We start from the raw sequence: 54620 nt of genomic DNA, 5'->3' as shown, positions 1-54620 counted from the left end.
AGAGGTCTACTATTCTCTATAATTGCTTCAAATCCAATAAAAAAATCAAAAAGGAGTTCGGAATGAGGCATTCCGAACTCCTTTTGTCTACAAACTGAGACCCGCTCATTTTGAGCGGGTCTTTCTTGAAAGATAAGAAAGTATAAGTTTTTTGTACTTAGTTTTTGTGTCTAGCGCAAGGCGCCATTGGCTCTATGGTCTAAGCCAATCCGTCCAGAAGGTTAAAGAACAACCTTCCGGCCGGCTCGTCTTATGCTTGTCGCCGATAAGCGGGCGCCTTGCGCTTTTCTTATCGTAATTAGAATCCACGAACCGTACAAAATTTTATTCATAGACCCAAAGTCAATGAATCTATGAGACTTTTTATCTACTGAGACTGCCTATGATATGTTATAATATTGATAGAAGATAGAATAATCTAAAAGCTGCGAATTCAACCGAGAGGATGTACCAACATGAAAAATAACCTCCTACTTCTTCTATTAAGTTTCGTTTCCATTCCTATCTTGAATCTCGCTAATACAGCTCCTACTGGTATTCCACTTAGTATGTATTCGTTTAAAACGCTCGAATTATCGTTATCCAAGCCAGTTTTAGGAGAAATTGTGTTACTGCCAAAAGAAACGATAGCAGAAGAAGATGCAGTTTATATGATTAAAAATCTAGAAAAAATAGATCAGCATATTCTAATGCTAGCTGCCGAACAAAATATAAAAGTTAAATTGTTTGACGGGTCTTTAACTGATCAAAAAGGGTTACGAATGTTAAAGAATGAGCGACCAAGAGGGTATGCATCAGATGGCCCGAATTGGCAAGAAGTTCCTGGAATGTATGAAGATCGGATCGTGTACGCGAAAATAGGTCATAGTCAGTACGGAAGAGGACATGGATCAGTATCTTTAGAATTGCATGAATTTGGTCACTCTCTTGATCGTCATGTATTTAACTATGTCAGAAAAGACCCGCTTTTTTTGTCAATTTGGAAGCAAGAAGCCAAAAGTCTATTTGAAAATAGAACCTATTTTATAAATTTTCCAGAAGAGTACTTTGCTGAGTCATTTGCGATGTACTATTTAAGTGAAGCTACTAAAGACCTGTTGTTCAAGAAAGCTCCATTAACGTATAAGTACATGAATTCGCTTGAGACTCGTGCATTAGAAAGAGCGAATAAAAAGTATGTCCTACACTGATAAGTATCGATGTGGTAAAATACAGTTGGATTAACTGTAAAGGGTGTGTACATAAATGAAGCAGTATTTACAATTGTGCCAGCACGTACTTGATAATGGTGTAAAAAAAGAAGACCGTACTGGAACGGGAACAATAAGTACATTTGGACATCAAATGAGATTTGATCTCCAAGATGGGTTCCCTCTAATAACGACAAAAAAAGTGCATGTAAAATCGATTATTCATGAGTTACTTTGGTTTCTTCAAGGTGATACAAATGTCAAATACCTTCAAGACAATGGGATTAGAATTTGGAATGAATGGGCGGATGAAAATGGTGAATTAGGTCCGGTGTATGGTCATCAATGGCGATCATGGCCTGCTGGTGATGGTCGTACGATCGATCAAATTTCCAACATCATTGATAGTATTAATAATAGTCCAGATTCACGCAGATTAATTGTGAGTGCATGGAATGTCGCGGATGTTGATAATATGGCATTGCCGCCTTGTCATTGCTTCTTTCAATTTTACGTTGCGGATGGAAAACTATCATGTCAGCTCTATCAAAGATCAGCAGATGTTTTCTTAGGTGTTCCTTTCAATATTGCATCCTACGCTTTATTGACGATGATGGTAGCACAGGTAACTAATTTAGAACCAGGTGAGTTTATCCACACATTTGGTGATGTACACATTTATACCAACCATTTAGAACAGGTAAAGCTTCAAATGGACAGAACACCTAAAGCTCTTCCAAAAATGATTCTTAACCGTAAAGTTTCGTCAATCTTTGATTTCAACTATGAAGATTTCAGTTTAGAAGGGTATGACCCACACCCACACATTAAAGGGGTAGTGAGTGTATGATTTCCTTATTAGTTGCTAGAGATGAAAATGGTGTAATTGGAAATAACAATCAACTTCCATGGCATTTACCTGCAGATTTAGCTTATTTTAAGAGAGTTACAATGAACCATAAAATTATTATGGGGAGAAAAACATTTCAATCAATTGGCAGAATATTACCTGGTAGAGAGAATATCGTCTTAACTAGAGATCCCGCATTTTCCTATCAAGGCTGTACGGTACTTCATTCAATTGAAGAGATGTTACAAAAATACGAACACCTAAATGAAGAGATCTTCGTCATTGGCGGTGCTGAGATTTTTAAAGAAGTACTACCTCATGCTAATCGATTATATATAACCGAAATACACCATGCTTTTGAAGGTGATACTTTCTTTCCGGATATCAACTCTTCGGAATGGAGAGCTATCTCTAAAGAGGCGGGAGTTAAAGACGACCGGAATCCGTATAATTATGAATATGTTGTTTATGAACGATAAAAAAAGCGAGTGTTTCTCTAGTAATCCTAGTAGAAAGCACACGCTTTTTTGTTTTATGGTAAAGCCTTTCTTATTAGGGTAAAAGATATAGCAAAACCGCAAAGAAATGAGTGGTACTTGCGGCTAGAACGAAGAGATGCCAGATAGCATGGTGAAATTTGAAGCCTCTCCATACATAAAATACTGCTCCAACGGTATAAAGAATTCCTCCAACTGCTAAGAGAACTAATCCTTCGTAGGGGACATTTGCAGAGATTTCATTCCAAGCAAACACGATTAGCCACCCCATTACAACGTAAAGAACGGTTGAGAAGAAAACATATTTTTTTACGAAAAAAGCTTTAAAAACAGTTCCACCGATTGCGAGACCCCAAACAATGCCAAACAAAGTCCAATCAATCCATCCTTTCACCGCGATGAATAAAAACGGCGTATAGGTACCGGCGATAAAAAAATAAATTGCAGAGTGATCTAGTATCTCAAAAACATCCTTTGCTTTTCCAGGTGGAAAACTATGAACAAGTGTAGAGGATGTGTATAAAAGAACCATTGTTACACCAAATAAAGTGAAACTTACTACATGCCAAGCCGTTCCGTACAAAGAAGAAAATACAATTAGTAACACAAGGGCAGCGATACTTAAAAGACCACCTATACCATGTGTAATTGAATTTGCTATTTCTTCACCTTTTGAAAATGTATGTGTGTTAGCCATAATGAGTCTCCTTTCGCGCATTAAATTATGAATTGCTAAATTGATTTTAGGTTTTCTTTCAATGATATTAGGAAATCTATTCCTTCTAAGGTAATTTTCGTGCCAGCACGACCTCGTCCTTTTGTAATATAAAGATGCTTTTCTAAAAAGTCGAGTCGATGTCGTACTTGCTGAGTTGTTAAAGGTATCGGTAAAACTTTACTGTTATCAGCGATCATTCTTCGACTAGCTGGCTCACCTTTTTCGTTACTTTGTTTGATTTCGCCGAGAATAAACATATACTCCTGTTTATCCATTAATGTTAGTTGGATAGGCTCTGAGTTTGTTTGTTTCTTTTTTACCTTTACCTTCTGTATCCGGTCCTTTGGTATGTCGTGGAGCTGAAGAGATCTCCCATCACAAACGGTTATCATGTAATCTAATGTATTTTTTAGTTCTCGTATGTTTCCAGGCCAATCATAGTCGGTTAGTGCGTCAACCACTGCTCCATCAACACGAAATAATTTGCCACTTTCCTTAATAAAATGGGTAATGAGTAACGGAATATCACTCTTTCTGTTTTGCAACTCTGAGAGACGAAGTGATAACACGTTTAATCGATAAAACAGATCTGGTCGAAAGGTACCTTCTGCTAGTTGATTTTCTAATATTTGATTTGTTGCAGAGATAACGCGCACATTGATTGAGATAATTTTAGAACCACCAATTCGACGAATTTCATTTTCTTGAAGAACACGTAATAATTTTGATTGCAGAGTAGGGTGTAAATCTCCTATCTCATCTAAAAATATCGTTCCCCCATCTGCTAGCTCAAATAGTCCTTTTTTTCCACCTTTTTGTGCATCAGTAAATGTTCCTTCTTCATAGCCGAACAATTCACTTTCGAGCAAGCTATCAGAAAGTGCACTACAATTAACTGCTACAAAAGGAGCATTTTTACGCTCAGAATGTTGATGAATGCTGTGTGCGAAAAGCTCTTTGCCGGTACCGGTAGCACCTTCAATTAGAACAGGTAAGTGAGATCGTGATAGTTTTTTTGCGACAAGAATTGCCTCTGTAATTGTGCTGTCTTCCCCGACAATGTCGTTAAAGTCATATTTTGCAACAAATCCGTTTTGATTTTGTTTTTTTCTCGCTGACTTTTCCATTTCCATTGTATCCCGAAGCGTTTTTACGGTGACAACCGTCGTTTTTTGCTGTAAAGAATGATATTTGTATACAATAAGATCCAGATTATCTATTGTGAAAAATTGTGTTTTCTCTTCATCTTCAAGAATGAATTTTATAAGACCTCCATCGCCCAGGGCTTCATTCAAAGAACCGCCAAGCACTTTATCACCTTGTACGTTAAAAAGTTGCGCTAGCTTATCGTTAAATACTGTAATTATTCCATCTTCTCTAACAGCAAGTACACCATCATCAACTGAATTGACCACGTGCTGTAAGTGCATACCTAATTTGATTGCATCTTTCTCTGAATTCAGTAATTTGCGATTTAAATTAACAAGACTTCGTAAGTATTTTTGAGAGATGATCGCCGAAATCTCTTCAAGCTTAAAAAGTTTTACTAAATAGAAAACAGTTGAAATATCCAGTAAACGAACACCAATATTCATTTTGTTTTGAACATATGAAGGAATTAAATCCATCTCACCAGGAGAAATGGCGATGTCTACTGTTTCATAGAACCATTTCTTCTCAGAAAATGGAGTATAATTTAAGTGATCAATACCAAGATGCTGTAATGCTTCTATTAGTTCTAATGTAGTCTCAACTGTATCGTTAACAACGAGGACGCTAGAGTTTTCTGGGATTAGTAATATTTGGTCAATATTTTCGTAATTTAGCGTACGATTTGCAATAATTATTTTAGTAAGGGCTGGGTATTTGTTTTTTACCTCATCATAAACACCTTTTGATGAGAACAGAAATGTATCACTGTCATTTGCTGTTGAGAAAAAATCTTCTCCGATTGTATAGCTAGTAATCGTAACGTAATCTCCTATTAATAGGTATAGTTGGTTTGTTAGTGCATGTTTTGTTTCGTTTGTACCACATACAAGTACTAACGTTTGTTTTGTCATTTTCAACCCCCGTAGAAGTAATTGGTTTTATTATAACACCCAATTACAACTAATTAAAACCATTAAATTTATTAATGGTGAAAAAGGCATGGTAGAGGTATTTTATCATGGCATGATAATTGCATAATAAGTAGAATGCTTTTTAGAAAAGGAGAATAAAATGTTAACGCTAATAAAGAATGGAGAAGTTTACAGTCCAAAGCCACTTGGGAAAAGAGATCTTCTATTAGTAGGAGACAAAATTGGTTACATATTAGAACCGAATACATTGGAATTACCAAAACAATTGAATGTAGAAATCATAGATGCTTATGGAAAAATTATTTTTCCGGGGTTTATCGATGCTCACGTTCATATTATTGGTGGGGGAGGAGAAGGCAGTTACCGGACAAGGACGCCTGAAATTCAGTTAACAAATGCTACTACAGCCGGAATTACAACGCTTATAGGGGTGATTGGAACTGACGGGACAACGCGAACAATGACAAGCTTAATCGCTAAAGCGCGAGCTCTTGAAGAAGAAGGAATCACATGTTACGTCCATACGGGGAGCTATCAGGTGCCGGTAAAGACACTAACTGGGAAAATTGAAGATGACTTGATATTAGTTGACAGAATCATTGGTGCAGGTGAGATTGCGATAAGTGATCATCGTTCTTCACAACCAACTATAGAAGAAATAGCGAAAATTGCTTCAGCAGCGAGGATTGGTGGTATGTTGTCAGGGAAAGCTGGTATTGTAAACATTCATCTAGGTGATAGCAAATCAAAGTTGTCTCTTTTAGAAGCAGTTGTCGAAGTAACAGATATTCCGATTAAGACGTTTCACCCTACACATATTAATCGCAACTCTGACTTATTTGAGGCAGGTATAGCTTATGCCAAAAAAGGTGGTTATGTAGATTTCACAACAAGTACTGTACATAAGTTTTTACAAATGGGTGAAGTGAAGTGTAGTAGGGGCTTAAAAAGAATGCTGGATGCAGGTGTTGCGATTGAACAGATTTCCTTTACCTCTGACGGGCAAGCAAGTCTTCCTGAATTTAACGAGGATGGAGAATTGATTGGTCTTCAAGTAGGTGATGTATCTTCTTTATATAATGAAGTGAGAGACGCCATTCTACATGAGGGAGTGGAAATTGAACATGCAATAAAGGTCATTACTCAAAATCCAGCAGCGATACTAAAATTGAAAAATAAAGGAACCATTGAAATTGGGAAAGATGCAGACCTCGTTTTAGTTGATAAAAGTAGTCTAACGATCGATACAGTAATTGCAAAAGGCAAGATTATGGTGAAAGAAAAAGAAATTCTTGTTAAAGGAACTTTTGAGTAAAGTACATACTTAAATCATAGAAAAGTTCTCGAAAATGATCTTCGGGAACTTTTTCCTTTACTCACATAGAAGCTTGGTTCAAAGAGGCTAGCATAAAGTTATAGTGATTTTTATTTTTAAAATCATCAGCACTCCAATTTTTTTTTACCCATTGTAGTAATTCTTCGTTACTATTAAAAACTTCACCGCTTGTATCTGCATCTCGAATCATATACCGTCCATTATCAGGATCGGCTACAACTAAACAAGGGATAGCGCTTTCATTGCTTATTAATTCAAATTCCACTATCGTTCACCTCCAGTGATAGTTTTTTCATCAAAAACGTTTCTATCCATAAAGGTTATCCATTTCTTTAAAAAAGTTTAAATAAACACTCTATTTACTGAATATTCATGTTATAATTTCAAATTATCAACGTACTTGAAGGGACCGAGAGAATGAAACAAATTGTAGGAGAGACCAAATCCGTATATGTTGAAGATATTCTTAAGGCACATCATTTACTAAAAGATGTTGTAGCCCACACACCTCTTCAAAAAAAATGAGCAGTTGTCTGAGAAATATGAATGCAATATCTATTTAAAAAGAGAAGATCTCCAAGTTGTTAGATCTTTTAAGATAAGAGGAGCATTTAATAAAATTAGTCAGCTACGAACCGATCAAACTGAAAATGGGATTGTTTGTGCAAGTGCTGGAAACCATGCTCAAGGTGTAGCTTATACTTGCCGTCAGTTAAAAATAAATGGAAAAATATTCATGCCCTCAACAACACCAAGACAAAAGGTTTCACAAGTAGAATTGTTTGGAAAAGAGTTTGTAGAAATAATTTTAACGGGTGATACCTTTGATGATGCTTATGATCGTGCACTTACCTGTAGTGAAAATGAAAACAGAGCATTTATCCACCCTTTTGATGATTTAGATGTAATCGCAGGGCAGGGCACTGTTGCAGTGGAGATTTTAAATGATTCAGACTTTGAATGCGATTATTTGATTGCTAGTGTTGGTGGAGGGGGTTTAATCTCTGGAGTAGGAACGTATTTTCAAAGCATCTCTCCTAACACTAAGATTATCGGAGTAGAGCCTGAGGGAGCACCCGCGTTAGCAAAGGCGTTACTTGAAAATAAAGTAGTTGAATTACCACATATCGAGAAATTTGTGGATGGGGCAGCAGTTAAAAAGGTTGGGGAAAAGTCTTTTCAGATATGCAAAGAAGTCGTTAGTGAAGTATTGTTAGTTCCTGAAGGGAAGGTTTGCACAACGATTCTAGAGCTATATAATGAAAATGCAATTGTAGCTGAACCAGCAGGTGCTTTGTCATTAGCGGTTTTAGATCAGTTAAAAGATAGGATTAAAGGCAAAAACATCGTTTGTATCATTAGTGGTGGAAATAATGATATTGGGAGAATGCAAGAAATAAAAGAGCGGTCAATGATTTATGAAGGCTTACAGCACTATTTTATAGTCAATTTCCCGCAACGCGCTGGTGCATTGCGTGAATTTTTAGATGAGGTTCTTGGCCCGACAGATGACATCAATCGCTTTGAATATACAAAAAAGAATAATAAAGAGAATGGTCCAGCTTTGGTAGGAATTGAATTAAAACAGAAAGATGATTACGCTCAATTAATTAAACGCCTTAACTTAAAAGGGTTTGAATTCACAGAGGTAAATAAAGATAGTAATCTCTTTCATTTGCTTATCTAATCGTGCATATTAGCTATTTGCATTCTTAAAAAAACAATTGAAAATTAAAAAATTCTTTACACAATTAGACAGACTTCGCAGGAACTTTTGGGTATAATATAGGAAACGGGTAAAAAAGAGGATTGATATCTTGTTATTTAAAAGCCTAGAGTTCAAGCTGGTGGGTGGACAGAAGGTAAAAATCATTGATATTCCAGTATTGGAGGAAGATAACAAATACCGTTTCATGATTCAAATCCGTTTACAAACATTTTTAACCACCATTTATGCCCAAACAAACCCAAAGAGTACTTATTCTTTTAGAGATTACCTTAAAAGGGCAATTAAATGGTCTGATTATGAAGCAATTTTTCAACCTAATATGTTACGTAATAACGCATAAACGATCTTGGGACCCACTAAGGGTCTTTTTTTTATTTGATAAAATAGTTAGCGTTGCTTTTTCATTGAAACCTACTTATAACAAGGTATAATATGGGTAATAAGTTTATTAGGGAAGTGTAGAAATGAGAAAAGTAAAAATAGTCACTGACTCTACAATTGATATTAGTCATGAAGTAATTGAAGAATACGAGATTACGATTGTTCCTTTATCCATTACGATAGATGGTAATACCTATATAGATGGAGTAGACATTGCTGCTGATGAGTTTATGAAAAAGATGAAGGATGCGAAGGAGCTTCCAAAAAGCTCACAGCCTCCTGTGGGGCAATTTGTTCATGTATATGATCAACTGGCTGAAGACGGGAGTGTGATTATTTCTATACATATGACTGCTGGCATGAGTGGAACAGTTAGTTCCGCTGAAAGTGCTGCTCAAATGACCGATGCAGATGTTACAGTTATTGATTCAAGATATATATCTAAAGCATTAAGCTTTCAAGTAATCGAAGCTGCGAAAATGGCACAACAAGGTGCTTCAAAGAAAGAAATTTTAGCAAGAGTCGAAGAAATAAGAACTAAATCATCACTATTTATTACAGTTGATACATTAGAAAACTTAGTTAAAGGAGGCAGAATTGGTAGAGGAAAGGCTCTAATTGGATCGCTTCTGAATATTAAACCAATCGCTAGTCTTCAGGATGGAGTTTATACTCCAGTTGCGAAAGTAAGAAGTCATTCGCAAATTGTAAACTATTTATCCAATCAATTTGCGGAGGATGTTAAAGGGAAAACGGTAAAAGCTGTAGGGATTGCACATGCAGACGCACTTGAACTAGCATCAAAAATGAAAAAAGCTGTACTTCAAATAAGTCCAAACTGTCACGTCGATATTTCGTTTACAACTCCTGTTATCTCTACACATACTGGGCCTGGAGCAATCGGGTTCATGTACTTTGCAGAGTAAAGTATATAAACTGTAGGTGCTTTGAACCAAAAGAGAATAATGTTATCGAATCTAAATCACAAGAAAAGGGGTGACCTATTGTCACCCCTTTCTTGTACTATCAGCAGAATTAATTAAATTTGAGAATTAGAGTGCGTTTCTGAATCCAGCGCCCAGCGACTAACGGACTTTCTGCTCCTCTTATGCAATAAGTCAGCATCGAATCGCTTACGCTCTTCGTGTTTCCTTTCTCCATACGTCGCTAAACGGACACTTGCGCTATTGTTCTGATTTTAAGGCATAGGAGTAGGAGTTGCTTCTGCAAAGCCTTCTTTGTATTTTTCATCAATCAGGGTGCGTATTTCTTTCACGGATTTGCCTTTTTGATGCTCAACTACTGCAATTGCTGCAATTTCTAAGCAAACTTTACATTTTGTTCCATGATCATCCCAGACAATTGAACCATCTGATTTTCGCTCACTAATAAAGCAATTGTCATTATGTTTATGACCTACCGATCGTCCACAACCACAATAACAGGGAATATGCTTTAATATTTCTCCATTTTCCCCGGCTGCTGCATAGACATTTTGAATTTCTTTAGGTTGATCATTTAAGAAGGTAGGAAGCACAGTGCTTGAATCTGTTTGTTCCTGTATATCTCCACTTTTAAATGAAGGTTGATCATGTTGTGTGTGATCATCATGCTTAGATTCGGCTGCTTGATTACATCCTGTTAGAATAAGACTGGTGATTACTACACTCGTGATAGAAAATTTTAGTTTACTCATGAAATGTCCTCCTAACTCAAAGTATTTCATAATAACTTTATCATAAAAACGGAACGATAATATCTGCAATTTAATGAACAGAACATAAACTGATATATATGGAAAATTAAAACATATATATAAATAACTACTTTTTGTTCCAAGGGGGTTTGGGTAATCGCTAAAAACATTTTATTTTTTGCTGATTTCGTTATAGATGACGTCGTGGCTATTATCTATGAGTATTACAATTGTTAAAACATTTACAAGTGAGCATCCAATTCCTAAGAAAATGTTATAAAATACCAAAGTTGTGACAGTATCTTTACGTTCAAGTAGCCTTTCTTCCAAAACAAGGTGGAATCTGATAAACTTTCCTTGAGTTGAAAAAAGAGGTGAAGTTTGGATGAACAGGACGCTACGTCTCTGTTTTATTGTATGGATTCTACTTATTTTGTTTGCGTTAACTGCATGTTCAAGTAATGGGCTAAAAGATTCGCTTAATTATGAGGTAAAAGAATTCGAATTTACAAATCAAGACCAAGAAATTGTTCGTTTAGAGGACTTAAAGGGTAAAATATGGGTGGCGGACTTTATTTTTACGAGCTGTGAAACAGTCTGTCCGCCAATGACTGCTCACATGACAGAGTTACAACAAAAAGTAAGTGACGAGGGCATTGAAGCGGAGTTTATTTCTTTTAGTGTTGATCCTGAAATAGATACGCCCATTAAGTTGAAGCAATTTGCAGAGAATTACGATTTAACATTTGATAATTGGAACTTCTTGACGGGTTATACACAAGATGAAATTGAAAAATACGCCCTAGACAGCTTTAAGCAAATTGTTCAAAAGCCAAAAAGTGAAGACCAAGTCATTCACCAAACCCTATTTTATCTAGTCGATCAAAATGGCACGGTTGTTAAAGATTATAGTGGTGTTGAAAATACTCCATACGATCAAATCATTGAAGATATGAAGACTCTACAAAAACCTAGTAAGTAAAACGCGTTTTAACGACAAAATAAACAAAGATTCCTTCTGGAGTCTTTTTTTAATTTATCACCTTATCAATTGCTAATAGAAATGATAGTTCAGCAATATAGTGGTATAATCTATTCTTAAAACAATACGGCTAAACTAGAATAAGCGATTCTACCAATTTTATGTCTAAAAAGATAATGTAGGTGATTGAATGATACGTATTTTATTAATAGTGTTCAGTGTTTTTATTTTATTGAGTGGATGTGCATCCAGTTCACTTTATTCTTCTAGTATTTCGGATAAAAAAAACAATTTAATAGAAAAGCTAAACCCGCCAGAGTCGTTCACTTCACGTGACCTAAAAATAGTTGCCATTGGTGATTCTTTAACAGCTGGTGTGGGCGATGAGTCGAAGCAAGGTGGCTATATTGGGATGGTAAAAAAAATGTTAGAAAGAGAAACGGGACTTAAAGAAGTAACACTTTCAAACTTTGGTATAAGAGGTCACAAAACAGATGATTTATTGAAAAAGTTATCAAATGAAGAAGTGATTTCACGAGTAAAAGAAGCAGATATTATTGTGATGACGATTGGTGCTAATGATATAATGGAAGTTGTGAGAGGAAACATACTTTCTCTAGACTTTGAACCATTTAGAAATGAAAAAAAGAACTATGAAGACCGATTTTCCGACATTCTTTCTACAATACGCAAACATAACACAGAAGCTCAAATTGTTTATGTAGGACTTTATAATCCTTTTAAACTTATGCTCCCTGAATTAACTGAAATAGACATAATTATTGAAGAGTGGAATAACTCTTCACAACGCTTAATTCAAGCTGATCCTAATTCAAATTATGTTCCAGTTGATGATTTCTTTTCAAGAGAAAGCGTTGATAAACTATTATATAAAGATGAGTTTCATCCAAACAAATTAGGGTATTCCTTAATGGCTGATCGTGTTTTCAATGCTATAAAGAATGAAGAAATCAACTACCTGAGTAGTGAATAGGGTGAAATAAAATGAAAAAATGGAAAATCGCTTTTTTGCTGTTAATTTCAGTAAATTTAATTGTTTTTCTGCTCCTGTTTTTTATGGTATTTGCCTCTAGCGATGAACAAATACAAAAAAATGGTGAGGCAGAAGCAGTGGAATATCCTAATACTGTTCCGCTCATTGTAAAGGGAAGTAAATCCTCTTTAAATCAACTAATAAATTCTTATCTCCAAAAAGAAGCAAAAAATGATCAATTAAATTACCGAGTTCAATTAGAGGATAAAGTTTATTTATACGGGACAATTCAAGCCTTTAATAAGGATATTGAAATGAGAATGACGTTTCAACCTGAAGTGAAAAAAGACGGAAACCTCCTTCTTCATGTGGAAGAACTATCAATAGGGCTTATCCAGTTACCCATATCTTATGTGTTAAAATATATGCACAAAAACTATGAATTTCCTCAAGCAGTAAAGATTGATTCTACTCAGGAACTTGTTGATATTCAGTTAGATGAATTATCTCTAAAAAACGACTTCAAAGCTAGTGTTCAAACTTTTGACTTATTAAAAGATGACATTTCCTTTAAAATGTACGTTCCATTACAAAAGTAGAAAGCATCTAACAATACAATTGTTAGATGCTTTCTACTTTTTAATCCTACGTTAATTAGTGAATTAGTACATTTACCCTATATTGAAAATCTAGTAGGTTTTTGACGAAACATGTATACTTATAGAATACTAGTCGAGACTCCTGAAAAATGGAATGAGGAGGTTTCACATGTTTTGCGAAAATTGTGGTGCAAGCAGGATTGATATTCAATCAAATTATTGTCCTAATTGCGGAAAAAAAATGATCAAACCAGATGAAGTGAATAGTGAAGGAAAAAGTAGTCGTTATCTGTCAATTGCTTTGCCATTAACGAGTCTATTAGTTGTTCCTGCTCTTTTATATATGGTACATGTAAACGAAAAAAGCGTAAATGCCGAGGTTCTAGAATATCAAGAAAGAGCTGAACAGGCAGCGTTAACAGGAGATTATTCAAAAGCGTTACTTTTCATTGAAAAAGGTCTAGCTAATCGAAGCGAGTACGAGGTCTTACTAAAAGAAAAAGAGATGATTTTATCTCTTGAAGAATTCGATCAGGATCTTTCTCAAATCGAACAACACATAATGAATGAGAATTTTGAAATAGCAACAAAGTCTATCAATCTACTGAAAAGCCAAGTGGTACATCAGAAATCACCATTATATGTTCAGCTCTCTCATAAAATTCACGAAGCTGAAACAACTGTAAAGGTTGGTGAGATAAAACAAGAACTCGCCGAGCTTGAAACCATTGACCAATTAGAAGAAAAGTTATCGACATTGTACGCTCTCGAATTAGAAGAAGCGGCTGAAGTTGAAACACAAATTCATACGAAGATGGTGTTGATTAGTTCAAAAGAGGCAGAACAAGAACTAGCGGACAAACACTTCAATCGGGCAATCTATACAATTGATGAAGCATTACAATATGTCGTAAATAACGAAAAATTATTATCAATAAAAGATAAAATTACCGAAGAAAAGTCTTCATTCGAACAAGCGGAGCAAAAGAGAATAGAAAGTGCAATTGTCGCTGCAAAAAAAGAAGAGGAACGAAACAGAACGGAAGCTGTAAAAGTAAGAGGTGTGGAACTAAACGTCGATAAGTACGGTGATGCCTATATTAAAGGAGAAGTGTTGAACAGTGGAACCAAAGAGGTTCACTCTATTTCCATTCAATTTGTAGTGAAAGATGCTTCAGGTAAAGAAGTGGAAAAGGGTGAAACAAATGTTTTCCCAAATGAGCTTCAACCAGGAGATTCTGCAAAATTCGAGCATGTTACCTATTCAGCAAAAGAAGATGCAAAGATTGAAGTAAAGCACATTTCTTGGTATCTAAAGGAAAAGAAAGGATAACACATGAACAAAAAGTGGATTATTAGTATCTCTATTTCATTATTAATTTGGACAAGTGGTAGTATCGGCTATTTTTACTTGAAAGATAGAGTAGCGAATCAGGTTTATGCAGAATCTCCAATTCTTAAAAGGGACACAGATGTTCCAACTTTAAAAACAGAAGTAAACTTAAAAGAGATTATTAGAGAAACACAGAAAAAAGTGGTGATGGTTGAACTAGATGATGGCACTGTGGGATCTGGATTTCTCTATAACAATAACGGTGATATTATTACAAATGCACATGTCGTTTCTGGAGCAACTGACGTGAAAATTCGTACAACAGATGCAAAAGGGTATGAAGGTAAAGTAATAGGACTTAGTATGGAAACAGACATAGCTGTCGTCAGAGTTGAGGGACTTAAAGACCAACCTCCACTTGAGATTTCTGTTAATAGAAAATTAGAAATAGGAGACGAAATTCTCGCACTAGGGAGTCCGTTAGGTTTACAAAACACTGTGACAACTGGAATTATTAGTGGTACGGATAGAGAATTAGATATTGCACCCTATAAATATGAAAATGTCTATCAAATTTCAGCACCAATTGCTCCTGGTAACAGTGGAGGACCATTAATCGATCGTCAAACAGGACATGTAATAGGAATAAATTCAGCAAGGCTGGAACAAGGATCGATTGGTTTTAGCATTCCGATTAACACTGTTTTGCCCTTAGTTAATAGTTGGTCAGAAACACCAATGAAAAACTTACCAGACATATCAAAGCTTGACGGAGCAGATGAAATAGACGAAAATAAGGTACTAGAAACGGCTGATTATCTCGTTAGCTATTTTAATGAAAGTCTAACTTATCGTGATTATGTAACAGCATACTCAATGCTAGGTAGTGATTGGCAATCAAAAGTCAGCTATGAAGAATTTCGTAATCAATATTTAAATACATTGTCATTAAAAATAGAAGAATTGAAAATAAATTCTCAGAATGGCCATGTGGATGTTGAAACAGTCATTACAGCTCAAGAGAGAGAGAATGAGAAAAAGATTCAAAGCACGTATAGAATTCATTATGAGATCGCGTTCGAAAATGAACAGGCTAGAATAATTTCAGAGAAAAAAGAGCTGTTAAAGTAAGAAAGATGTAGGGGTGAAGATATGAAAAATATATTTGTGACTGTAAGTTTGCTAGCTATTTTATTAGCTCTTTACTTTGGTGGAGTAGCTTTTCAAAAGTTTGAAGAAGAGAATATGGATGAGGTTTATTTAAATATAGGCTACTGTGCACTCTTTTTAAGTAGTTCGGTGTATTCTTGGCATTTAAAAGAAGAAAGACAAAAAAATACTTAAACAAAGCTCAGGGAGCCTTGTTCAGCTACTTAAATAAAAAAACGAGAAGGGACTTCCCTTCTCGTTTTTTATTATTAAGAACCCTCTTCTTCAGTTGTCTCTTCTTCAGTTGTCTCTTCTTTAGGTGTTTCTTCTTCAGTTGTTTCTTCTTCAGTTTCAGTTTCTTCAGTGTTTGTTTCTTCTTGTTCTGGATCTTCAGTGTTGTTACATGCAGCCATTAAAAATACCGCCAATAGTGATGCGCCAATTTTTAGTAGTAAATTCTTTTTCATAAATTTTTTCCTCCCATGTAACGATTAGATTGTGTTTTGCTTGAACCTCTTGGCTCAATACAATCATAATCGAAAGAGAAGACAAGTAGTTGTAATTTACAGAATTTTTACATGTTTTTAAAGAATTACACATTCTTTACACTTTACTTAATTTTCTTTACGTAAATTTTTCAAAATTTCAGGAAAATAGCATCTAGTCTTTTTATAAATGGGTCCGGAAGTAGCACCTGAGTAGAAATACTTAAGATGTAATGATTAGATCCAATGAAGGTGTACCATTTGCAAAACCAACTGCAAACACTGTAAAAGCTCGATCAGCTTTAAATTGAACTTTTCGGACCGTTAATACAACTGAATTCGTCCCTGCAACCCGTACTTCTAAGTCAACTTTTCTAGGGGAAACCGTTAAAAAGGTTGTAGCATCCAAGAATGACACATTTTTAAATAGGACATCTCCATCTTTTATTGCAATATCAACAGCGGGTGCATCTGGTGATAAGTGGACAACTCTAACTTTCGTTTCACCTGCTGAAATAAACGGCTGATCTATAAAGGGTAATAATTTTAAATTGGAAGCTCTACCGCTTGCAGCAATTGTATACGTACTCGCTGGCATTAACAAAAGCATTTCCGATAGTACGGGACGTGACTGATTTCCAGTAGGGAATATGTCGATACGATAATTTCCTGCTGGTAGTTGAAAATAGTCACTTAGTTGTTTAAATGTTACATTTTTTAATGTAACTTTACCATTCAAGTAGATATCTACTGAAGGTGCATCCGGTGAAGCGTGGAGGATACGAACTTTAGACATGCCCAGATTCAATTGTTGTGAATGGTGATCACGATGATCATGTTGCCCTGCAGACATAAGTTGTTGCAAAGCTTTAAGATGTTTTTGATAATACAGAATGTGTTTTGCTGGGTCAACGTATTTATAGTAGTTGCTAAGCATATCGTACATTAATGCCTTGTGAGCATACTTTTCTTTAGGATTCATTCCTTAGCTCTCCTATCATCTCTATTCGTAACTAACATATGAGGAGTGATGGGTGTATGTCACAAAAAGGTTCATCGAATAAAGAAGCGATTACTGGATAAAAATAGGTATAAGAAGCGAGGAGGGAAATAATGGATCGTAATAAAGAAAAACTAAGCTATGAATCGGATGGGAAGATGGGTAAGGACAAAAAGGAAGAGCGTGAAGTCAATCAAGAAAAGCAAGAAAAGTCATTTTTTAATACAACTCAAACTAGTGAGTAAGACGATTCTGAAGTATGTGTTTTTAAAGAAGCGTGCTAAAATAAATTAAATACATATTGAAAACCTAACCTTGACTTAAATCATGTCTAAGCATAAAAATTGTGTTTAAAATGAACTTGGAGGGTGTACAATGGAACGTTTCGCTCAAAATGTCGGAGAAGATACGATTTCTTATTTGGATCAAGGCGTTGGGGATTGTTTAGTCCTAATACATGGATTCTGTGGTAGTCACGAATATTGGAAATATATCGTTCCAGCGCTCACAAAGGAATACCGAGTTCTCACAATTGATTTAAGAGGTCATGGTGGTTCAAGCACTACTAAAAATGGTTATAATGTTTCTGATATGGCAGATGATATCGAGAATGTAATTGCCGCGCTTGAGATTGAACGAGTCTCCATCATTGGTCACTCACTAGGTGGGTATGTTGCGCTTGCATTTGCTGAAAAATATCCAGAGAAACTGAATCGGTTAGCACTTATTCATTCTACTGCATTTGCAGATAGTGAGGAAGGGAAAGCGAATCGACTCAAAGGAATAAACAAGATTGAAAGTGAGGGAATTATCCCTTTTATTGATGATTTAGTTCCTAAACTTTTTGCAAAGTCTTCTAGTACTGCATCCAACGATCAGCTACAGTTCGTGAAAAAGATTGGTTATAAAACGGCTGAATTTGGTGCGATTGGTGGACTTGAGGCGATGAAAAACCGCCTAGATCGCAATGATGTGTTAACAAATTTAACAATCCCAGTTTTAATCGTAGCAGGCAGTGAGGATCAATTAATTTCTCCAGAAAAATCCTTCTCAGTAAAATCTGTTTATATTACAGAAGTAACTATTGAAAAGTGTGGGCACATGTCTATGATTGAACAACCTGATTTGTTAGCTGAACATCTCCTGTTTTTTCTTAAAAATTCTGTTCGGGTATAAAGTAGTTGAACAGAGTGATCAAATGGTTCTTATCATATTTAAAAATGGCTGGTTTTAGAGGACTTTTCCTTTAAATCAGCCATTTTTTGTTTAGTTACTAAACTCAGCTCGTTTTATAAAACTAATTTCTTCTTCTACCAACCCACAAGCCCCGCATTGTACTTTGTATGTAGGTCCTTTATAGGCTAAATGAAAGGGTTCTAAATTGGATTGATCGAACTCCTCAACAATATCACCCGTTTGTGGATTTAATTTTACTGGTTTTACATGTTGTTCAATGATATTAAATCTCGTTCGGTTTGATTTACAATTTGGACATAAATAAGGTGCAGACATTTAAAAGGCCTCCTTTACTGTATCCCTTATCTTCTCACCGCACGCTTGGGAATATGTATAATATAGGTCTCCGAACAGTATTAAAATAGTAAATAAAAAAGCAGCCGATGGCTACTTTCTTAAGACAGATCCAATTTTTTAAATAGTTCAATAAACATTGTAAGTTCTTCATCTGTATAACAATTAAATCTTTCGGCTAAGTATTCTGTTTTTCTTTTTTCAATTGTAAAAAGAACTTTTTCACCTAAATCAGTTAAGTGAATGTCAACAATTCTACGATCTTGTGTAGAACGAACACGTCGGATCCATGTTTTTTCGATAAGGGAATCCGTCACAACTGTAATATGGCTGGCAGATACATCGAGAATTCGAGATAAATCAGAAGCCTTTTTTGAACCTTGTTCACGCAACACCTTTAATATAATAAACTCGTTTCGTGATAATTCTTTATCAAAAACCTCGTTAAGCTCTTGGCGAAGTTGACGAAAAACAATTCGCAACAGAGATTCCATTTCATACATTTTTTCTTGGCGATTTTTCAAGCTGTTTTCCTCCAAAGGACGAAACTATTTTCCTAAGTAATTCATACCTTTTTTAGACTAAGGAAAGTATAAGGATGTGTCAAGGTTAAAGTGAAAAGTAGTAGTGAGCGGATTGCTTTTCTTCATTTCTTAGAATGATATAATAAGTGCAAGATCTATTTAGGAGGTTCTGATAAGATGGTAGAAAAGAACGTTGAACTTGCTACATTTGCGGGTGGCTGTTTTTGGTGTATGGTCCAACCATTTGATGAAATGCCTGGAATTGTAAGTGTTGTCTCGGGATATACCGGCGGTGAAAAAGAAAACCCTACATATGAAGAGGTATGTTCGAATGTAACAGGTCATTTAGAAGCTGTTCAAATTACCTTCGAACCAAGTCTATTTTCGTATCAACAACTTCTCGATCTATATTGGACTCAAATTGATCCAACAGATGCAGGCGGACAATTTCATGATCGTGGAGAATCTTATCAAACGGCTATTTTTTATCATAACGAAAAACAAAAGCAGCTAGCAGAGCAATCAAAGATAAGCTTACAACAAAGCAATATATATAAAAAGCCAATTGTTACAAAAATTTCACCTGCAAAACCTTTTTATGCTGCAGAAGATTATCATCAAGACTTTTACAAGAAAAGCCCTACTCGCTATCAATCATACCGTACAGGATCAGGTAGAGATAAATTCATCCATGATCATTGGGACGTGGTAAATAAAGAGGAACTAAAAAATAAATTATCACCTATTTCATATGAAGTTACTCAAAATAATGGGACAGAACCCCCTTTTCACAATGAATTCTGGGATCATGAAAAAGATGGAATTTATGTAGATGTTATATCTGGTAAGCCTTTATTTAGTTCAACAGATAAATATGATGCTGGCTGTGGTTGGCCAAGTTTTACCAAGCCAATTCAAGAATTTGAAGTAATTGAAAAGAAAGACTCTACACATGGCATGATTCGAATTGAGGTACGCAGTAAAACAGCTAATGCACACCTTGGGCATGTGTTTAATGATGGTCCAGGTGCTAATGGTCTTAGATATTGTATCAACTCTGCTGCGCTTAGATTTGTTGCAAAAGAAAATCTTCAACAAGAGGGTTATGAAAGATATTTGCCTTTATTTGAAAAAGAGTAAATTTCTAAGAGAAACAGCTCCTTGTTTTTTAAATAATGAGATTATCACCTAGAAAATGGGCGAATGCACAGACAATTCACTTCTGAATACCATAGAGTAAAGGGAAACCTAATTTTTGAACTAGAGGAGTGAACCTGAGATGCATTGCTATTATGATTGCGGATACCCGGGTGGTAACTACGGAACTGGAAACAGCTTCGTTTTGATTGTTGTATTGTTTATCTTGTTAATTATTGTTGGTGCAGCATACGTTTGCTAATGTAAAGTCACAGGACTCCTAATGGGGTCCTGTTTTTTTTAGAATTATCTATATAAAAAACGAACGATTAAGTACATAAATAATATATAGTTCGTATTTTACTTGACGGTCATGCTGTATGTTGGTATATTTACCAATGGAAAAATAAATTTAATTCAAACTGATTGATACTATATTTATATAAATGGGGGAGATATCGTGAGTCGCACATATGATGTCATTGTAGTTGGTGCCGGTCCCGCCGGTATTTTTGCATGCTATGAATTAATGGAAAAGATGCCAGAAGCGAACGTGCTTTTAATTGATAAAGGTCATGATATTTACCGAAGAAATTGCCCGATTTTAGAAAAAAAGATTGAAAAATGTCCACCTGCTGTGGGAAGAAAAGAATTTGCAGGATGCTTACCGGCTTGTTCAATTACAAATGGATTTGGAGGAGCGGGAGCTTATTCTGATGGGAAGTTTAATATAACAAGTGAATTTGGAGGGTGGATGACTGATTATTTATCGGACAGTCAAGTTATCGACCTGATTAAATATGTAGATTCTATCAATCTTTCGCACGGAGCGACTGATACAATTACTGATCCTCTTACAGAACAAGTTAAAGATATTGAACGAAGAGGCTTTGCTGCGGGCCTGAAGCTACTGCGTGCACAAGTACGCCATTTAGGAACTGAGCAAAATTTAGAGATTTTAAAAAGTATTTTCGAAACGTTGAAAGTCAAAATTGAAATGTTATTTAAAACAGAGGTAGAGGATATTATTACAGAAAAAGAAGATGGAAAGCACATTGTAAAGGGTATTTTACTTAGCAATGGTGATACTCTTCTAGCAGATAAAATCATTGTTGCTCCAGGCCGTGATGGATCTAAGTGGCTTTCGAAACTATTGAAAAAAAGACGATTATCCATGATCAACAATCAAGTCGATATTGGGGTAAGAGTTGAAACGTCTAATATCGTCATGGATGAAATAAATGAACATCTTTACGAAGGCAAATTCATCTTCAATACATCAGTTGGAACTAAAGTTAGAACGTTTTGCAGCAATCCTTCAGGACATGTAGTGGTTGAAAATCATTCTGGAACGATGCTTGCAAACGGCCATGCATACAAAGATCCTAAACTAGGAAGCAACAACACCAACTTTGCTCTTCTTGTTTCACACACATTCTCTGAACCATTTGATCAGCCGAATGAATATGCTCATGAAGTATCAGGCTTAGCGAATAGCTTATCAAATGGTGGCTTAATTGTTCAAAAATATGGTGACATTCTCAAAGGTCGTCGTTCCACAGAAAAGAGAATTAAAGAAGGCTTTTTAGAACCAACTCTAAAGGAAGCGGTTCCTGGTGATCTTGGATTAGTACTTCCGTACAACACAATGAAAAGTTTAATTGAAATGATGGAAGCATTAAACAAAGTAACTCCTGGATTGGCTTCTGAACATACACTTTTCTACGGAATAGAAGCAAAATTCTATTCAGCTCGTCCTGTAATTAACAAACACTTTGAATCTGAAATTGGTGGCTTGTATGTAGGTGGAGATGGAGCAGGAATTACCAGAGGTTTAGCACAAGCTGGAGCTTGTGGTGTATGGGTAGCAAGGGATATTGCCCAAAAGCTTTCACATACAGTAAAAAGAGAAACTGTCGGAGTGTAAAAAAGTAATACTGTCTTATTATTTAGATACAGCAGAGTTAATTCGAATTGAATTAGCTCTATTTTTTATTTTTCCATGATTGGACTAAAATATGTATGTAAACTTTACTTTGAAACTAGTTGACTAAATGCCACCTATTCATTACCATTAAGGTAACAAGGATAGGGGGAACTAAAAGTGAACTGGAGTGCCTTAGCTGAAGAAGTAATCGCAGGAAAAGTTTTAAGTAATCAGGAAGCGTTAAGAATTTTAGACAGTCATGATGATGATTTATTAGTCCTACTCAATGGTGCATTTCGTATTCGAAAGCATTATTACGGGAAAAAAGTAAAATTAAATATGATTATGAATACTAAGTCAGGACTATGTCCTGAAAATTGTGGCTACTGCTCACAATCGGTCGTTTCCAAAGCACCCATCGAAAAATATAGAATGCTAGATAAAGAAACGATTGTAATGGGAGCAAAGCGGGCATATCAAATGCAAGTGGGCACATATTGTATTGTTGCAAGTGGAAGAGGACCATCAGAAAAAGAGGTCGACCATGTTGTCTCCGCTGTTAAAGATATAAAGAATCAATATGGATTGAAAATTTGTGCCTGTTTAGGGATTTTAAAACCTGATCAAGCAAAAAAGCTCAAGGAAGCTGGAGTGGACCGTTATAATCATAATTTAAATACTTCAAGAGAACATCATTCATCAATTACAACATCGCATACATATGATGACAGAGTAACAACTGTTGAAACGGTTAAAAGTAGTGGGATTTCACCATGTTCTGGTGTCATTATCGGAATGAGAGAAACTCTTCAAGATGTGGTAAACATGGCATTCAGTTTAAAAGAGCTTGACGCTGATTCAATTCCTGTGAATTTTTTACATGCGATTGATGGAACACCACTTGAAGGGACGAATGATTTAAACCCCAGATATTGCTTAAAGGTGTTAGCTCTGTTTCGCTTTATTAATCCTACGAAGGAAATCAGAATCTCTGGTGGCAGAGAAGTGAATTTAGGCAGTCTTCAACCATTAGGTTTATATGCAGCCAACTCCATTTTCATCGGTGGTTATTTAACAACTCGTGGGCAAGAAAGCACCGAGGATCATAAAATGCTCGAGGATATGGGGTTTGAAATTGAGTTTGAACATGAAGTTCAATATAGTTAAGTTTTTTCATTTCAATCGAGATCTTGTGCTTTCACAAGGTCTTTTTTACTTTTTCCCTCACAATATTGAAGAAAACCAAACTCTAAAATCATAGATGAACCATTAGTTAGATATATGAACCTCAGTTAACTCATACAATAAGTAAAGTGATCTTACAGCTTAATAAGGTTGAAAATGAGGTGGAATGTATGATGAGGTCTCATTTAATAAAACCGATTTTGGATGAAGAGTATAAACAAATTAGTCACGGTTCAGGGGTTTATTTATACGATACAGATGGAAAAAAATATTTAGATGGTTCTTCTGGTGCAGTGACCTGTTCGATTGGGCATGGTGTAAAGGAAGTAATTAATGCGATGCATGATCAAGCAAAAAAGGTTTCCTTTGTTTATCGGTCACAGTTTACAAATGAACCAGCCGAACGATTAGCCGAGAAACTAGCACAACTTGCACCAGGGGATTTGAATTGGTCTTTTTTCGTTAACAGTGGCTCAGAAGCAACCGAAACTGCTATGAAAATTGCCATTCAATACTGGCAAGAAAAAGGAAAACATCAAAAAAGTAAAATTCTATCAAGATGGATGAGTTATCATGGCATTACAATCGGATCACTTTCTTTATCGGGTCATACTGAGCGAAGGGCACGCTTTGTCCCATTATTAGATGCAAATCCCGTTATATCTCCTCCTTACTGTTACCGCTGTCCATTCGATCGAACCTATCCAGGATGTCAATTAAAATGTGCAACTGAACTTGAAACAGCTATTAACAGAATTGGCTCTGATCACATCGCAGCCTTTGTTGTCGAGCCTCTAGTTGGAGCTGCAGGTGGAGCGATCGTTCCTCCAGCTGGGTATTATGAAAAAATTAGAGACATATGTGACCGTAACCAAATTTTGCTGATTGCAGATGAAGTCATGACGGGTATAGGGAGAACAGGAAAAATGTTTGCGATGGAGCATTGGAGTGTTCAACCAGATATCATCGCATTAGGGAAAGGTTTAAGTGCAGGATACACCCCCATTGCTGCGACACTGGTAAGCGACTCAATCATTGAACCAATCTTAACCGGTTCAAAGTTAATCATGAGTGGACATACGTATAGTGCAAACCCACAATCTGCAGCAGTCGCCCTAGCAGTCTTAACCTATATTGAAAAGCACTCCCTCGTTGAAGCATCTCATTCGAAAGGGATTTTTCTATTAAATGAGCTTCAACAATTTAAAAAGAAGTTCACAATTGTTGGAGATGTGAGAGGAAAAGGTTTGTTAATTGGGATCGAATTTGTTTCAAACACCAACACGAAGCTCCCATTTAAGAAAGATTGTAAGGTGACAAATTTAGTCATTAAGCAAGCTCAGATAAATGGATTATTAATCTACCCTTCCACCGCTGGTATCGAGGGAGTCTCAGGGGATGCAATCTTAGTTGCCCCACCTTTGACGATCACAGAAACAGAAATGAATGAACTTATATATCTTCTCTATAAAACGATTAAAGAAGTAGAAGATTCACTACAAGTACCTAAAAATAATCCTGCATAAACAGGAGGAACGAAAATGGTAAGTAATGTATACAACAAAATTAAAACAGTAAATGAAGTAGTAGGAAAAATAGAGGACGGTACGAAATTAATGATTGGCGGATTTGGAGGTGTTGGTAACCCACCAACATTAATATCAGCAATTCTTGAAAAAGGAGTGAAAGACTTAACCATCATTTGCAATGATACAGGGTTTCCTGACATTGGTGTAGGCAAACTTATCACTGAAGGACGTGTAAAGAAGATCATTGCTTCACACATTGGCTCAAACCCGCTTGCAGGGGAACAAATGGCTTCAGGAAAAGTAGAAGTTGAATTTTCTCCACAAGGAACATTGGCTGAGCGAATTCGAGCAGGAGGTGTTGGGCTGGGCGGGATATTAGTAGATGTTGGCCTCGAAAGTGATGTGGTTGAAAAAGGAAAAACTAGAATTGACGTAAACGGGCTAACATACTTACTCGAAACACCGTTAAAAGCAGATGTAGCAATTATTTACGGGATGCAAAGTGATCCCTTTGGGAACCTTATTTATCGCAAAAGTGCACGAAATATGAACCCGTTAATGGCGATGGCAGCTACTTACACAATTGCCGAAGTAGAAGAAATTGTCCCGTTAGGGGAACTAAATGGAGAATCGATTATTACTCCAGGAATTTTTGTGCAAGCGATCGTTGAAGGAGATGGGGTGGACTGGAAATGGGTTTGGGAGTAGATATTCGATCGAAAATAGCTAGACGAGCAGCAAAAGAAATACAAAGTGGCATGATTGTTAATTTAGGAATTGGAATTCCTTCCCTAGTGGCTAATTTTATTGAGCGGGATGCGGTCATGATTCAAGCAGAAAATGGGATTCTTGGGATTGGGCCTTCACCTGAAGCAGGTCAGGAAGACGAAAATCTTTGTAATGCAGGAGGTTATCCAGTTACAAGTGTAAAAGGTGCTTCATACTTTGACAGTTCGATAGCTTTTGGCATGATTCGAAATGGATACATTGATTTAACAATCTTAGGTGCGCTTCAGGTAAGTGAAAAAGGTGATTTAGCAAATTGGATCGTTCCAGGAAAACGGGTTCCAGGAATGGGTGGTGCAATGGAGCTTGCACAAAAGGCTAAAAAGGTAATTGTGCTTATGAATCATGTTAACAAAAATGGAGAACCGAAAATTGTCACACAGTGCTCTCTTCCACTGACCTCTAAACAATGTGTTTCAATGATCATTACAGAAAGAGCGGTCATTTCAGTCACAAAATGGGGATTGCTTTTAACAGACGTAATGGAGCCATATTCAATTGAGGAAGTAATCAAATCCACGGGTGCACCGTTAAGGTTATCAAAAAAAATAGAGAGAATTTCCTAACGATCGGAAGGGTGAGGGGATGAAGGAACAAAAACAAAAAGCATGGGATTGGATTGAGTCAAATAAACAAAACGGGGTACAGCTACTACAAAAATTAGTTCAAGAAAAAAGTGTTCAGCATGAAGAGGCGCCTGCTCAAGCAATTATTTTAGAAAAGTGTCGTCAGCTTCAATTAGAAATCGATTTGTGGGAACCAGGGGGAATCTCACTTCGGACTCATCCAGAATTTGTATCAACAAGGCCTCATTTTCAAGACAGTCCAAATATAGTTGCCATTTTAAAAGGTACCGGTAAAGGTCGTTCTGTTATATTAAATGGTCATATTGATGTTGTTCCAGAAGGTGAACAGAGCCAATGGCACGACGATCCTTATTCAGCAAAAGTGAACAATGGAAGAGTTTATGGACGAGGATCAACTGATATGAAGGGAGGAAACGTTAGTTTATTACTGGCGATAGAAGCGATAAAGGAAAGTAAAATACCACTTAAAGGTGACGTGATTTTTCAAAGTGTAATTGAAGAGGAGAGTGGTGGAGCGGGAACTTTAGCTGCTATTTTGAGGGGGTATAAAGCCGATGCCGCAATCATCCCAGAGCCTACAAATCTAAAAATCTTTGCAAAACAACAAGGATCCATGTGGTTTAGGTTAAAAGTAAAGGGAAGATCCGCACATGGTGGCACGAGGTATGAAGGAGTTAGTGCAATTGAAAAAAGCTACAGCGTAATAGAGCACATAAAAGAGCTCGAAACAAATCGAAATCAACGAATTACCGATACCTTGTACAAAAATATTCCCATTCCTATTCCAATAAATATAGGGAAGATTAGTGGTGGTACGTGGCCGTCATCAGTTGCGGATACGGTTGTGTTAGAAGGTAGATGTGGAATTGCTCCAGATGAAACGGTTGAAACTGTAAAAGTTGAATTCTCAAACTATCTTGATACTTTAAAAGAGAAAGATATCTGGTTTGGCGAACATCCTGTTGAAATTGAATGGTTTGGGGCAAGATGGCTACCAAATGACTTATCACTTCAACATGATATCATTCAAATTCTATCAAATGAATACAAACTGATAAAAAGTGAAGATCCAACGATTGAGGCATCCCCTTGGGGAACGGACGGGGGATTGCTGGCGACGGTAGGAAATATCCCAACAGTTGTATTTGGCCCAGGTACAACAGAGGTCGCTCATTTCCCAAATGAGTATATCGAGATCGATAAAATGATAGATAGTGCTAAGATTATCGTTTCTTTCTTAATAGAATGGTGTGGTGTTCTAGAAGAGTGAGAAATAAAGATTGAAAAGAGAGGGAGTGAATTCGCATTGAATTCGTCTTCCTCTCTTTTTTAGTTCATGAAACGTACATAAATAGCTTATTTCTAGCAAATAATGGCTGTATAAGAATGTAGGTGGCTAAAAATGATAACGATCGCATACATAGTTGTGTTTTGTTTGATGTCTATTCTATTAGCGGTTTTTGATATGTTTTTATATAGAGAATCAATCTTTGATAGCATTTATCATTTATTTCAACTAGATTTTGGAACGCGTAAATGGATGGTCTATATATCGACTATTATTGGACTCATTTCAGCTATTTTAACAGACATTAATCATCGGAAAACAAAAAAGGTTAACAAAGATCGCTCGAGGTGAATTCATGTGAAGTCCTCACAAATAGAGAATATTTCTTTGTGGCAGTTGTTTATATTAATCATCATTTTTGAAATTGGAAGTTCGGTTGTTGTTGGAGTAGGAAGTGAGGCCAAGCAAGATGCATGGTTAGCTGTGTTAATTGGCGGTATGATTGGACTATTTGTAGTATTGCTCTATTTAGTGATGCTGAAAAAGTCTAGTAACAAAACGTTATTCGGAATTATTGAGAGTTGTTTTGGAAAGTGGTTTTCAAAGCCGATTATTTTACTTTATGTACTCTACTTTTTTTATATTTCTTCACGAGTGTTGAGAGATTTTAGCGAGCTTATGGTTTCATCAATTTTCGTGCATACACCATTAGAGGTAATCTCAATTACAATGATTCTTGTTATTATCTATACCCTATACTTTGGGATAGAAGTATTAAGTCGTACCTCCGAAATCTTTTTTCCATATGTGATATCTTTTACATTAATTCTAGGATTAGGGATTTTAATGAGTGGAGAAATGAAATTTACGAATTTGCAGCCTTTTTTAGCAGAGGGAGTAGGTCCTATTGCTAAAAGTATTTTCCCAACTATCTTAACCTTTCCTTTCGGAGAAATGATTGCGTTTACAATGATAATCCCCGCTGTGAAGAATCACAAATTAGCAAGACGAGTCGTACCCTTTGCCGTGATTGTAAGTGCTGTTATACTTTCTTATTCAACTTTTATTCAAACTGCAACGCTAGGTGTTCAGATGAGAGCTCGTTCGAATTTTCCTTTACTGTCAGCTGCGCGTGAGATTTCACTTTTGAATTTTATTGAACGAGTTGACCTCCTTGTTGTGTTTGTGGTGATGTTTGGGATTATTGTCAAGGTTGGCATTTTTTTTTATGGGGGCTTAAAAGGCTTAGAACATATTTTTCAAAAGCCGTACCGTTCGTTTGCTTTACCTGTTGGATTATTAATCGCGCTATTTTCTGTAATGGTGAGTGGGAATTTTGCAGAGCATATTGAAGAAGGGATCAGATTTGTACCGTATTATATTCATATGCCAATGCAATTTTACTTACCTGTTCTTTTATTCGTTTTTACATTATTCAAGTTTAGAAAGAAACGGAAGGTGAAGAACGAATGACCTTCATTATCAAGCAGCTCTTTTCTAAAAAAAGTGAAGATCAGTCGGATGTTGTCAAAGAATTTGTTGAAGATGTAACAGATGAAAAGGCTATTTTCAGTGAAGTTGATAAGAACAGAAAAGTAATTGAAGACATTTTTGGTGAATCAATCGATTTTAGTATGAGTGAGATACTTTTTAGTGAAAGAAAAGGATTTATTATTTATTTCTCTTCTATGACGAATTCAGAACGGGTGTTACAACAGCTTAAACCATCTTTATCACAATTGCATCATGAACATGAAAAGATTGAGTCACTTGACAACCTAAAGGCGATACGAGATTCTTTTTTTTCAGATCACAGAACTGATTTAGTACAAACCTTTCACGAGTGTGTTTGGCACGCTTTAAATGGTGCGGTTGTTTTGTTTTTAGAGGGATTCGCTCATGCACTTGTCATCGAGGTTGGCGGCTTAGAACATCGTTCCATTTCAGAGCCAAGCACCCAAACAATCATTCGCGGACCAAAAGATGCGTTTGTGGAATCTTTAGATATTAACTTGAGCTTAATTCGAAGAAGAGTGAAAAATCCTAGGTTAACGTTTCGGCAATATATAGTCGGCTCAGAATCTAGGACGGCAGTGGTTATTGGATACATTGACGGATTAACAAATCCTGGAATTGTTAAAGAGGTAGAAGAAAGAATTGAAAAAATTGATATTTATGCAATTTTAGATTCTGGGAATGTTGAAGAAATGATATCAGATTCCGCCTATACTCCTTTCCCACTTATCTTTAATACTGAAAGACCTGATAGCATCGCGGCTAATTTAATGGAGGGAAAAGTCGCAATATTAGTAGATGGTAGCCCGTTTGCTCTTTTAGTGCCTTGTGTGTTTACGGATTTTTTTCAAGCCACTGAAGATTATTATCAACCCTATTTTATGTCATCTTTTATCAGATTGGTCCGTTACTCCTCTTTCATGATTTCTCTTGTACTTCCATCACTATATGTGGCACTGACCACCTATCATGTTGAATTATTTCCAACAACGCTACTTATTAGCATTCAATCTCAACGTGAAGGTGTTCCTTTTCCTGCTGTTGTAGAGATTTTGGCGATGGAATTAACGTTTGAAGTTTTGCGGGAAGCGGGAATAAGAATGCCGAGAGCAGTCGGTCAAACGGTATCGATCGTTGGTGCTCTCGTAATTGGACAAGCAGCAGTTGAAGCAGGGCTTGTCTCAAATGTACTCGTAATTATTGTGGCATTTACGGCCATTTCAAGCTTTGTTTCCCCAATTTACAACTTCTCAATTTCAACAAGACTTTTGCGGTTTGTTTTAATTATTGGTGCTTCAATTATGGGTTTATATGCCGTGCTTTTGCTTTTAGTGGTCATGGTTGTTCATTTAACAAGTTTACGATCATTCGGCGTCTCCTACTTAACCCCGGTCGCGCCCTTAACTTTAGGTGATCAAGACGACGTTTTTGTCCGTTTTCCAGTATGGGCAAACAAAAAAAAGCCGTCTTACTTAAAACAAGTTCGAAATGACAAGATGGTCAAATCTGTCAAACCAAGTCCTCCTTCGAGTGAAGGTGATCAAACATGAAGGTATGTAAATTACTTTTTTGTATGATGCTGATATTTTTAGCGGGATGTTGGGATCAGTATGAACTAGACGAGATATCAATTGTTTCTGGAATTGCGATTGAAAAGGGGGAGGGAAAGAAGTACAAACTTACTGTTGCAGTCATTAATGCGACACAATTGTCAAAACAAAGCGCTGAAGGCAATACACCTATCATAGCGTATGATTTAGAAGGCAATTCAATTTCAGAATTAACGAATAAAATGAATCAAGGGATGATGAGAAAACTGGTTTATTCACATACAAGGGTAATCGTTATTGATGAAGAAGTCGCTAGAGAAGGCACAATGGACTTTTTAGATTTTTTAGAAAGAACGGGAGAATTTCGAAATGACTTTAATATTCTTGTTGCCAAAGGTGTAAAAGCATCAGATGTAATCACAACTTCTCATCCAGTTCAAAAAATTCCCGCTATTAAAATCAATGTTCAAATCGATAATTTTCTAAAAGATTGGGGAGGAGATCCTCATGTTCAACTAACAGATTTTATTGATGCCATAACCTCAGAAGTCAGAGATCCAGTTACACAAGTTGTAACTGTAGCAGGAGATCCCGAAGCAGGAAATAAAGTTGAGAATCTTAAATCGATGGAACCACTTGCTAATGTGGTCTTGGAAGGTATATCGGTATTTAAAAAAGATCGATTAATTGGGTTTCTTTCTGTTGAAGAGGCAAGGGATTATTTGTGGACTCAAGACCTCGAAAGAACAACTGTAACCGTTCCATGTAACAGGAATGATGCTTATCTAGATATCCGAATTGTTAATTCTCATACAACGAAAAACATTTCTTACAAAAATGAGCAGCTAAAAATCGCAATAAATATAAAAGGTGAGGCTAGACTACAAGGTTCACAGTGTGCGGACAATTTAGAAAAACTAAAAACATATGAAAGTCATCAAAAAAAGCTTCAAAAGCACATAGAAAATAGTGTACAGCAAACCATACAAAAGGTACAAACTGAATATGGTGTCGACATTTTTGGTTTTGGTTCCACTTTTGAGAGGCAGAACTATCCTATCTATAAAAAAGTAAAAAAGGACTGGGATGAGTTATTTTCAAAGGCTGAAGTCGAAGTAAACGTAGATATGAGCCTGCGTCGCTCAGGAATACGAAACCGGAGCTTTTTAACAGATTTAAAAGATAGTGAAAAAGAATGAACGGGTACCCTTCGAATTATAGGGTGCTTTTTTTCTGATTTATAAAGGTCCTCAGTACCCAAGCTGACAGAGATAATCATTCAAGTTTTGTGAAATGGAAAAGCATATTTCCTGCTAGATTGCGTATGTTTAAACAAGGTTTGGAGGGGAAGAGAATGACTAAAATATATAGCGAAAAGGTTACGTTTAAAGGTAAGAATTATATTGCTACTGGTATTTCAGATTTTCATAATGAACGATTGAAAATTGAAGAATACAGAGGAAATGTACAATCACTTTTAGACAATGTTTTACTGCTTGCTCATGATAAAAAGTTAACCAAAATAATCGTCAAAACAAAATATGGAGATCAATTCTTTTTATTAAACAATGGATATGTGTTAGAAGGCATTATTACTCACTATATTAGTGGTGAAGATGTTTACTTATATGCAAAATATCTTACAGAAAACAGGAAAACGACAACTAGCTGGATTCAAGAGGACCTAATGATTTCCCAAATTACGGTTGAGCCGGTTCTGAAAGAAATCCCCACTTTTCCGAAACAATTTCAAATCAGAAAAGCAGTAGAAAAAGACGCGCATTCAATGTCCTACTTTTATGAACAAATTTTCAAAGTTTACCCAACACCATTAACAAATCCCGGTTTTTTAAAGGAAACAATGAATGAAGGAACGATCTATTATCTTGTAGAATTCGAAAAAAAAATCATAAGTGCTGCTTCAGCAGAAATAAATTCTGTTTTTCACAATGCAGAAATCACTGATTGTGCAACATTGCCTCAGTTTAGAAAGCATCAATTAATGAAGCATTTAATTTTTTCATTAGAAGCTGAACTCATTCAAAAAGGAATCTATTGTGCTTACTCAATTGCTCGATCTGCCTCATACGGAATGAATGCTGTACTCCACCAAATGAATTATCTTTACACAGGTCGTCTGACGAATAACTGTTATATTTATCAAACAATAGAAAACATGAATGTATGGTGTAAAAACTTATCTGTAAGTGCCAGATAAAGGGCATTGAAATGCTGAAAAATTGGCAGAGGAGGGAGAGCGTAGTTGAAGATACAATCTTTTACGAATAAAGAAGAGCTTTTTAAGTCCATTTTAAATTCAGTTGATGAAGGGATTCATGCGGTGGATCAAGATGGAATCACAATTTTTTATAACAAAGTTGCCGCAAATCACGATGGACTTGCCATCAATGAAGTGGTTGGACAGCATCTATTAACTATTTTCCCTTCTTTAACTGAAGAGACAAGCACACTTCTTAAAGTGATTAAAACAAAAAGGCCCATTTTCGATTTACCTCAAAGGTATATGAATATTCGTGGAGAGATTATTGAAACTGTAAATTCAACTGTTCCTATTATGATCAACGAAACCTTTATCGGGGCTGTTGAAATTGCCAAGGATTATTCAACTATTAAGAAACTGTCTGAGAAACTTCTCGACCTCCAAAGAAGAATCAGTAAAGGAAAAAGTCCATCCTCATCTCAGTCAAAAACTCTATATCGTTTCAAAGATATTATTTCAGCAGACCCCCAGCTTATACAAATGAAAAGTCTGGCAAAGAAAGTTTCTGGATCACATGCCAATGTCCTTATTTTTGGGGAAACGGGCACAGGTAAGGAACTATTTGTGCAAGCGATTCATCAAGAATCTCCAAGAAGTCATGCCCCATTCATCGCGCAAAACTGTGCTGCACTTCCAGAAAATTTATTAGAAAGTTTATTATTTGGTACAGCTAAGGGAAGTTTTACAGGTGCGATAGACCGGGCAGGATTATTTGAATTAGCGAATGGAGGTACGTTATTTTTAGATGAATTACAAGCGACGCCATTGCTATTACAAGCAAAATTATTAAGGGTTATTGAGGATGGATGGATTAGAAGAGTAGGATCTGAAAAGCAAATCCAAGTAGATGTACGCATCCTTGCAGCTATGAATGAAGAACCTGTTAAATGTGTTGAAAAGAAACAACTGCGTGAGGATCTTTTTTTTCGATTGAATGTTTTTTTGTTCAACATTCCACCACTTAATAAGCGAACTGGAGATGTAAGTTTACTAACTGATCATTTTATTAGCTATTACAACAACAAGTTAAATAAAAAAATCAAGGGTTTATCCGACAATGCTCTACATGTTCTGAAAAACCATCTATGGCCTGGAAATGTTAGGGAACTAAAACATGTTATAGAGTACGCTGTGACGATTGAAGAAGGGGATACAATTGAACTGACATCCCTTCCTGTCCATTTCCAAGCGCATATTCACCAGTCTAATCATGAGTTCTCTCCGTTAAAAGAAACACTACAGAATTTTGAAAAAGATTATATTGAAAAGGCTTTACACACTTGTAATGGAAACGTAGTGAGGACTGCAACACTGTTGAAAATCCCTAGACAAACCCTTCAATATAAAATAAAAAAGTTAAATCTTTGACAGAAATTCGGCATGTTCCCTGTTTCTCCCCTGACAAAGTCAGTTATTTATAACATGCAACAATGGCACGAATTTTGCATGTTATAAAGTAAATGAAGTGGGGGAGATCAACATGAAACAGCAACTGTATAAACCAACCAAACACTGGAGTGAATTTGAGATTTGGAAAGATGTAACCGAAGAACAGTGGAATGATTGGCTTTGGCAACTTACCCATACAATTCGTACAGTAAAGGATTTAAAGAAAGTCATCAACTTGACAGGGGATGAAGAAGAAGGTGTAAGAATATCAACGAAGACAATTCCTCTAAATATCACTCCTTATTATGCATGGTTAATGAATCCAGATGACCCGCGTTGTCCTATCCGAATGCAATCGGTCCCAATTTCAAAAGAAATGAATAAGACAAAATATGATCTTGAAGATCCATTACATGAGGATGAAGACTCTCCAGTTCCAGGATTAACACATCGTTACCCTGACAGAGTTTTGTTCTTAGTAACAAATCAATGCTCAATGTACTGTCGCTATTGCACGAGAAGACGTTTTTCTGGGCAAATCGGAATGGGCGTACCAAAAAAACAATTAGATGCAGCCATTGAATATATCGCAAAGACTCCAGAAGTACGAGATGTTCTAATTTCTGGTGGAGATGGACTCCTAATTAACGACCAAATTTTAGAATATATTTTAAAAAATTTACGTGCAATTGATCATGTAGAAATTATCCGGATCGGAACGCGTGCTCCAGTCGTGTTTCCGCAACGAATTACCGAAAACCTTTGCAATATCTTAAAAAAATACCATCCTATCTGGTTAAACACGCACTTCAACACGTCAATTGAAATTACAGAAGAGTCAAAACTAGCATGTGAACAACTTGTAAATGCTGGAGTACCTGTCGGAAATCAAGCAGTCATTCTCGCAGGAATTAATGATAGCGTATCAATCATGAAAAAGCTAATGCACGATTTGGTTAAGATTAGAGTAAGGCCCTACTACATTTATCAGTGTGACTTATCTGAAGGAATTGGCCATTTCAGAGCACCTGTTTCAAAGGGATTAGAAATTATTGAAGGATTACGAGGACACACATCTGGATATGCTGTACCTACTTTCGTATTAGATGCTCCTGGTGGTGGTGGAAAGATTTCTCTGCAGCCTAATTACCTCATTTCTCAGAGTCCGAGCAAAGTTGTTGTTAGAAATTTTGAAGGAGTCATTTCTAGCTATCCAGAACCAGAAAATTATCAACCAGGTCGTGCTGAAGATTACTTTGACTCCATTTATTCAGATCGATCCTCAAAAAGCTCACAGGTTGGGATTGCTGGAATGTTTGAGGATGTTCAATTAAACCTTGTACCTGAAAACGTAAACCGTATTCATCGCAGAAAAGCATTTGAAGAAGATCCATCACACAATACACTTAAGGACAAAAGAGAAAAGCGTGATGAAATGAAGGAGAAGAAGTTTAAGGCTCAAATCACTAAACAAGCTAGCGGAGAAATTAAATCAGAGGAGATTAAAGGTGAGAACCAATGACAAAGTGTGAATGGTGTGGAAGTTCTAATGCCAAAGAAACAACTAACAACGTATATTGGGAGTTACCGGATGGCTCTAGAGCCATCGAGATTCACAATACGCCTTGTATAGACTGCTTGGAATGTGGAATGGAATATCAACAAGAAGATACGATTAACACAATTGAAAATCACCTTCTATTAATTAGTATCGACAATGTACCTGATTCATTAACTTTTGAGGAATTAATGAGCATAAAAAAACATCTTAAACGAAACTACTTTGATTTCTAGGTATCATTATTCCCCCATTCGAGATATAATGAAAAAAATTTACTGAAACAATTTATGGGGGAAATATAGATGAAGTCCTTTTATCACTATCTAATGAAATACCGACAATCAAAAGCGAAAGACTCGATCGCTGCATTCGCAAATGATGCCTTTTTAGATCATAGCTTTCCAAAAAGCTCAACCAATTATGATCAGCTTAGCAGATACCTTGAAATGAATGGACACTATTTAGAAAGTATGTCTATTTTTGATGATGCTTGGGAACTATATCGTAGTGAAGAAGACAAACGTATAAACTAACACGAAATTCGCAAGTGATTGGTCAATAAAAGTCAATGGTTTAAACTTTAAGCGAGTCAAACTCATTTTTTCAATGAGTTTGACTCGCTTTTTATTTCGTTATCAAATAACCGTGTAAGATAATCTGACATACAATTATCAGAAACTTTGGAAAATAGGTTGACATAAGGAATAAATCCGCTAAAATAAGATTAAATAGTTACATGTTATATTTTATAACATAGAATGTTAAAAAAAGTAACTCAAAGAGGGAATCGTAATGGATGTCATTTTTTTAATGAATAGTTTATGGGTGATGTTAGGTGCAATTCTAGTTATTTTTATGTTAGGTGGATTTATTTTACTTGAGGCTGGGTCAACTCGAATGAAAAATGCTGGACACATTGCTGGTAAAACAATCTTTACGTTTGGACTCGCATCTCTCGTTTTCTGGGCAGTAGGATTTGGGTTCATTTTTGGAGACAATGGTAATTTCCTTGTCGGACTTTCACAATTTTTTTATTCAGGGGCACAAATTGAAGGGATGAATCTTTCTTCCACAGTATTCTTTGTTTTTCAATTAGCTTTTGCAGGCATTGCCATTACAATTGCTCTAGGAGGATTTGCTGAAAGAGCAAAGCTTTCCGTATATCTTATTTTTACCGTATTGTTTTCAGCGTTAATTTATCCGGTAATTGCTCACTGGATTTGGGGAGGCGGTTGGTTAGCTGAACATGGAAAACAGGACTTTGCAGGTTCAACGGTTGTTCATTTAACAGGTGCTATGGCCGCACTTGCAGCAACGATTCTGTTAAAACCGAGAATTGGAAAATTCAATAAAGACGGTTCTGCAAATAACATCTATGGACATAATCAAGTCTTTACGGCGCTTGGAGTCCTTGTACTTTGGGTAGGATGGTTTGGGTTTAATGCAGGGAGTACTGTTGCTGTTGACGATGGATTTTTCGGATATGTAGCATTAAATACGAATCTAGCAGCAGCAGCAGGATCGGTATCTGCTTTACTTATTTCGTGGATCGTTCTAGGGAAGTCAGATGTACCAACAATGTTAAATGGTGCACTTGCAGGTCTAGTTGCCATTACTGCTTCATGTGCATTTGTTGATACATGGGCAGCGGTTGTCATCGGCTTTATTGCAGGATTACTAGTTTTCTATAGTGCTAGATTTTTTGAAAAGAGAAAAATAGATGATCCGATTTATGCACTTTCAGTTCACGGTGTTGCAGGGGTATGGGGCACATTATCAACAGGATTTTTCGCAACACCTGAGCTTGCCACAGTCGGTTTACCAGGATTATTTTACGGTGGTGGATTCACACAGTTAGGCGTACAATTTATGGGAGTAGCAGTTTCTGGTGCATATGCTTTTGCAGTCTCATTTGTTATTTTATTACTTGCCAAGAAACTACTGAACGGTCTCCGTGTCACTGAGGAAGAAGAGATTATGGGATTAGATTTAAGTGAACATGGAAGTTATGGGTACCCAGAAGTATTTTTACCTAAAGATGAAAAGCTCAATGCTTAGTTTATAAAGGATAAAGTTCTATGCTCGGAGAATAATGAGCTAGAACTTTATCTGTTTTTTATCCACACGGACTAAGGAAGTGTCACAAATGAATAATAAAATGGAACATTTTGAAGTCATTAAAAAATGGAAAAATGAACATATTCGTCAATTTCAAACAGATACGAATTCCTTGAATGCTTTTCATGACAACATTATGTGTAAAGTGTTTGAAATTGCATTGCAATCTGTTACAGAACAATTTGGTGAAACTCCTTGCGACTATTCTTGGTTTGTGATGGGGAGTGCCGGTCGCTATGAACAGGGAATTTTTAGTGATCAAGATCATGGAATTGTTTATGAAAAAACATGTGAACAGACAGCTATTTATTTCAAAGAGCTAGGGAAACAACTTGCGGTAGGTCTCAATCATGTCGGATACCCTTTTTGTGAAGGGAATGTAATGAGTTCGAATCCTGTTTGGTGCAAGTCTTATAAGGAGTGGGGAAATCAGCTTATAGAGTGGATGAAAAAGGAGAGCTGGGACTCAATTCGTTATTTGCAAATTTTCCATGATGCCAGATCTTTAGTTGGTAAAAGTGAATATATCGATCAACTCAAGTCCATTTTGTATCATTTTCATAAAAATAACCCATCTTTATTGATTCGTTTTTTAGACAATGTGATGCTTGTAAAGCCTTCTGTTGGCCCGTTAGGACAAATTTTTGTAGAAGATAAAGGACCGCATAGTGGTTCGATTGATTTGAAAAGGTCAGGTTTTTTTCCATATGTAAATTCCATCCGATTGTTAGCAATAAAAGAAGAGATAAAAGAAACCACAACGCTTTCTCGAATCGATTCTCTTTGTACGCTACCGAGCTATCTAGAACCATTAGAAAAATATCGGGAACACTTTAGCGCCCTCTTAAACTATCGAATTAGCTTGTTCGAGCATGCTAACTCGTATGATGATATACATTACCTTTCAGTAGCTTCTCTTAGTCAAATCGAAAAGAATGAAGTAAAAGATATTCTTAAAAATGGAAAAAAGTTGCATCAATTTGTTCAAAGGATAGTTAAAAAGGGGTATTACGATGGGGTTTGAACCAATTATTCATTTTATGAAAGAGATGCACGGTAAAATGAATTTGAATCTGGGTGGAACCTTTCAAGGTAGTCAAAGCATGCAACAGGTTGCCTATTTACGACAATTACAAAGAGACATGAAAAAAGAAGAAACGTTGTTAATCCCTTTAAATGAATTAGATATTGTCGTATTTGATATTGAAACAACAGGTTTTTACCCAGGGCAAGGAGATACAATTCTCTCGATTGGAGCTGTTAAAGTTAGCGGTGGTTCAATAAAGGAAGAAGACGTTTTTTACTCTCTCGTCCGGTATGAGAACCCGCTCACAAGTGAAATTCAGAAATTAACTGGAATTGATGAAATGCAATTACGGGATGCCCCTTTGTTAGCAGATGTTCTTATTGATTTCTTTAAATTTGTTAGAGAACTTCCCCTAGTTGCCCACCATGCTACACATGAAAAAAATTTCCTACAGCATGCAAGTTGGAAACTTTTTAAAGCTCCATTTAAACACAGAATCATTGATACGTCCTTTTTGTACCGAATTGCTGATCCGAGTATGGAGCATGTGACATTGGAGGATTGCTGTGAACATAATCAAATTCAAGTGAAAGATCGACATCACGCACTAGGGGATGCAAAATTAGCTGCAAAGTTATGGTGTATATATATTCCCATAATTCAAAAATTAGGTTGTGAAACGTTGAGGGATTTATATGAAAGACTGGCTAAGGTATAAGGATGCAATTAAGGAACTAAAACAATATTTAGATAATAAAATTTGTATTGACCTCCTAACATAAATTTAGTATCTTCTTTAAGTATGTCTTTTTTATATTAATAAGAAAGAATAAACTTTAAGAATATAGGGTGCGTTTCTGCATCCAGCTCCAGCGCCTAGCCCCGACGCACAGGACGTGCTAGTGCAGTTACAGCGACAGGACGTCGCGGTTGTAACTGCCTCGAGGTCATAAGCCAATTATAAATTGAAGGCAAAACCCACCTTCTATTTATAATCGTCTTATGCTTGTCGGGGCTGATCAAGGCGCTTGCGCTTTAGTTCATTAGGAGGAAATAATGAATCAGCAAGATACACATCAAGTAAAAATCATCACAGCGGATCCTTCAGCAATCGGACTTTTCGGACTTGCAATGGTTACATTAGTCGCATCTTCACAGAAACTCGGATTAACAGAAGGTGTAGCTTTTATTTTGCCATGGGCGATCTTTTTAGGCGGGTTTGCTCAATTATTTGCCTGTATTCAAGATGCAAAGCATAATAATACATTTGGAACTACTGCATTCGGAGCGTTTGCACTATTTTGGTTTGGAGTAGGGAGCTCTTGGTTAATTCAATTAGGAGTGTTCGGGGAAGAATTAGCTCAAAATGTTGACTCAAAACAACTTGGTGTTGCTTTTGTAGGGTATTTAATTTTCAGCCTATTTATGACAGTGGGCGCAATGGGAACACATAAGGTCTTGTTTAGTATATTTGTTCTAATCGATTTTTTATTTATAGGACTTTCACTTAGCTCCTTTAATATTGCCTACGAGTTTACACATATGTTAGCCGCTATATCAGAATTACTAATTGCTGTTTTTTCTTTTTACGGATCAGCAGCTACTGTATTAAATACACAGTTCGGAAAAGTGGTATTACCAGTAGGTAAGCCATTTGAAATATTTAAATAATTTTTTTGGCTTCGTCAATTGACGGAGCTTTTTATTTTCTCTCATTTTTAGCCCATTACGAAACAAGCTTGATCGCATATACTATCATATTCTTATTGATCACGGCAAAAGGGGAGAGGGAGATGAAAGGTAAAAAAAATAGACCACAATTTAAGATTGGAGATGTCGTGGTAATTATTATGTATGGAACCGTTGGTACAATTACAAAGCTACATCAAATAGATCAGCATTTTATTTATGAAGTCAATCATGGTGATATTCTGTTTTTTGAGAATGGCTTACAATTGTATTCTGAGTATGAAGGTAAAGTCTTAGAAACAGAAAGAATTGATATTGAATTTCAATTTAATATTGGAGATATTGTAAATGTAGAGGGTTATGAAAACGACCTCTTCAAGGTGGTTGGATACCGCACTGAGATTTGGCGGTATTTAGAGGATGGTTGGGAAGACCTAATCTATGAGCTTACAAGAATGAATGATGGTGAGTGGTTAGAATCCTCTGAAGATGAGCTATCTCTTGTGATTAGTAATCAAGCAGCTGAATCATTTATCCAGCAACTTAGTTTTATCTATTTACTCGTTGAAGAAAAAAAGGGAATTGAAAATTTTTTATCATCACCTGTGGGGTTAGAAACATTAGAAAAGAAAATTGAGACAAAAAAATTCAAAAAAGAGCCTACGATGATTGATGATCTATTAGATATATATAACGATTACAAGGTTCTATACAAGATGTTTCGAGATCCTGAGTATAAGGAAATGATGAATTTAATACTTCAAAGTTTGAATCGGTACGAAACGAAAGACTTTGACACTAATTGATAACTGTAACGATAAGATAGAGGAAAAAAGGAACGCAAAACAATACGATGAGTGTAAATAGAACTTTAATAGATTTTGTAAGCAGTACATCATAGCCATCGCCATCTATAAAGTTTAGCAAATGTTGAAGAGCTGAACTTTCCCCCTCATTTTGTTCGCGTTTTATAACCTCAGTTGTCATACGAATCATCTCCTTTTTTGCTTGTCCCATTGATTGTAAATATATTAGGTTACTTAACAAAATATTCTTAATTTTTTTTCTAAAGTTGAATTGCATTTTGACATATGTCCCTCTCCTTAAACATAAACAATTACTAAGGGGGCGATGTTGTGAAAGAAGTTGAGGTTGTGATTGATACTGAAGAAATAGCTGAATTCTTTTACAATGAGCTAACAAAGAGAGGGTATCTTCCTTCTGAAGAGGAAATAGAAGAAATAGCAGATATAACATTCGACTACTTACTAGATAAGTGTATTATTGATGAAGAAGTAGAGGATGAATAAAAAAACTCGGCGAAAGCCAAGTTTTTTTTTGTTTGAAGAGTCAAAGCATAATTTGTTGTTTCATTTTCACAAGTGAGACAAGTTTTAATAGATCAAATTTCACATCTTTCGTTACATCAACTGAGTTGACCTTAACCATTTGTTCGAAGCCCTTTACTTGATCAAAGCTCGTAAACCAATCATTTTTTGTGAAGATGTGTTCAACATCTTCCCATGCGGAGTATAGAGTAGGGCTATAAATTTTCTTATTGGTCATATTCGTTGAAAATAAGTGTGGCCAATAGTCACTTCTGGAAGCAGTATGGGTATTTCTTTCTGCGAAATCAAGAATTCTTTCGTACAACTGTTGAAAAAATAAAATATCATAGAGCGTTTTTCCAACATGAATGCGTGCACTTACCTCGGAAAAATTTTGAATTTCGACGCCAGCAAGTGAGTGGATTGGTTGGAAAAATATCTTTTGATGGGGAAAGAAGACGTTTGTTAACCCAAGCTTTTCCTGTATCATAAACGACAAACTGTTTAGAATATGTTTTTTCGTACCGTCTGAGTTCATTAAGTTTTTCTCTAGATAGTTTTGCTCATTTGTAATAAGGGCATTAGTTAAAATATGAGAGTCTCTATACTGAAAAAAGTGTTTCCAGATGGGTTTCATAAACTTAGAAACATTAAATGCAAGTAGTAAATCAAACAAGGGCTTTTTTCTTGTTTTGCTTTCCTCGTAAAGTAACAATTGTGGATAGGCATCATGAAAAATGAGTGCATTTGCCCGTTCGAGAAAATGGAAAAGAGTGGTTTGTTGATGATTTTGGAGGAACGGAGAAATAATATCACTCTTTAAGTCTGTCATGCTCCAGCCACCATTTCGAGAGACCATATGTGCTAAAAGTGCCCAATGAACGTCTTCGTTAGCTAGATAAAAGTTTAAGTAAGCATTTGTTCTCGTAATATTATTTACATTCAGCAGTTTTGTCCGTAATTTAATATTTTTAATTAAATTTCTTTCTTCTTGGTTAGTCGTTAAGGGTTCGTGCTTCTGAGATGCCAATGTGAGCTGATGATAGAGTTCGTTTTTATCATAATCAGAGACCATGGAGTAAGGGAGTACTTTTACGTCAGCATGTTTTCTAAATAAACAATGAAGTGACATGATCTCATTCCTTTGTATCATTTTAGTTAAATGTATGAAGAAATGTGCTTTTTGTTTCCTTTTGTTTTTTTTTTTGTATAAGGTAGTTGGCACAAAAAAGGGCATTCCTATGAGAGTTTCGGTGTTATATAGTTGCCTACAAGTTGCAAATGAACAATGGTATACTAATAAAGGTGTGAGGATTTTATAAAGGTGTTGATCATTATTTTAATGTTATTTATTGGTATGGGGATATTAATTGGGATTTTGTCTGGTTTTTTTGGAGTAGGTGGAGGATTTATTTTAACGCCAATCTTATTGCTTATGAACTATGATCCTATATTTGCAATTACAATAAGTCTTATGTATACAATTGGGACTTCATTGAGTGGTGTTTTGGCACATACAAAGATGAAAAATGTGATTTGGAAAGATGCACTTATTATAGCTACAAGCGGTGTTATTGCTACGCAAGTCGCATATCCATTTGTTTTATTCTTACAAAAAATAGGATATGACCAATTTGTTATTCCACTTTTATTTATTGTCTTGTTGGCTTATTTTGCTATTAATATGCTAAAGGGGCAAAGACCACCTTCCATGGAAAAGCTAACTAGTAATAAAACCGTAGTGAATAAAAATTTAATTTTAATTCTTACTGGCTTTGCAGGAGGATTCCTCTCCACTACTCTAGGTGTGGGTGGTGGATTTATCATCGTTCCATTACTTATTTCTTATACAAATTATCCATCTAGACAAGCAGTCGGAACTAGCTTAATGAGCGTTTTGTTTATTGTGTTTGTTGGATTTATTACATATATGATCAAATCACCGATCGATTTAACGTTAGGTGGAATTTTAATAGTTGGTGGATTACTCGGTGCGCAAATAGGTGCGTATCTGATAAACAGTTATGAACATCATGAAGTGAAAATAATGCTCGGTTTGCTCTTTGTCGTCACCTTTATAAGCATGTGTTTAAAGTTATTTCACTTCGATCAAACCGGACTAGCAATCATAGCTATTTTTTTATTTGTACTTTACTTTTATATGATTCGGAAATTTATACATACTAAAAGAGAGAAGAGTGAGCTGAGCTAAATGAAGGTCTGCATATGAATGCTGAAACTGAAGAAACTATCTTTGAATTGTAAAAAAGAAAGGTGGTTCTTAAATGTCAAGAAAGCATCATAACAGCCCAGAACAGAAAGCTCAAGTATCCCATCAAAAGGAAGAATATAGCACTGAAATTACTCATAAAGCGAAGCCTGCTCCAGGGCATCGAGAAAAGTCAAAACATAAAAATGAAAAATGATTTTATTGTGTTAGTCAACAAAGGATTAGCTAAAAAAAGCTAGTCCTTTGTTGTATTACACAAGAATTTATATAATCTTTATACTCAGTACTCGTTACTGAATCCAGCTCCAGCGCCTAGCCCCGAAACACAGGACGTGCTAGTGCAGTCAGTGCGACAGGACGTCGCGTTTTTGACTTTTGACTGCCTCGAGATCATAAGTCAATTCTAAATTGAAGGTAAAGAACGCCTTCTACCCTAGAATCGCCTTATGTTATGCCTAAGGCTGACCAAGGCGCTTGCAATTTTTTAAGTTTGAAGAAATTAAATAGTGGTAATAGTTACTAATATCGTTAATGAAGAATGTTGGAGTGATTGCATGATTAAGTGGATATTTTCCTTAGTCCTTATTTTTATTTTAATTTCAATTATTTACCCATTGTCCTTTATTGCATCGATTGATGTAAGCTTTATCAGATTTTTTGAAGAAATAAGGACAGAGTTTTTAACTGATCTTTTTCTGCTAATTTCTGATATCGGTTCAATTAAAGTGATTTTACCAATCACGTTCTTTGTAGTCTTCGTTTTGGTCATACGTCGTGATTTTATTGGAGCTATCTACCTACTCGTATTGTTTTTTGGTGTTCGGGCTTTCAATTATGAATTGAAAGGATTGTTTTCACGAGACAGACCGGATTTTGAGGCAGTTTATGAGGCTGCTTACTATAGTTTTCCAAGTGGACATTCAATGAACTCTGCTGCAAGTTATTCGTTTATTTGCTTCATTCTCCTTGTGAATTTTATGTTCAAAAGCTCTGTTAATGCAACGTTGGTTTCTTTTACGTCTATTCTGATTCTGCTTATTGGGTTAAGTAGGGTGTACTTAGGAGTTCATTTTATTACTGATGTTGCTGCAGGCTTTCTTGCGGGAATTGCTTGGTGTTTAGTGGTAGTTTTATTATATAGACAAACAAAGACTAAATTCGACAAAAAAAGTAACGTTTAGATAAAGGATTATTGGGTGTCTACCTCTAACTATTTAAGAACAAGGTATCAGTATAGGGGGTAGACTTTAGTGGTTTCTTATTTGTTTTTGTTAAATAAAAGGATCTCGCCTTATGACATTACCATCTTTCAAACTCCGGCTTTTGGTGAATCAAAGGGGTATCGGCCAGTTTATCGCGTAAACGTTGAAGCACCAAATCATCCTGATGCGATAAAAAAAGTATTTCGAATGTTTAATGTCCCTGACATGGTTCCTTCAGATTATCACGCACGATTCATAAGTACTGGTGATATTTTATTAATTGACGAGGGAAGAAGAGGACAGACTTATTATAGGTTACACCCAGAGGGTTGGACAGAAATTAATCGTATTCATGTAAGATAGAGGAAAAGCAACTGATGAATATAAATCAGTTGCTTTTAGCTTTTTATAGATTGTTGCCAGGTCCGTTTTTTCGTTTTGAAGGTGATGCTTCCTTACCATGTGCTGTTTCTTCAGCGGCAATTGCTTCAGGTGGTATATGGTTATTTTTTTTCGGTGAATTAATTCGGTTTCGGTGTTTTTTACCCACTTTACAATCCTCCTATTAATTATCGATTCAATTATAGAGTTTACTGAACGAATGAACTTTAAGCATGTTAATAACTTCTTATTTAACGGTACTTTTTTTAGGCCGTTTGGGTATGTTATAGTTGTTTTGCTAAGCTTGTACAATTAAGAGGAGGTTTACAAAGATGAGCATACATATTGGTGCAAAAGAAAATCAAATTGCGGAAACGATTCTTCTACCTGGGGATCCACTTCGAGCAAAATATATTGCCGAGACGTTTTTAGAAGATATTACTTGTTATAACGAAATTCGAGGAATGCTTGGGTTTACTGGTACATATAAAGGAAAACGAATTTCTGTTCAAGGAACAGGCATGGGTGTTCCTTCAATTTCAATCTACATTAATGAATTAATGCAAAGTTATGGTGTGCAGAAATTAATTCGTGTAGGTACTTGTGGCGCAATTCAGAAAGATGTAAAAGTAAGAGATGTTATTTTAGCGATGAGTGCTTCAACGGACTCCCAAATGAACCGACTTACTTTTGGTGGAGTTGATTTTGCTCCAACAGCTAATTTTGATTTGTTAAGAAAAGCATATGATGTTGGTACAGAAAAAGGTTTAAACTTAAAAGTAGGGAATATTTTTACAGCTGATATGTTTTATAATGACAACTCAGAATTAGAAAAATGGGCTCAGTATGGCATTTTAGGAATTGAAATGGAGTCTGCCGCATTATACACACTGGCTGCAAAATATGGCCGAAAAGCTCTATCTGTGTTAACAGTAAGTGATCACATCTTAACAGGTGAAGAAACAACATCCGAAGAGAGACAAACAACGTTTAATGAAATGATCGTTGTAGCACTTGAAGCGGCAATAAAATAAAATGAAGACCGTGCGCGAGACGAAAGTAGTTCCGTTTTTGTGGTGAAACACATTGATCAGCATACTGATTAGCAGACCAAATCGAATATGATTTGGTCTTTTATAACCCTTGTTATATCAATGGATATTTATTTTTATTTTTATCATATGAAATCGCACAGCAAATAGCATACCCACCAGTGTGACAATAGCTATTGTCATCTTGCTATATAGGGTGCTAATTACAATGTTACTTTTATCTTAATTTGATTCAACAAAAGGCAATTGTAATTTTATTTTAAAATAGGTATATAGATTGTGAAAGCTGTACTTATACGAAGTAGGTTAGTTTCATTTACCAAGAATATCTTTATTGCATTTTTTTGTTTTTTTTGTTATTATCGTTTCATAGCTAACGATTATGAAAATTATAGGAGGGAGTCATTATTCATACATTTAATGAAGATGGGGAATTGCTCCCTGAAGAGAAAGATACAATCAATCTCTTAACTAAATTACCAATGGATTCACTTAACTTGGATGCGATTGCTGTTGTAACAAACATTTATCGAATTGCACAAGGATTAAGAAATAAAATGGAACGAGAAGTCCTATCGGAATATGGTCTATCTTGGACATCATTCTCACTACTTTATGACTTATGGATAGGAAATTCGATAGAAACAAAAAAATTAGCAGAGTCTGCTGGAGTATCAAAATCAACAGTTAGTAATATTACTAATACCTTGGAGAGAAAAGAATTATGCTATCGGAAAGTGGATAACAGAGATAGAAGAATTACTTATGTTACGATAACAGATAAAGGCAGGGGAATTATGGAGAATCTTTATCCAAGGTTTCATAAAGGTGAAGTAGAAATTGTTTCTAGTCTCTCTGTAGATGAGCAAAAGAATATCTCGGCATTATTAAGAAAAGTAATAAAAGATAATCATTTTGGATTTATTAAATGAATAAAAAACAAGTATTGACGGGAAACGAAGTAGTAGTTATCTCGCTGTATCAGAGAGTCGATGGTTGGTGTGAATCGACACAAAGATAACATGAATTACATTCCCCCTGAGCTTTCTTTGTGAGGAAATACGTAGCAAAGGACGGATGAGCCGTTATTCGTTAAGTGGAAGAATTAAATTCTTCAATGAGGGTGGTACCGCGTGCAAAACCACGTCCCTTTTTATAAGGGATGTGGTTTTTTATATTTTTTTTTTGAGGAATGAAAAAATGAGTGAAGTAATGAAACAACTAACAGCAGAACAGTTATCCGAAGTAAAAAGGCAAATGGGTATATACACGCAAGGTGTACAAGATATTATTCCTGTCGAAGAATTAGAAAATAAAGTGGCAAAATCAGTTTTGGAAAACCGACCACTTAAAATCAAATTAGGATTAGACCCTTCAGCACCAGATGTACATCTTGGTCATACGGTCGTTCTAAAGAAAATGAGACAGTTTCAAGATAACGGTCATATCATCCAATTGCTGATTGGGGATTTTACAGGAAAGATTGGTGACCCAACAGGGAAGTCGGTCGCTAGAAAACAATTAACAGATGAAGAAGTTAAACATAATGCAAAAACGTACTTCGAACAATTTGAAAAAGTGGTTGATATGGAAAAAGTGGAACTTCATTATAACTCGCAGTGGTTATCTCAATTAAATTTTGAGGATGTCATCCAGTTGGCTGGGAAAATAACGGTTGCAAGATTAATGGAAAGGGACGATTTTGAAGAACGTATTGCATTTGGAAAACCAATATCCCTACACGAGTTCTTCTACCCTTTAATGCAAGGTTACGATTCAGTTGTATTAGAATGCGATATTGAGCTCGGAGGAACGGACCAGCACTTTAATATTCTAATGGGAAGGCATTTTCAAGAGAAATATGGAAAAGAAAAACAAGTAGCAATATTAATGCCATTATTAGAGGGACTTGATGGTATAGAGAAGATGTCTAAATCAAAGAAAAACTACATCGGCATTGATGAAAGTCCACAAGAAATGTACGGAAAAGCGATGTCTATTCCAGATGAATTAATGAATAAATATTTCGAATTGATTACTGACTTCTCTCCTAATAATCTTGAAACAATAAAAACAGGTATGGAATCAGGTAATTTACATCCTAGAGATGCAAAAATGCTTCTAGGGAAAACGATAGTAAGAATGTATCACGGAATAGAAGCAGCAGAAAAAGCAGAACAGCAATTTATCTCAGTCTTTCAAAAAGGAGCAGCACCAGATGAGATGCCATTGGTTGAATGGAGAGGGAATACAGAAATGCCAGTGATAGACTTCCTAGTTGATATTCATTTGTTAAGCTCAAAAAGTGAAGCCCGCCGAATGATTGAGAATAGGGGAGTAAAAATAAATGGAGACAAAGTAGAAGATACGGGTATTCTAGTTTCTATTAACCATGGTCTAGTTGTACAAGTTGGGAAGCGGAAGTTTGTAAAGATAAAGATGTTATAGGATTTTGGGTGCAACTGAGTTGCACCTTTATTTTAATTCTACTAGTTAAAGTATCGGGTGCTTTAACTGAATAAGAGAAACCATAATTCAAACGCTCAGAGAATAATTCTTTGAGCATTTTTGTTTGTTAATTGGTATGTGATTTTCACTGTGAATTAAAGCGTTATTCAATATGTTTTTTAAGTTTTTCTCCACATTATCGGAACTACTTAGTGCAAGACGCATGTTCTTTTTTTTACACCAGAATTTATATAATCCTAAGACACAGTAAGCGTTTCTAAATACACCCGACGCACAGGACGTGCTATTGCAGTCATGGCGATTGACGTCGCGTTTTTGACTGCCTGGTGGTCATAAGGCTGATCAAGGCGCCCCGCACTTTTTTTAAAAGATAAGAAAGTATAAGTTTTTTGTACTTAGTTTTTGTGTCTCACGCAAGGCGCCCGGCTCGAGGTCATAAGCCAATCCGTCCAGAAGGTTAAAGAACAACCTTCCAGCCGGCTCGTCTTATGCGTGTCGCCGATAAGCGGGCGCCTTGCGCTTTTCTTACTAAAACTAGTTTACACCTGCTTGATTAGAGGTAATAGGTATAAAGATTCTTCATAATGCCAAATAATGCATAGTAGAAGTTCTTTTGCTTCAATTTTTAAGAAATCGTTTTAGTCTCTTAGATAACTCGTGTTAAGATGTAGATTGTCAGGAAAAACGATAGGGTGGTTATCATGAATAGTAAACAGAATTTTCTTGGAAGTATTTTCATTATCTGTCTCACTTCTTTAACGGCTTGCAATTTCGAGATACCGTATAAAATACCCTTTTTAGGTAGCGATTACGGTGCTGTCACAGAGAATGAAACAGTAACACCAAAAGAAGATGTTCAGGGTAAGAATGAAGATAATGAGGAACAAATAGATGAAGACTTTCTTTTAGAATCGAGTTATTTTAATGTTGTAAAACAGGTCGATAATAGACCTACGATTACGAACCCAGAGAATGTCCTAGCATTAGTCAACAAGGAGTTTGCTCTACCTGTTGATTATGAACCAACTGATTTAGTTGCTCCAGATGTTCCTTTCTCATTTGGAGACCAAGATGTTTCTCAAAGGTACATTCGAGAAGAAGCCGCTGTAGCACTTGAGGAGCTTTTTGAGTCAGCTCAAAATGAAGGAATCGAACTCTTTGCAGTTTCTGGATATCGTTCATACGAACGCCAGCAAGGAATTTTTAATAATGAAAAAGAAACAAAGGGTGAGGAAGAGGCTCTTGAGGCGGTCGCGCTTCCTGGTCAAAGTGAACACCAAACAGGTCTGGCAATGGACGTCACGAGCAGAAGTGTTAACTTAGAAATCACCCAAGAATTCGGTGAAACAATTGAAGGCATTTGGATAAAAGAAAATGCACATCTTTTTGGTTTTATCATTCGATACCAAAAGGGTAATGAAGAATTAACGGGCTATCAATATGAGCCTTGGCATTTAAGATATGTAGGAAAAGAACAAGCAAAGGTTATCTTTGAACATGGGTTAACACTTGAAGAATATTTTAATAAGGTTAAGAAGATTTAGGTGAATAGGAGTAAAGATTTAGATATCGTTGATGATAACCTGTTATTGATTTTTATTGGGTACAATCCAAGTCCTGTTTCTGAAGAAATGGGTCATCATTATGCGAACAAAAGTAATCGGTTTTGGAAGCTTCTTTATCAATCGGGAATCACAGAAAGACTCTATCAACCTGAAGAGGATTCTTCACTTTTGAGCCTTGGCTTTGGTTTCACTAATATTGTTGCCCGACCAACACCTGCTGCAGCTGATATTACCAAAGAAGAATACACTGTAGGCAGAAAAATACTACGAGAAAAGTTGGATAAGTACAAGCCTAAAGTTGCCTTTTTTGTAGGCAAAGGAGTTTATCTTCAGTATAGTGGTAAAAAGAGTGCGCAATGGGGGAAACAGCCTGAAAGTGTTATTAAAGGTGTTATTGACTTTGTTGGCCCTTCTTCAAGTGGTTTAGTTCGAATGAAAATTGCTGACATTGTAGAGATTTATCGTGATGTAGGACAATATATTAAGTAAAAAAACCTTCCACTCACATGGAAGATTTTTTTGGTTCTACCAAAATAACAAGCCACCTAAAACGACACCCGTGACAAATGCTAAACCTATTCCATATGGACGACCATACCCATACCCATAGCCTCCACCGTAAAAGCCTAGACCGAAGCCGTCATTTCTTCTTGATCCCATCGGTTGAATAAACACTTTATTGCGAGTAACATGCGTAATTCTACCTACATGAACTCTACCCATACGATCATTGATTCGGACCATTTTACCCTGATATTGGCAGCAAACATTGTAATAATTATGAGACAAAAATATCCCTCCTTAGATTCCTTACAAGAGTAATGTATGAGGACATAGTAAAAAGGGATTGTACGCTTATCCATATATCATGTGTGGGGCTAGCCTTTAATAACTCGAAAAACTTTATATGATAGCTTGTTTTTGTATTTTTCGGTTAATTCTTCGTGTGCAGTCAGCATTTCATAGTCAGATTGGGAAATAGAGCTTGATACGTCAAATTCTGTCGTTGGTTCATCCAGAGCTAAATCAAAATCGTTCTGATCGAAAATTTGAACGGAAGAGAATCCACTTTGAGTAAAAAGTGTTACCCATTCTTTTTCGGATAAAACCTGAGAAAATCCATAAAATTGAAGGATCTCCTGTTCTTCATCATCTGTTAAAGATTGTGTCGTAATTATCTCAATCGCAATTAATATACCGTACTCTTTTAAAATTCGATGAATCTCTGATAATGAGGATTCTATAGAAGTAAAAGATAAAACAGATTCACTCAAAATAACATCAAATTCATCGCTTGAAAAAGGTGTACTTTCAACAGAACAATTCATATAAGCAATATCAAATTGTCGTTTTTTGTTTCGTTGAATTGCTTTAGCAATCATTGTTCTATCTATATCAATGCCTTTTACATTGTAACCAAGCTGTTTTAGAAAACTAGTTGTTTGTCCTGTCCCACAGCCTACATCTAAAATAGAACTATGCTCGGGATAAGACTCTTGCTCATAAATGGCCTTTGTCAACATCAATCCACCGGGGTGTGCACCACCGATACCTAATAAAGACAATAGACGTAAGTAATCAGACATAGTTTAACCCCGCTTTTCATACTTTCTTTACTCTATGCAAGAAAAGTACTATGTTGTTACATACATTGTAAAAGTGAATGTTTATCAAAGAGTACTCTTAGTTTCATAGACATTAATTGTTGCATTTCTATTTTATAAACACTTTTTAAAGATCGCTTTAATTGAAGGTTTTTAATGTAACAATCAATTTCGTTTTGCACATACTGTAAAACTTGATTTTTATAAAAAAGAGTATGAGTATGAATTTTACTGTCAACATCTTTAATAAGTGAAAACGTAAACTGAATAATCTCATAATCAATTTGACCAAGATATTCGGAAAGTTGCATCGTTACTCCTCCTGCCTTTACATCTGTGTAATAAAATTTACAATAAATTAATAATTAAGTCTCATGAAATTTGTCGAAGAGAAAAATTTCTTTTTATCATTCATATTCCTGAAGAGGACGACATGTGTTTGCGAAATTTATGGAGAAGTAATATATAAATTGAGTTACCAATCTTCTTTATCTCTAATTTATCTAAGTAAAAAAGAGATAATAACAAAGCGCTTCTAGAAGGTTATAAAGTTGACGTAGTTCAATTCCTTAGACATAATAGTTACATAAATAAAGGTGGTGTTTGATTTAAGTATGAAGAAGATACAGTTAATAATTGGTTTTATTTTAACCGCTGTTCTTAGTGCAGCTCTTACCTATAATTTCACTCAGTCAACTAATACAAGCCTAAAAGCCATTGGGAGTGACGATCCTTTCGAAAAACTTCGTTCTACATATGAAACAATCCAGTCAGATTATTATCAAGACGTTGATTCAAAAGAGCTCGTTGAGGGTGCAATTAACGGAATGGTTGAATCGATTGGAGATCCATACTCGGATTATATGTCTATAAGCGAAGCCAAAAGCTTTAATGAGAATATTTCTTCTTCGTTTGAAGGAATTGGTGCAGAAGTACAGGATAATAACGGAAAAATTATGATTGTATCACCTATTAAAGGTTCCCCGGCTGAAAAGGCTGGAATCAAACCTAAGGATAAAATCTTGCAAGTAGATGAAAAGTCTGTGGAAGGGATGACGGTAAACGAGGCTGTCATGCTCATTCGTGGTGAAAAAGGAACAAAAGTTAAACTTCTTGTCGAACGAGACGGTGTCGGTGAACTTGAATTGACGATTATAAGGGATACAATTCCACTTGAAACTGTCTATACAGAAGTAATTGAAGGTAATATCGGTAAAATTCAAATTACAAAGTTCTCGGAGACAACAGGAACTGAACTTGCAGAGGCGTTAACCGAACTAAATGAAAAGAATGTAGATGGACTTGTTCTTGATTTACGCCAAAATCCAGGTGGCTTAATGGATCAAGCAATTGGGATGAGTGAATTATTTATTCCAAAAGGAAAAACCATTATGCAGGTTGAAAATAAGGATGGATCGAAAGAGGTATATAAATCAGAAAAAGATCCTGCTCTTGATGTGCCAGTAGTAGTTGTAGTTGATAATGGTACCGCTAGTGCAGCTGAAATTATGGCAGCTGCCCTCCATCAATCAGCAGGAATTCCTGTGGTAGGTGAAAAAACCTTTGGAAAAGGTACCATTCAATCTGCAAGAGGCTTTGACGATGGTTCCTCAGTGAAATATACAATCGCTAAATGGTTAACTCCTGACGGAACATGGGTTCATGAGAAGGGCTTTAAGCCACAGTATGAAGCGAAATTACCTGAATATGCAAATCTGCCTTATTTAGATCCTGATAAAACATTAAAAGAGGGAGACTCTTCTCCAGAAGTTAAAACAGCACAACAAATGTTAAAAGCTGTTGGATATGACGAAATTGGAGCAGAAGGCTATTTTGATAGCGGAATGAAACAAACGGTAGAAAAATTTCAAAAAGACCAAGATCTAACAGTCACTGGTGAAATGACAAGTGAAACAATTATTAAATTAATGGAAACTATCCAAAAACAGTTAAGTGATAATGATACACAGGTTAAAAAGGCAATTGAGGTCTTAAACGAGAATAACTAACGAAAAAATCTTCTTATCATACTATTGATAAGAAGATTTCAGTTTGTAGACAAAAGGAGTTCGGAATGCTCTCATTCCGAACTCCTTTTTGATTTTTTTATTGGATTTGAAGCAATTATAGAGAATAGTAGACC

The 54620-nt window shown here is 35.9% G+C and carries 61 protein-coding genes, 1 pseudogene and 1 other annotated feature; of the genes and pseudogenes, 48 read left to right on the top strand and 14 right to left on the bottom strand.

Translation table 11 applies throughout. From position 1 onward, the window contains the following. Positions 1-455 precede the first annotated feature (455 nt). From ACFFIX_RS23810 to ACFFIX_RS23800, 3 genes are read left to right on the top strand one after another with little or no spacing between them, the layout of a single operon-like run. Positions 456-1190 carry an anthrax toxin lethal factor-related metalloendopeptidase gene (locus ACFFIX_RS23810; RefSeq protein WP_378938517.1) on the top strand — a complete coding sequence of 245 codons (735 nt, stop codon included), beginning with the start codon at positions 456-458 and terminating at the stop codon, positions 1188-1190. Positions 1191-1245: 55 nt separating this feature from the next. Next, positions 1246-2040, top strand: coding sequence for a thymidylate synthase (locus ACFFIX_RS23805; RefSeq protein ID WP_378938515.1), 795 nt, complete (start codon positions 1246-1248; stop codon positions 2038-2040). Then, a complete protein-coding gene (locus ACFFIX_RS23800) occupies positions 2037-2519 on the top strand; it encodes a dihydrofolate reductase (protein ID WP_378938513.1) in 483 nt (160 codons plus the stop codon). Before ACFFIX_RS23805 ends, ACFFIX_RS23800 begins: the two co-directional genes overlap by 4 nt. Before the next feature lie 73 nt (positions 2520-2592). On the opposite strand, the gene trhA is transcribed toward ACFFIX_RS23800, so the two are convergent. Further along, a complete protein-coding gene (gene trhA, locus ACFFIX_RS23795) occupies positions 2593-3234 on the bottom strand; it encodes a PAQR family membrane homeostasis protein TrhA (protein WP_378938511.1) in 642 nt (213 codons plus the stop codon). Between the two features lie 35 nt (positions 3235-3269). Continuing rightward, positions 3270-5318, bottom strand: a complete 2049-nt coding sequence (locus ACFFIX_RS23790; RefSeq protein WP_378938509.1) for a sigma-54 interaction domain-containing protein — start codon at positions 5316-5318, stop codon at positions 3270-3272. A 160-nt stretch (positions 5319-5478) separates the two neighbouring features. On the opposite strand from ACFFIX_RS23790, the gene iadA reads away from it, so the two are divergent. Further along, complete coding sequence (gene iadA / locus ACFFIX_RS23785) at positions 5479-6654, top strand: beta-aspartyl-peptidase (protein WP_378938507.1); 1176 nt, start codon at positions 5479-5481, stop codon at positions 6652-6654. 61 nt (positions 6655-6715) lie between these two features. Here iadA and ACFFIX_RS23780 read toward each other — a convergent pair whose 3' ends face one another. Further along, positions 6716-6940, bottom strand: a complete 225-nt coding sequence (locus tag ACFFIX_RS23780) for a hypothetical protein (protein ID WP_378938505.1) — start codon at positions 6938-6940, stop codon at positions 6716-6718. Between the two features lie 152 nt (positions 6941-7092). Here ACFFIX_RS23780 and ilvA point away from each other — a divergent pair. From ilvA to ACFFIX_RS23765, 3 genes and pseudogenes are all read left to right on the top strand, one after another. Further along, positions 7093-8362, top strand: a pseudogene (gene ilvA / locus ACFFIX_RS23775) (threonine ammonia-lyase IlvA). 130 nt (positions 8363-8492) lie between these two features. After that, on the top strand, positions 8493-8744 hold the full coding sequence (locus ACFFIX_RS23770) for a DUF2535 family protein (protein ID WP_378938503.1): 252 nt from the start codon (positions 8493-8495) through the stop codon (positions 8742-8744). A gap of 124 nt (positions 8745-8868) precedes the next feature. Next, complete coding sequence (locus ACFFIX_RS23765; protein WP_378938501.1) at positions 8869-9711, top strand: fatty acid kinase binding subunit FakB; 843 nt, start codon at positions 8869-8871, stop codon at positions 9709-9711. A gap of 272 nt (positions 9712-9983) precedes the next feature. Here the strand turns inward: ACFFIX_RS23765 and ACFFIX_RS23760 are convergent, their stop codons facing one another. Next, positions 9984-10481: a PCYCGC motif-containing (lipo)protein gene (locus ACFFIX_RS23760; protein ID WP_378938498.1), complete on the bottom strand. Its 498-nt coding sequence runs from the start codon at positions 10479-10481 to the stop codon at positions 9984-9986. 385 nt (positions 10482-10866) lie between these two features. On the opposite strand from ACFFIX_RS23760, the gene ACFFIX_RS23755 reads away from it, so the two are divergent. The 6 genes from ACFFIX_RS23755 (at position 10867) to ypmT (ending at position 15733) form a co-directional block, all read left to right on the top strand. Continuing rightward, positions 10867-11463: an SCO family protein gene (locus ACFFIX_RS23755; RefSeq protein ID WP_378938496.1), complete on the top strand. Its 597-nt coding sequence runs from the start codon at positions 10867-10869 to the stop codon at positions 11461-11463. Positions 11464-11653: 190 nt separating this feature from the next. After that, entirely contained in the window at positions 11654-12457 is an 804-nt protein-coding gene (locus ACFFIX_RS23750; protein WP_378938494.1) for an SGNH/GDSL hydrolase family protein, read from the top strand. Positions 12458-12468: 11 nt separating this feature from the next. Next, complete coding sequence (locus tag ACFFIX_RS23745) at positions 12469-13056, top strand: YpmS family protein (protein ID WP_378938493.1); 588 nt, start codon at positions 12469-12471, stop codon at positions 13054-13056. 169 nt (positions 13057-13225) lie between these two features. Continuing rightward, the gene (locus ACFFIX_RS23740) at positions 13226-14389 is read left to right on the top strand and encodes an FxLYD domain-containing protein (protein WP_378938491.1); all 1164 of its coding nucleotides are present in this window, start codon (positions 13226-13228) and stop codon (positions 14387-14389) included. A gap of 3 nt (positions 14390-14392) precedes the next feature. Further along, the gene (locus tag ACFFIX_RS23735) at positions 14393-15520 is read left to right on the top strand and encodes a S1C family serine protease (protein WP_378938489.1); all 1128 of its coding nucleotides are present in this window, start codon (positions 14393-14395) and stop codon (positions 15518-15520) included. Positions 15521-15541: 21 nt separating this feature from the next. Next, positions 15542-15733 carry a protein YpmT gene (gene ypmT, locus ACFFIX_RS23730; RefSeq protein ID WP_378938487.1) on the top strand — a complete coding sequence of 64 codons (192 nt, stop codon included), beginning with the start codon at positions 15542-15544 and terminating at the stop codon, positions 15731-15733. Positions 15734-15807: 74 nt separating this feature from the next. On the opposite strand, the gene ACFFIX_RS23725 is transcribed toward ypmT, so the two are convergent. Further along, positions 15808-16005, bottom strand: a complete 198-nt coding sequence (locus tag ACFFIX_RS23725) for a hypothetical protein (protein WP_378938485.1) — start codon at positions 16003-16005, stop codon at positions 15808-15810. Between the two features lie 241 nt (positions 16006-16246). Then, positions 16247-17005, bottom strand: a complete 759-nt coding sequence (locus tag ACFFIX_RS23720; protein ID WP_378938483.1) for a DUF4397 domain-containing protein — start codon at positions 17003-17005, stop codon at positions 16247-16249. A 131-nt stretch (positions 17006-17136) separates the two neighbouring features. Between ACFFIX_RS23720 and ACFFIX_RS23715 the strand changes: the two genes are divergently transcribed. Both ACFFIX_RS23715 and ACFFIX_RS23710 read left to right on the top strand, forming a co-directional pair. Next, positions 17137-17268: a hypothetical protein gene (locus ACFFIX_RS23715; protein ID WP_378938481.1), complete on the top strand. Its 132-nt coding sequence runs from the start codon at positions 17137-17139 to the stop codon at positions 17266-17268. Between the two features lie 130 nt (positions 17269-17398). Beyond that, positions 17399-18199: an alpha/beta fold hydrolase gene (locus ACFFIX_RS23710; RefSeq protein ID WP_378938479.1), complete on the top strand. Its 801-nt coding sequence runs from the start codon at positions 17399-17401 to the stop codon at positions 18197-18199. Positions 18200-18289: 90 nt separating this feature from the next. Here the strand turns inward: ACFFIX_RS23710 and ACFFIX_RS23705 are convergent, their stop codons facing one another. Continuing rightward, entirely contained in the window at positions 18290-18535 is a 246-nt protein-coding gene (locus tag ACFFIX_RS23705) for a DNA alkylation repair protein (RefSeq protein WP_378938477.1), read from the bottom strand. 119 nt (positions 18536-18654) lie between these two features. Then, on the bottom strand, positions 18655-19077 hold the full coding sequence (locus ACFFIX_RS23700; protein WP_378938475.1) for a MarR family winged helix-turn-helix transcriptional regulator: 423 nt from the start codon (positions 19075-19077) through the stop codon (positions 18655-18657). A 177-nt stretch (positions 19078-19254) separates the two neighbouring features. On the opposite strand from ACFFIX_RS23700, the gene msrA reads away from it, so the two are divergent. The 22 genes from msrA (at position 19255) to yodN (ending at position 41452) form a co-directional block, all read left to right on the top strand. Then, on the top strand, positions 19255-20217 hold the full coding sequence (gene msrA, locus ACFFIX_RS23695) for a peptide-methionine (S)-S-oxide reductase MsrA (protein WP_378938473.1): 963 nt from the start codon (positions 19255-19257) through the stop codon (positions 20215-20217). Between the two features lie 139 nt (positions 20218-20356). Continuing rightward, a complete protein-coding gene (locus ACFFIX_RS23690; protein ID WP_378938471.1) occupies positions 20357-20476 on the top strand; it encodes a YjcZ family sporulation protein in 120 nt (39 codons plus the stop codon). 198 nt (positions 20477-20674) lie between these two features. Continuing rightward, positions 20675-22141, top strand: a complete 1467-nt coding sequence (locus tag ACFFIX_RS23685; RefSeq protein ID WP_378938469.1) for an NAD(P)/FAD-dependent oxidoreductase — start codon at positions 20675-20677, stop codon at positions 22139-22141. 177 nt (positions 22142-22318) lie between these two features. Continuing rightward, entirely contained in the window at positions 22319-23308 is a 990-nt protein-coding gene (bioB, locus tag ACFFIX_RS23680) for a biotin synthase BioB (RefSeq protein WP_378938467.1), read from the top strand. Positions 23309-23496: 188 nt separating this feature from the next. Continuing rightward, entirely contained in the window at positions 23497-24852 is a 1356-nt protein-coding gene (locus ACFFIX_RS23675; RefSeq protein ID WP_378938465.1) for an aspartate aminotransferase family protein, read from the top strand. 15 nt (positions 24853-24867) lie between these two features. Continuing rightward, on the top strand, positions 24868-25563 hold the full coding sequence (locus ACFFIX_RS23670) for a CoA transferase subunit A (protein ID WP_378938463.1): 696 nt from the start codon (positions 24868-24870) through the stop codon (positions 25561-25563). Further along, positions 25548-26207: a 3-oxoacid CoA-transferase subunit B gene (locus tag ACFFIX_RS23665; protein WP_378938461.1), complete on the top strand. Its 660-nt coding sequence runs from the start codon at positions 25548-25550 to the stop codon at positions 26205-26207. The genes ACFFIX_RS23670 and ACFFIX_RS23665 overlap by 16 nt, the downstream gene beginning before the upstream one ends. A gap of 19 nt (positions 26208-26226) precedes the next feature. Beyond that, entirely contained in the window at positions 26227-27498 is a 1272-nt protein-coding gene (locus ACFFIX_RS23660; RefSeq protein ID WP_378938459.1) for a peptidase, read from the top strand. A 132-nt stretch (positions 27499-27630) separates the two neighbouring features. Beyond that, on the top strand, positions 27631-27867 hold the full coding sequence (locus ACFFIX_RS23655) for a hypothetical protein (protein ID WP_378938457.1): 237 nt from the start codon (positions 27631-27633) through the stop codon (positions 27865-27867). A gap of 6 nt (positions 27868-27873) precedes the next feature. Beyond that, positions 27874-28989 carry a GerAB/ArcD/ProY family transporter gene (locus ACFFIX_RS23650; RefSeq protein WP_378938455.1) on the top strand — a complete coding sequence of 372 codons (1116 nt, stop codon included), beginning with the start codon at positions 27874-27876 and terminating at the stop codon, positions 28987-28989. Beyond that, a complete protein-coding gene (locus ACFFIX_RS23645) occupies positions 28986-30581 on the top strand; it encodes a spore germination protein (protein ID WP_378938453.1) in 1596 nt (531 codons plus the stop codon). Before ACFFIX_RS23650 ends, ACFFIX_RS23645 begins: the two co-directional genes overlap by 4 nt. Further along, the gene (locus ACFFIX_RS23640; protein ID WP_378938451.1) at positions 30578-31780 is read left to right on the top strand and encodes a Ger(x)C family spore germination protein; all 1203 of its coding nucleotides are present in this window, start codon (positions 30578-30580) and stop codon (positions 31778-31780) included. The genes ACFFIX_RS23645 and ACFFIX_RS23640 overlap by 4 nt, the downstream gene beginning before the upstream one ends. 155 nt (positions 31781-31935) lie before the next feature. After that, positions 31936-32799, top strand: a complete 864-nt coding sequence (gene ablB / locus ACFFIX_RS23635; RefSeq protein WP_378938449.1) for a putative beta-lysine N-acetyltransferase — start codon at positions 31936-31938, stop codon at positions 32797-32799. Between the two features lie 51 nt (positions 32800-32850). Next, positions 32851-34230, top strand: coding sequence for a sigma-54 interaction domain-containing protein (locus ACFFIX_RS23630; protein WP_378938527.1), 1380 nt, complete (start codon positions 32851-32853; stop codon positions 34228-34230). 112 nt (positions 34231-34342) lie between these two features. Then, positions 34343-35773 (top strand): lysine 2,3-aminomutase, encoded by a 1431-nt coding sequence (gene kamA, locus ACFFIX_RS23625; protein ID WP_378938447.1) that lies wholly within the window; start codon positions 34343-34345, stop codon positions 35771-35773. Further along, the gene (locus ACFFIX_RS23620) at positions 35770-36045 is read left to right on the top strand and encodes a YokU family protein (protein ID WP_378938445.1); all 276 of its coding nucleotides are present in this window, start codon (positions 35770-35772) and stop codon (positions 36043-36045) included. Before kamA ends, ACFFIX_RS23620 begins: the two co-directional genes overlap by 4 nt. Positions 36046-36114: 69 nt before the next feature. Further along, positions 36115-36345: a YozE family protein gene (locus tag ACFFIX_RS23615; RefSeq protein WP_378938443.1), complete on the top strand. Its 231-nt coding sequence runs from the start codon at positions 36115-36117 to the stop codon at positions 36343-36345. 259 nt (positions 36346-36604) lie between these two features. Beyond that, positions 36605-37870: an ammonium transporter gene (locus ACFFIX_RS23610; protein WP_378938441.1), complete on the top strand. Its 1266-nt coding sequence runs from the start codon at positions 36605-36607 to the stop codon at positions 37868-37870. Between the two features lie 88 nt (positions 37871-37958). Further along, a complete protein-coding gene (locus ACFFIX_RS23605) occupies positions 37959-38954 on the top strand; it encodes a DUF294 nucleotidyltransferase-like domain-containing protein (RefSeq protein WP_378938439.1) in 996 nt (331 codons plus the stop codon). Beyond that, complete coding sequence (locus ACFFIX_RS23600) at positions 38944-39675, top strand: exonuclease domain-containing protein (protein WP_378938436.1); 732 nt, start codon at positions 38944-38946, stop codon at positions 39673-39675. Before ACFFIX_RS23605 ends, ACFFIX_RS23600 begins: the two co-directional genes overlap by 11 nt. A gap of 335 nt (positions 39676-40010) precedes the next feature. Next, positions 40011-40628, top strand: coding sequence for an acetate uptake transporter (locus tag ACFFIX_RS23595; protein WP_378938525.1), 618 nt, complete (start codon positions 40011-40013; stop codon positions 40626-40628). A gap of 122 nt (positions 40629-40750) precedes the next feature. Beyond that, positions 40751-41452, top strand: coding sequence for a germination protein YodN (gene yodN, locus ACFFIX_RS23590; protein WP_378938434.1), 702 nt, complete (start codon positions 40751-40753; stop codon positions 41450-41452). On the opposite strand, the gene ACFFIX_RS23585 is transcribed toward yodN, so the two are convergent. Beyond that, entirely contained in the window at positions 41445-41633 is a 189-nt protein-coding gene (locus ACFFIX_RS23585) for a hypothetical protein (RefSeq protein ID WP_378938432.1), read from the bottom strand. The genes yodN and ACFFIX_RS23585 overlap by 8 nt on opposite strands. A 149-nt stretch (positions 41634-41782) precedes the next feature. On the opposite strand from ACFFIX_RS23585, the gene ACFFIX_RS23580 reads away from it, so the two are divergent. Further along, on the top strand, positions 41783-41956 hold the full coding sequence (locus tag ACFFIX_RS23580; protein ID WP_378938430.1) for a YozD family protein: 174 nt from the start codon (positions 41783-41785) through the stop codon (positions 41954-41956). A 40-nt stretch (positions 41957-41996) separates the two neighbouring features. Here ACFFIX_RS23580 and ACFFIX_RS23575 read toward each other — a convergent pair whose 3' ends face one another. After that, complete coding sequence (locus ACFFIX_RS23575) at positions 41997-43127, bottom strand: DUF2515 family protein (protein WP_378938428.1); 1131 nt, start codon at positions 43125-43127, stop codon at positions 41997-41999. 189 nt (positions 43128-43316) lie between these two features. Between ACFFIX_RS23575 and ACFFIX_RS23570 the strand changes: the two genes are divergently transcribed. The 4 genes from ACFFIX_RS23570 to ACFFIX_RS23555 all read left to right on the top strand — a co-directional run bounded on the left by ACFFIX_RS23570 (position 43317) and on the right by ACFFIX_RS23555 (position 45769). Continuing rightward, on the top strand, positions 43317-44186 hold the full coding sequence (locus ACFFIX_RS23570; protein ID WP_378938426.1) for a sulfite exporter TauE/SafE family protein: 870 nt from the start codon (positions 43317-43319) through the stop codon (positions 44184-44186). A 73-nt stretch (positions 44187-44259) separates the two neighbouring features. Then, the gene (locus ACFFIX_RS23565) at positions 44260-44400 is read left to right on the top strand and encodes a hypothetical protein (RefSeq protein ID WP_378938424.1); all 141 of its coding nucleotides are present in this window, start codon (positions 44260-44262) and stop codon (positions 44398-44400) included. Between the two features lie 358 nt (positions 44401-44758). Beyond that, entirely contained in the window at positions 44759-45385 is a 627-nt protein-coding gene (locus tag ACFFIX_RS23560) for a phosphatase PAP2 family protein (protein WP_378938422.1), read from the top strand. 69 nt (positions 45386-45454) lie between these two features. After that, on the top strand, positions 45455-45769 hold the full coding sequence (locus ACFFIX_RS23555) for a hypothetical protein (protein WP_378938419.1): 315 nt from the start codon (positions 45455-45457) through the stop codon (positions 45767-45769). 43 nt (positions 45770-45812) lie between these two features. Here ACFFIX_RS23555 and yoyE read toward each other — a convergent pair whose 3' ends face one another. Next, positions 45813-45956 (bottom strand): protein YoyE, encoded by a 144-nt coding sequence (gene yoyE, locus ACFFIX_RS23550; protein ID WP_378938417.1) that lies wholly within the window; start codon positions 45954-45956, stop codon positions 45813-45815. Between the two features lie 163 nt (positions 45957-46119). Here yoyE and deoD point away from each other — a divergent pair, with 163 nt between their 5' ends. The 5 genes from deoD (at position 46120) to ACFFIX_RS23525 (ending at position 51362) form a co-directional block, all read left to right on the top strand. Then, positions 46120-46821 (top strand): purine-nucleoside phosphorylase, encoded by a 702-nt coding sequence (gene deoD, locus ACFFIX_RS23545; RefSeq protein WP_378938415.1) that lies wholly within the window; start codon positions 46120-46122, stop codon positions 46819-46821. A gap of 500 nt (positions 46822-47321) precedes the next feature. Continuing rightward, positions 47322-47771: a MarR family winged helix-turn-helix transcriptional regulator gene (locus ACFFIX_RS23540; protein ID WP_378938523.1), complete on the top strand. Its 450-nt coding sequence runs from the start codon at positions 47322-47324 to the stop codon at positions 47769-47771. A gap of 5 nt (positions 47772-47776) precedes the next feature. Beyond that, positions 47777-47993 (top strand) — a binding site (T-box leader). Positions 47994-48039: 46 nt separating this feature from the next. Continuing rightward, positions 48040-49287 carry a tyrosine--tRNA ligase gene (tyrS, locus tag ACFFIX_RS23535; RefSeq protein WP_378938521.1) on the top strand — a complete coding sequence of 416 codons (1248 nt, stop codon included), beginning with the start codon at positions 48040-48042 and terminating at the stop codon, positions 49285-49287. Positions 49288-50009: 722 nt separating this feature from the next. Further along, the gene (locus ACFFIX_RS23530; RefSeq protein WP_378938412.1) at positions 50010-50852 is read left to right on the top strand and encodes a M15 family metallopeptidase; all 843 of its coding nucleotides are present in this window, start codon (positions 50010-50012) and stop codon (positions 50850-50852) included. Next, positions 50853-51362, top strand: coding sequence for a mismatch-specific DNA-glycosylase (locus ACFFIX_RS23525; protein ID WP_378938410.1), 510 nt, complete (start codon positions 50853-50855; stop codon positions 51360-51362). Between the two features lie 36 nt (positions 51363-51398). Here ACFFIX_RS23525 and ACFFIX_RS23520 read toward each other — a convergent pair whose 3' ends face one another. From ACFFIX_RS23520 to ACFFIX_RS23510, 3 genes are all read right to left on the bottom strand, one after another. Then, complete coding sequence (locus ACFFIX_RS23520) at positions 51399-51617, bottom strand: hypothetical protein (RefSeq protein ID WP_378938519.1); 219 nt, start codon at positions 51615-51617, stop codon at positions 51399-51401. Positions 51618-51751: 134 nt separating this feature from the next. Then, on the bottom strand, positions 51752-52459 hold the full coding sequence (locus ACFFIX_RS23515) for a class I SAM-dependent methyltransferase (protein WP_378938408.1): 708 nt from the start codon (positions 52457-52459) through the stop codon (positions 51752-51754). A 56-nt stretch (positions 52460-52515) separates the two neighbouring features. Continuing rightward, positions 52516-52788 carry a hypothetical protein gene (locus ACFFIX_RS23510; RefSeq protein WP_378938406.1) on the bottom strand — a complete coding sequence of 91 codons (273 nt, stop codon included), beginning with the start codon at positions 52786-52788 and terminating at the stop codon, positions 52516-52518. A 303-nt stretch (positions 52789-53091) separates the two neighbouring features. On the opposite strand from ACFFIX_RS23510, the gene ACFFIX_RS23505 reads away from it, so the two are divergent. Next, positions 53092-54486 carry a S41 family peptidase gene (locus tag ACFFIX_RS23505; protein WP_378938404.1) on the top strand — a complete coding sequence of 465 codons (1395 nt, stop codon included), beginning with the start codon at positions 53092-53094 and terminating at the stop codon, positions 54484-54486. Positions 54487-54620 lie beyond the last annotated feature (134 nt).

The organism is Metabacillus herbersteinensis (assembly GCF_042433335.1).
GTDB classification, from domain to species: Bacteria; Bacillota; Bacilli; order Bacillales; family Bacillaceae; genus Metabacillus; species Metabacillus herbersteinensis.
The sequence above is the reverse complement of the archived record's forward strand: the minus strand, read 5'-3'. Positions and strand labels throughout refer to the sequence as shown.

What these genes read in the sequence shown, in the direction of transcription:
- ACFFIX_RS23810 (WP_378938517.1), top strand. Translation starts at nt 456, where the DNA reads ATGAAAAATAACCTCCTACTTCTTCTATTAAGTTTCGTTTCCATTCCT.
- ACFFIX_RS23805 (WP_378938515.1), top strand. Translation starts at nt 1,246, where the DNA reads ATGAAGCAGTATTTACAATTGTGCCAGCACGTACTTGATAATGGTGTA.
- ACFFIX_RS23800 (WP_378938513.1), top strand. Translation starts at nt 2,037, where the DNA reads ATGATTTCCTTATTAGTTGCTAGAGATGAAAATGGTGTAATTGGAAAT.
- trhA (WP_378938511.1), bottom strand. Translation starts at nt 3,234, where the DNA reads ATGGCTAACACACATACATTTTCAAAAGGTGAAGAAATAGCAAATTCA.
- ACFFIX_RS23790 (WP_378938509.1), bottom strand. Translation starts at nt 5,318, where the DNA reads ATGACAAAACAAACGTTAGTACTTGTATGTGGTACAAACGAAACAAAA.
- iadA (WP_378938507.1), top strand. Translation starts at nt 5,479, where the DNA reads ATGTTAACGCTAATAAAGAATGGAGAAGTTTACAGTCCAAAGCCACTT.
- ACFFIX_RS23765 (WP_378938501.1), top strand. Translation starts at nt 8,869, where the DNA reads ATGAGAAAAGTAAAAATAGTCACTGACTCTACAATTGATATTAGTCAT.
- ACFFIX_RS23760 (WP_378938498.1), bottom strand. Translation starts at nt 10,481, where the DNA reads ATGAGTAAACTAAAATTTTCTATCACGAGTGTAGTAATCACCAGTCTT.
- ACFFIX_RS23755 (WP_378938496.1), top strand. Translation starts at nt 10,867, where the DNA reads ATGAACAGGACGCTACGTCTCTGTTTTATTGTATGGATTCTACTTATT.
- ACFFIX_RS23750 (WP_378938494.1), top strand. Translation starts at nt 11,654, where the DNA reads ATGATACGTATTTTATTAATAGTGTTCAGTGTTTTTATTTTATTGAGT.
- ACFFIX_RS23745 (WP_378938493.1), top strand. Translation starts at nt 12,469, where the DNA reads ATGAAAAAATGGAAAATCGCTTTTTTGCTGTTAATTTCAGTAAATTTA.
- ACFFIX_RS23740 (WP_378938491.1), top strand. Translation starts at nt 13,226, where the DNA reads ATGTTTTGCGAAAATTGTGGTGCAAGCAGGATTGATATTCAATCAAAT.
- ACFFIX_RS23735 (WP_378938489.1), top strand. Translation starts at nt 14,393, where the DNA reads ATGAACAAAAAGTGGATTATTAGTATCTCTATTTCATTATTAATTTGG.
- ypmT (WP_378938487.1), top strand. Translation starts at nt 15,542, where the DNA reads ATGAAAAATATATTTGTGACTGTAAGTTTGCTAGCTATTTTATTAGCT.
- ACFFIX_RS23725 (WP_378938485.1), bottom strand. Translation starts at nt 16,005, where the DNA reads ATGAAAAAGAATTTACTACTAAAAATTGGCGCATCACTATTGGCGGTA.
- ACFFIX_RS23720 (WP_378938483.1), bottom strand. Translation starts at nt 17,005, where the DNA reads ATGAATCCTAAAGAAAAGTATGCTCACAAGGCATTAATGTACGATATG.
- ACFFIX_RS23715 (WP_378938481.1), top strand. Translation starts at nt 17,137, where the DNA reads ATGGATCGTAATAAAGAAAAACTAAGCTATGAATCGGATGGGAAGATG.
- ACFFIX_RS23710 (WP_378938479.1), top strand. Translation starts at nt 17,399, where the DNA reads ATGGAACGTTTCGCTCAAAATGTCGGAGAAGATACGATTTCTTATTTG.
- ACFFIX_RS23705 (WP_378938477.1), bottom strand. Translation starts at nt 18,535, where the DNA reads ATGTCTGCACCTTATTTATGTCCAAATTGTAAATCAAACCGAACGAGA.
- msrA (WP_378938473.1), top strand. Translation starts at nt 19,255, where the DNA reads ATGGTAGAAAAGAACGTTGAACTTGCTACATTTGCGGGTGGCTGTTTT.
- ACFFIX_RS23690 (WP_378938471.1), top strand. Translation starts at nt 20,357, where the DNA reads ATGCATTGCTATTATGATTGCGGATACCCGGGTGGTAACTACGGAACT.
- ACFFIX_RS23675 (WP_378938465.1), top strand. Translation starts at nt 23,497, where the DNA reads ATGATGAGGTCTCATTTAATAAAACCGATTTTGGATGAAGAGTATAAA.
- ACFFIX_RS23670 (WP_378938463.1), top strand. Translation starts at nt 24,868, where the DNA reads ATGGTAAGTAATGTATACAACAAAATTAAAACAGTAAATGAAGTAGTA.
- ACFFIX_RS23665 (WP_378938461.1), top strand. Translation starts at nt 25,548, where the DNA reads ATGGGTTTGGGAGTAGATATTCGATCGAAAATAGCTAGACGAGCAGCA.
- ACFFIX_RS23660 (WP_378938459.1), top strand. Translation starts at nt 26,227, where the DNA reads ATGAAGGAACAAAAACAAAAAGCATGGGATTGGATTGAGTCAAATAAA.
- ACFFIX_RS23655 (WP_378938457.1), top strand. Translation starts at nt 27,631, where the DNA reads ATGATAACGATCGCATACATAGTTGTGTTTTGTTTGATGTCTATTCTA.
- ACFFIX_RS23645 (WP_378938453.1), top strand. Translation starts at nt 28,986, where the DNA reads ATGACCTTCATTATCAAGCAGCTCTTTTCTAAAAAAAGTGAAGATCAG.
- ACFFIX_RS23640 (WP_378938451.1), top strand. Translation starts at nt 30,578, where the DNA reads ATGAAGGTATGTAAATTACTTTTTTGTATGATGCTGATATTTTTAGCG.
- ablB (WP_378938449.1), top strand. Translation starts at nt 31,936, where the DNA reads ATGACTAAAATATATAGCGAAAAGGTTACGTTTAAAGGTAAGAATTAT.
- kamA (WP_378938447.1), top strand. Translation starts at nt 34,343, where the DNA reads ATGAAACAGCAACTGTATAAACCAACCAAACACTGGAGTGAATTTGAG.
- ACFFIX_RS23620 (WP_378938445.1), top strand. Translation starts at nt 35,770, where the DNA reads ATGACAAAGTGTGAATGGTGTGGAAGTTCTAATGCCAAAGAAACAACT.
- ACFFIX_RS23615 (WP_378938443.1), top strand. Translation starts at nt 36,115, where the DNA reads ATGAAGTCCTTTTATCACTATCTAATGAAATACCGACAATCAAAAGCG.
- ACFFIX_RS23610 (WP_378938441.1), top strand. Translation starts at nt 36,605, where the DNA reads ATGGATGTCATTTTTTTAATGAATAGTTTATGGGTGATGTTAGGTGCA.
- ACFFIX_RS23605 (WP_378938439.1), top strand. Translation starts at nt 37,959, where the DNA reads ATGAATAATAAAATGGAACATTTTGAAGTCATTAAAAAATGGAAAAAT.
- ACFFIX_RS23600 (WP_378938436.1), top strand. Translation starts at nt 38,944, where the DNA reads ATGGGGTTTGAACCAATTATTCATTTTATGAAAGAGATGCACGGTAAA.
- yodN (WP_378938434.1), top strand. Translation starts at nt 40,751, where the DNA reads ATGAAAGGTAAAAAAAATAGACCACAATTTAAGATTGGAGATGTCGTG.
- ACFFIX_RS23585 (WP_378938432.1), bottom strand. Translation starts at nt 41,633, where the DNA reads ATGACAACTGAGGTTATAAAACGCGAACAAAATGAGGGGGAAAGTTCA.
- ACFFIX_RS23575 (WP_378938428.1), bottom strand. Translation starts at nt 43,127, where the DNA reads ATGATACAAAGGAATGAGATCATGTCACTTCATTGTTTATTTAGAAAA.
- ACFFIX_RS23570 (WP_378938426.1), top strand. Translation starts at nt 43,317, where the DNA reads ATGTTATTTATTGGTATGGGGATATTAATTGGGATTTTGTCTGGTTTT.
- ACFFIX_RS23565 (WP_378938424.1), top strand. Translation starts at nt 44,260, where the DNA reads ATGTCAAGAAAGCATCATAACAGCCCAGAACAGAAAGCTCAAGTATCC.
- ACFFIX_RS23560 (WP_378938422.1), top strand. Translation starts at nt 44,759, where the DNA reads ATGATTAAGTGGATATTTTCCTTAGTCCTTATTTTTATTTTAATTTCA.
- deoD (WP_378938415.1), top strand. Translation starts at nt 46,120, where the DNA reads ATGAGCATACATATTGGTGCAAAAGAAAATCAAATTGCGGAAACGATT.
- ACFFIX_RS23540 (WP_378938523.1), top strand. Translation starts at nt 47,322, where the DNA reads ATGGATTCACTTAACTTGGATGCGATTGCTGTTGTAACAAACATTTAT.
- tyrS (WP_378938521.1), top strand. Translation starts at nt 48,040, where the DNA reads ATGAGTGAAGTAATGAAACAACTAACAGCAGAACAGTTATCCGAAGTA.
- ACFFIX_RS23530 (WP_378938412.1), top strand. Translation starts at nt 50,010, where the DNA reads ATGAATAGTAAACAGAATTTTCTTGGAAGTATTTTCATTATCTGTCTC.
- ACFFIX_RS23520 (WP_378938519.1), bottom strand. Translation starts at nt 51,617, where the DNA reads ATGGTCCGAATCAATGATCGTATGGGTAGAGTTCATGTAGGTAGAATT.
- ACFFIX_RS23515 (WP_378938408.1), bottom strand. Translation starts at nt 52,459, where the DNA reads ATGTCTGATTACTTACGTCTATTGTCTTTATTAGGTATCGGTGGTGCA.
- ACFFIX_RS23510 (WP_378938406.1), bottom strand. Translation starts at nt 52,788, where the DNA reads ATGCAACTTTCCGAATATCTTGGTCAAATTGATTATGAGATTATTCAG.
- ACFFIX_RS23505 (WP_378938404.1), top strand. Translation starts at nt 53,092, where the DNA reads ATGAAGAAGATACAGTTAATAATTGGTTTTATTTTAACCGCTGTTCTT.